This is a genomic window from Pedobacter psychrodurus (genome assembly GCF_004331735.1).
GTDB classification, from domain to species: domain Bacteria; phylum Bacteroidota; class Bacteroidia; order Sphingobacteriales; family Sphingobacteriaceae; genus Pedobacter; species Pedobacter psychrodurus.
Genome location: NZ_SJSO01000002.1, coordinates 346028 through 402682 on the forward strand (window position 1 = coordinate 346028; position 56655 = coordinate 402682).

62 protein-coding genes (2 of these 62 only partly in view) are annotated in these 56655 nt (G+C 36.7%); 29 read left to right on the forward strand and 33 right to left on the reverse strand.

Annotation, left to right across the window (positions count from 1 at the left end; translation table 11 throughout):
• On the reverse strand, positions 1 to 375 hold the beginning of the coding sequence (locus EZ456_RS03290) for a homogentisate 1,2-dioxygenase (RefSeq protein ID WP_131527265.1). The gene continues 792 nt to the left of window position 1, outside the view; 375 of the gene's 1167 nt are visible here — the first part of the coding sequence; it begins with the start codon at positions 373 to 375; its stop codon lies beyond the left edge, outside the window.
• A 279-nt stretch (positions 376 to 654) separates the two neighbouring features.
• Between EZ456_RS03290 and EZ456_RS03295 the strand changes: the two genes are divergently transcribed.
• From EZ456_RS03295 to EZ456_RS03315, 5 genes are all read left to right on the forward strand, one after another.
• A complete protein-coding gene (locus EZ456_RS03295) occupies positions 655 to 1110 on the forward strand; it encodes a hypothetical protein (RefSeq protein ID WP_131527267.1) in 456 nt (151 codons plus the stop codon).
• Between the two features lie 67 nt (positions 1111 to 1177).
• Positions 1178 to 2176, forward strand: a complete 999-nt coding sequence (locus EZ456_RS03300) for a fumarylacetoacetate hydrolase family protein (RefSeq protein ID WP_131527269.1) — start codon at positions 1178 to 1180, stop codon at positions 2174 to 2176.
• 159 nt (positions 2177 to 2335) lie between these two features.
• On the forward strand, positions 2336 to 2734 hold the full coding sequence (locus tag EZ456_RS03305; RefSeq protein WP_131527271.1) for a four helix bundle protein: 399 nt from the start codon (positions 2336 to 2338) through the stop codon (positions 2732 to 2734).
• Positions 2735 to 2889: 155 nt separating this feature from the next.
• Positions 2890 to 3777: a flavin reductase family protein gene (locus EZ456_RS03310; RefSeq protein ID WP_131527273.1), complete on the forward strand. Its 888-nt coding sequence runs from the start codon at positions 2890 to 2892 to the stop codon at positions 3775 to 3777.
• 25 nt (positions 3778 to 3802) lie between these two features.
• The gene (locus EZ456_RS03315) at positions 3803 to 4408 is read left to right on the forward strand and encodes a YdeI/OmpD-associated family protein (protein WP_131527275.1); all 606 of its coding nucleotides are present in this window, start codon (positions 3803 to 3805) and stop codon (positions 4406 to 4408) included.
• A 1-nt stretch (position 4409) separates the two neighbouring features.
• Here the strand turns inward: EZ456_RS03315 and EZ456_RS03320 are convergent, their stop codons facing one another.
• From EZ456_RS03320 to EZ456_RS03350, 7 genes are all read right to left on the reverse strand, one after another.
• Positions 4410 to 4955, reverse strand: a complete 546-nt coding sequence (locus tag EZ456_RS03320; protein WP_131527277.1) for a C40 family peptidase — start codon at positions 4953 to 4955, stop codon at positions 4410 to 4412.
• Between the two features lie 116 nt (positions 4956 to 5071).
• Positions 5072 to 5446, reverse strand: coding sequence for a DUF4870 domain-containing protein (locus EZ456_RS03325; RefSeq protein WP_131527278.1), 375 nt, complete (start codon positions 5444 to 5446; stop codon positions 5072 to 5074).
• Between the two features lie 51 nt (positions 5447 to 5497).
• A complete protein-coding gene (locus EZ456_RS03330; RefSeq protein WP_131527279.1) occupies positions 5498 to 6199 on the reverse strand; it encodes an SDR family NAD(P)-dependent oxidoreductase in 702 nt (233 codons plus the stop codon).
• 205 nt (positions 6200 to 6404) lie between these two features.
• The gene (locus EZ456_RS03335) at positions 6405 to 6656 is read right to left on the reverse strand and encodes a hypothetical protein (RefSeq protein ID WP_131527280.1); all 252 of its coding nucleotides are present in this window, start codon (positions 6654 to 6656) and stop codon (positions 6405 to 6407) included.
• Between the two features lie 31 nt (positions 6657 to 6687).
• Positions 6688 to 8469 carry an aromatic amino acid hydroxylase gene (locus tag EZ456_RS03340; RefSeq protein ID WP_131527281.1) on the reverse strand — a complete coding sequence of 594 codons (1782 nt, stop codon included), beginning with the start codon at positions 8467 to 8469 and terminating at the stop codon, positions 6688 to 6690.
• A gap of 1049 nt (positions 8470 to 9518) precedes the next feature.
• A complete protein-coding gene (locus EZ456_RS03345; RefSeq protein ID WP_131527282.1) occupies positions 9519 to 10031 on the reverse strand; it encodes a GtrA family protein in 513 nt (170 codons plus the stop codon).
• Positions 10032 to 10261: 230 nt separating this feature from the next.
• A complete protein-coding gene (locus EZ456_RS03350) occupies positions 10262 to 10951 on the reverse strand; it encodes a CAP domain-containing protein (RefSeq protein WP_131527284.1) in 690 nt (229 codons plus the stop codon).
• 139 nt (positions 10952 to 11090) lie between these two features.
• Between EZ456_RS03350 and EZ456_RS03355 the strand changes: the two genes are divergently transcribed.
• Entirely contained in the window at positions 11091 to 12296 is a 1206-nt protein-coding gene (locus tag EZ456_RS03355; protein ID WP_165501224.1) for an SH3 domain-containing C40 family peptidase, read from the forward strand.
• Positions 12297 to 12391: 95 nt separating this feature from the next.
• Here EZ456_RS03355 and EZ456_RS03360 read toward each other — a convergent pair whose 3' ends face one another.
• The 8 genes from EZ456_RS03360 to EZ456_RS03395 all read right to left on the reverse strand — a co-directional run bounded on the left by EZ456_RS03360 (position 12392) and on the right by EZ456_RS03395 (position 20032).
• Positions 12392 to 13156, reverse strand: a complete 765-nt coding sequence (locus EZ456_RS03360; protein WP_131527286.1) for an SDR family oxidoreductase — start codon at positions 13154 to 13156, stop codon at positions 12392 to 12394.
• 86 nt (positions 13157 to 13242) lie between these two features.
• Entirely contained in the window at positions 13243 to 13650 is a 408-nt protein-coding gene (locus tag EZ456_RS03365) for a helix-turn-helix domain-containing protein (protein ID WP_131527287.1), read from the reverse strand.
• Between the two features lie 121 nt (positions 13651 to 13771).
• Positions 13772 to 14617: a ThuA domain-containing protein gene (locus tag EZ456_RS03370; RefSeq protein WP_131527288.1), complete on the reverse strand. Its 846-nt coding sequence runs from the start codon at positions 14615 to 14617 to the stop codon at positions 13772 to 13774.
• 106 nt (positions 14618 to 14723) lie between these two features.
• Positions 14724 to 15407 carry a 2'-5' RNA ligase family protein gene (locus EZ456_RS03375; RefSeq protein WP_131527289.1) on the reverse strand — a complete coding sequence of 228 codons (684 nt, stop codon included), beginning with the start codon at positions 15405 to 15407 and terminating at the stop codon, positions 14724 to 14726.
• A complete protein-coding gene (locus EZ456_RS03380; protein ID WP_131527290.1) occupies positions 15404 to 16045 on the reverse strand; it encodes a hypothetical protein in 642 nt (213 codons plus the stop codon). The genes EZ456_RS03375 and EZ456_RS03380 overlap by 4 nt, the downstream gene beginning before the upstream one ends.
• Positions 16046 to 16172: 127 nt before the next feature.
• Entirely contained in the window at positions 16173 to 17816 is a 1644-nt protein-coding gene (locus tag EZ456_RS03385; RefSeq protein ID WP_131527291.1) for a glycine--tRNA ligase, read from the reverse strand.
• A gap of 594 nt (positions 17817 to 18410) precedes the next feature.
• Positions 18411 to 18614 carry a hypothetical protein gene (locus EZ456_RS03390; protein WP_131527292.1) on the reverse strand — a complete coding sequence of 68 codons (204 nt, stop codon included), beginning with the start codon at positions 18612 to 18614 and terminating at the stop codon, positions 18411 to 18413.
• The gene (locus EZ456_RS03395) at positions 18611 to 20032 is read right to left on the reverse strand and encodes a S8 family peptidase (RefSeq protein ID WP_131527293.1); all 1422 of its coding nucleotides are present in this window, start codon (positions 20030 to 20032) and stop codon (positions 18611 to 18613) included. The genes EZ456_RS03390 and EZ456_RS03395 overlap by 4 nt, the downstream gene beginning before the upstream one ends.
• A gap of 338 nt (positions 20033 to 20370) precedes the next feature.
• Between EZ456_RS03395 and EZ456_RS03400 the strand changes: the two genes are divergently transcribed.
• The 14 genes from EZ456_RS03400 (at position 20371) to EZ456_RS03470 (ending at position 33466) form a co-directional block, all read left to right on the forward strand.
• Entirely contained in the window at positions 20371 to 20916 is a 546-nt protein-coding gene (locus EZ456_RS03400) for a hypothetical protein (RefSeq protein WP_131527294.1), read from the forward strand.
• Between the two features lie 638 nt (positions 20917 to 21554).
• Positions 21555 to 22340 (forward strand): sensor histidine kinase, encoded by a 786-nt coding sequence (locus tag EZ456_RS03410; protein ID WP_131527296.1) that lies wholly within the window; start codon positions 21555 to 21557, stop codon positions 22338 to 22340.
• Positions 22337 to 22969, forward strand: coding sequence for a response regulator transcription factor (locus EZ456_RS03415; protein WP_131527297.1), 633 nt, complete (start codon positions 22337 to 22339; stop codon positions 22967 to 22969). The genes EZ456_RS03410 and EZ456_RS03415 overlap by 4 nt, the downstream gene beginning before the upstream one ends.
• 131 nt (positions 22970 to 23100) lie before the next feature.
• Positions 23101 to 24021, forward strand: a complete 921-nt coding sequence (locus EZ456_RS03420) for a glycerophosphodiester phosphodiesterase family protein (RefSeq protein ID WP_131527298.1) — start codon at positions 23101 to 23103, stop codon at positions 24019 to 24021.
• 86 nt (positions 24022 to 24107) lie between these two features.
• A complete protein-coding gene (locus tag EZ456_RS03425; protein ID WP_131527300.1) occupies positions 24108 to 24815 on the forward strand; it encodes an ATP-binding cassette domain-containing protein in 708 nt (235 codons plus the stop codon).
• Positions 24816 to 24818: 3 nt separating this feature from the next.
• Positions 24819 to 25361 (forward strand): hypothetical protein, encoded by a 543-nt coding sequence (locus tag EZ456_RS25240; RefSeq protein ID WP_131527302.1) that lies wholly within the window; start codon positions 24819 to 24821, stop codon positions 25359 to 25361.
• A gap of 240 nt (positions 25362 to 25601) precedes the next feature.
• Positions 25602 to 26132, forward strand: a complete 531-nt coding sequence (locus EZ456_RS03435) for a hypothetical protein (protein ID WP_131527304.1) — start codon at positions 25602 to 25604, stop codon at positions 26130 to 26132.
• A gap of 258 nt (positions 26133 to 26390) precedes the next feature.
• Positions 26391 to 27047: a porin family protein gene (locus tag EZ456_RS03440; RefSeq protein WP_165501227.1), complete on the forward strand. Its 657-nt coding sequence runs from the start codon at positions 26391 to 26393 to the stop codon at positions 27045 to 27047.
• Positions 27048 to 27622: 575 nt separating this feature from the next.
• Positions 27623 to 28348, forward strand: a complete 726-nt coding sequence (gene gldF / locus EZ456_RS03445) for a gliding motility-associated ABC transporter permease subunit GldF (protein ID WP_131527308.1) — start codon at positions 27623 to 27625, stop codon at positions 28346 to 28348.
• Positions 28348 to 30033, forward strand: coding sequence for a gliding motility-associated ABC transporter substrate-binding protein GldG (gldG, locus tag EZ456_RS03450; RefSeq protein ID WP_131527310.1), 1686 nt, complete (start codon positions 28348 to 28350; stop codon positions 30031 to 30033). Before gldF ends, gldG begins: the two co-directional genes overlap by 1 nt.
• Before the next feature lie 33 nt (positions 30034 to 30066).
• Positions 30067 to 31191: a DNA polymerase III subunit beta gene (gene dnaN, locus EZ456_RS03455; RefSeq protein WP_086545224.1), complete on the forward strand. Its 1125-nt coding sequence runs from the start codon at positions 30067 to 30069 to the stop codon at positions 31189 to 31191.
• 85 nt (positions 31192 to 31276) lie between these two features.
• Positions 31277 to 31954 carry a DUF4397 domain-containing protein gene (locus tag EZ456_RS03460; RefSeq protein ID WP_131527312.1) on the forward strand — a complete coding sequence of 226 codons (678 nt, stop codon included), beginning with the start codon at positions 31277 to 31279 and terminating at the stop codon, positions 31952 to 31954.
• Positions 31955 to 32013: 59 nt separating this feature from the next.
• On the forward strand, positions 32014 to 32715 hold the full coding sequence (locus tag EZ456_RS03465) for a DUF4397 domain-containing protein (protein ID WP_131527315.1): 702 nt from the start codon (positions 32014 to 32016) through the stop codon (positions 32713 to 32715).
• Between the two features lie 64 nt (positions 32716 to 32779).
• Entirely contained in the window at positions 32780 to 33466 is a 687-nt protein-coding gene (locus EZ456_RS03470) for a DedA family protein (protein ID WP_131527317.1), read from the forward strand.
• Here the strand turns inward: EZ456_RS03470 and EZ456_RS03475 are convergent, their stop codons facing one another.
• The 6 genes from EZ456_RS03475 to EZ456_RS03500 form a co-directional block, all read right to left on the reverse strand.
• Positions 33467 to 34423 carry a zinc dependent phospholipase C family protein gene (locus EZ456_RS03475; protein WP_131527319.1) on the reverse strand — a complete coding sequence of 319 codons (957 nt, stop codon included), beginning with the start codon at positions 34421 to 34423 and terminating at the stop codon, positions 33467 to 33469.
• Positions 34424 to 34476: 53 nt separating this feature from the next.
• Positions 34477 to 34902, reverse strand: a complete 426-nt coding sequence (locus tag EZ456_RS03480; RefSeq protein ID WP_131527321.1) for a VOC family protein — start codon at positions 34900 to 34902, stop codon at positions 34477 to 34479.
• Between the two features lie 116 nt (positions 34903 to 35018).
• Entirely contained in the window at positions 35019 to 35471 is a 453-nt protein-coding gene (locus EZ456_RS03485) for a DUF1569 domain-containing protein (RefSeq protein WP_131527323.1), read from the reverse strand.
• A gap of 40 nt (positions 35472 to 35511) precedes the next feature.
• Entirely contained in the window at positions 35512 to 36741 is a 1230-nt protein-coding gene (locus tag EZ456_RS03490) for a DUF3999 family protein (protein WP_165501228.1), read from the reverse strand.
• The gene (locus EZ456_RS03495; protein WP_131527327.1) at positions 36722 to 39100 is read right to left on the reverse strand and encodes a DUF2339 domain-containing protein; all 2379 of its coding nucleotides are present in this window, start codon (positions 39098 to 39100) and stop codon (positions 36722 to 36724) included. The genes EZ456_RS03490 and EZ456_RS03495 overlap by 20 nt, the downstream gene beginning before the upstream one ends.
• Positions 39101 to 39360: 260 nt before the next feature.
• A complete protein-coding gene (locus EZ456_RS03500; protein WP_131527329.1) occupies positions 39361 to 39720 on the reverse strand; it encodes an endonuclease domain-containing protein in 360 nt (119 codons plus the stop codon).
• 311 nt (positions 39721 to 40031) lie between these two features.
• Here EZ456_RS03500 and EZ456_RS03505 point away from each other — a divergent pair, with 311 nt between their 5' ends.
• Positions 40032 to 40475, forward strand: coding sequence for a DUF4395 domain-containing protein (locus tag EZ456_RS03505; RefSeq protein ID WP_131527331.1), 444 nt, complete (start codon positions 40032 to 40034; stop codon positions 40473 to 40475).
• 1 nt (position 40476) lies between these two features.
• Here the strand turns inward: EZ456_RS03505 and EZ456_RS03510 are convergent, their stop codons facing one another.
• The 3 genes from EZ456_RS03510 to EZ456_RS03520 form a co-directional block, all read right to left on the reverse strand.
• Positions 40477 to 41508 carry an Atu2307/SP_0267 family LLM class monooxygenase gene (locus EZ456_RS03510; protein WP_131527333.1) on the reverse strand — a complete coding sequence of 344 codons (1032 nt, stop codon included), beginning with the start codon at positions 41506 to 41508 and terminating at the stop codon, positions 40477 to 40479.
• Between the two features lie 426 nt (positions 41509 to 41934).
• Entirely contained in the window at positions 41935 to 43791 is a 1857-nt protein-coding gene (gene dnaK / locus EZ456_RS03515; protein WP_131527335.1) for a molecular chaperone DnaK, read from the reverse strand.
• A gap of 306 nt (positions 43792 to 44097) precedes the next feature.
• Positions 44098 to 45333 carry a glycosyltransferase gene (locus EZ456_RS03520; protein WP_131527337.1) on the reverse strand — a complete coding sequence of 412 codons (1236 nt, stop codon included), beginning with the start codon at positions 45331 to 45333 and terminating at the stop codon, positions 44098 to 44100.
• A 155-nt stretch (positions 45334 to 45488) separates the two neighbouring features.
• On the opposite strand from EZ456_RS03520, the gene miaE reads away from it, so the two are divergent.
• Positions 45489 to 46070 carry a tRNA-(ms[2]io[6]A)-hydroxylase gene (gene miaE / locus EZ456_RS03525; protein WP_131527339.1) on the forward strand — a complete coding sequence of 194 codons (582 nt, stop codon included), beginning with the start codon at positions 45489 to 45491 and terminating at the stop codon, positions 46068 to 46070.
• A 31-nt stretch (positions 46071 to 46101) separates the two neighbouring features.
• Here the strand turns inward: miaE and EZ456_RS03530 are convergent, their stop codons facing one another.
• From EZ456_RS03530 to EZ456_RS03550, 5 genes are read right to left on the reverse strand one after another with little or no spacing between them, the layout of a single operon-like run.
• The gene (locus tag EZ456_RS03530) at positions 46102 to 47187 is read right to left on the reverse strand and encodes a DUF3810 domain-containing protein (RefSeq protein WP_131527341.1); all 1086 of its coding nucleotides are present in this window, start codon (positions 47185 to 47187) and stop codon (positions 46102 to 46104) included.
• 5 nt (positions 47188 to 47192) lie between these two features.
• The gene (locus EZ456_RS03535; protein WP_131527343.1) at positions 47193 to 47567 is read right to left on the reverse strand and encodes a hypothetical protein; all 375 of its coding nucleotides are present in this window, start codon (positions 47565 to 47567) and stop codon (positions 47193 to 47195) included.
• A 2-nt stretch (positions 47568 to 47569) separates the two neighbouring features.
• On the reverse strand, positions 47570 to 47956 hold the full coding sequence (locus tag EZ456_RS03540) for a type II toxin-antitoxin system VapC family toxin (protein ID WP_131527345.1): 387 nt from the start codon (positions 47954 to 47956) through the stop codon (positions 47570 to 47572).
• The gene (locus EZ456_RS25245; RefSeq protein WP_205945014.1) at positions 47941 to 48192 is read right to left on the reverse strand and encodes a hypothetical protein; all 252 of its coding nucleotides are present in this window, start codon (positions 48190 to 48192) and stop codon (positions 47941 to 47943) included. The genes EZ456_RS03540 and EZ456_RS25245 overlap by 16 nt, the downstream gene beginning before the upstream one ends.
• 34 nt (positions 48193 to 48226) lie before the next feature.
• Positions 48227 to 49561: a dihydroorotase gene (locus EZ456_RS03550; protein ID WP_131527347.1), complete on the reverse strand. Its 1335-nt coding sequence runs from the start codon at positions 49559 to 49561 to the stop codon at positions 48227 to 48229.
• 286 nt (positions 49562 to 49847) lie between these two features.
• On the opposite strand from EZ456_RS03550, the gene EZ456_RS03555 reads away from it, so the two are divergent.
• The 3 genes from EZ456_RS03555 to EZ456_RS03570 all read left to right on the forward strand — a co-directional run bounded on the left by EZ456_RS03555 (position 49848) and on the right by EZ456_RS03570 (position 52413).
• The gene (locus EZ456_RS03555; protein WP_131527349.1) at positions 49848 to 51194 is read left to right on the forward strand and encodes a DEAD/DEAH box helicase; all 1347 of its coding nucleotides are present in this window, start codon (positions 49848 to 49850) and stop codon (positions 51192 to 51194) included.
• Positions 51195 to 51564: 370 nt separating this feature from the next.
• On the forward strand, positions 51565 to 51900 hold the full coding sequence (gldC, locus tag EZ456_RS03565; protein ID WP_029275370.1) for a gliding motility protein GldC: 336 nt from the start codon (positions 51565 to 51567) through the stop codon (positions 51898 to 51900).
• A 114-nt stretch (positions 51901 to 52014) separates the two neighbouring features.
• Positions 52015 to 52413: a hypothetical protein gene (locus EZ456_RS03570; protein ID WP_131527353.1), complete on the forward strand. Its 399-nt coding sequence runs from the start codon at positions 52015 to 52017 to the stop codon at positions 52411 to 52413.
• On the opposite strand, the gene EZ456_RS03575 is transcribed toward EZ456_RS03570, so the two are convergent.
• Genes EZ456_RS03575 through EZ456_RS03585 form a run of 3 tightly spaced genes read right to left on the reverse strand, consistent with a single transcriptional unit; the run spans position 52410 to position 53867 of the window.
• Positions 52410 to 52922: a lipocalin family protein gene (locus EZ456_RS03575; protein ID WP_131527355.1), complete on the reverse strand. Its 513-nt coding sequence runs from the start codon at positions 52920 to 52922 to the stop codon at positions 52410 to 52412. The two genes, EZ456_RS03570 and EZ456_RS03575, sit on opposite strands and share 4 nt — an antisense overlap.
• 55 nt (positions 52923 to 52977) lie before the next feature.
• Positions 52978 to 53367, reverse strand: coding sequence for a cupin domain-containing protein (locus EZ456_RS03580; RefSeq protein WP_131527357.1), 390 nt, complete (start codon positions 53365 to 53367; stop codon positions 52978 to 52980).
• A gap of 20 nt (positions 53368 to 53387) precedes the next feature.
• Entirely contained in the window at positions 53388 to 53867 is a 480-nt protein-coding gene (locus EZ456_RS03585; protein ID WP_131527359.1) for a methylated-DNA--[protein]-cysteine S-methyltransferase, read from the reverse strand.
• Between the two features lie 258 nt (positions 53868 to 54125).
• Between EZ456_RS03585 and EZ456_RS03590 the strand changes: the two genes are divergently transcribed.
• From EZ456_RS03590 to EZ456_RS03605, 4 genes are all read left to right on the forward strand, one after another.
• On the forward strand, positions 54126 to 54791 hold the full coding sequence (locus EZ456_RS03590; RefSeq protein ID WP_108200712.1) for a heme exporter protein CcmB: 666 nt from the start codon (positions 54126 to 54128) through the stop codon (positions 54789 to 54791).
• Positions 54792 to 54953: 162 nt separating this feature from the next.
• Positions 54954 to 55616, forward strand: a complete 663-nt coding sequence (gene ccsA / locus EZ456_RS03595) for a cytochrome c biogenesis protein CcsA (protein WP_131527361.1) — start codon at positions 54954 to 54956, stop codon at positions 55614 to 55616.
• Between the two features lies 1 nt (position 55617).
• Positions 55618 to 55836: a CcmD family protein gene (locus tag EZ456_RS03600; RefSeq protein ID WP_131527363.1), complete on the forward strand. Its 219-nt coding sequence runs from the start codon at positions 55618 to 55620 to the stop codon at positions 55834 to 55836.
• Positions 55837 to 56500: 664 nt separating this feature from the next.
• On the forward strand, positions 56501 to 56655 hold the 5' end (the start) of the coding sequence (locus EZ456_RS03605) for a Glu/Leu/Phe/Val family dehydrogenase (RefSeq protein WP_131527365.1). 1267 nt of this gene lie beyond the right edge of the window; only the first 155 of its 1422 coding nucleotides appear in the window; its start codon is at positions 56501 to 56503; the stop codon falls past the right edge of the window.

Below are 56655 nucleotides of genomic sequence, written 5' to 3' on the forward strand. Positions count from 1 at the left end.
GATCATTTCGTCGGCCTGGCTGTTTTTGTAGAAATAATCCGTCATCGATTTTCTTGGCGCTGCCAAAACGATGTGTAAATCGCTATTCACCAGAACTGCTTTTCTACTTTTTAGAAAATCGTCTTCGGGTTTAATATTGAAACCGATTAAACTGGTGTGTTTCAGGTGTTTTTCTCGGGCAATTTTTGGTTCAACACTATACGGTTCACCTAAATGTTTTACAATGGTAGGTGGATGACAATGATAAACCAATGAATATAAACTCGAAAAACCTTCGGTTGATACCAGCTCTTCGGCATAAAGATTTCCATCAGGTTTACGAAAAACCGTGTGACGTTTAGCTGGAATCTGCCCCAATTTATGATAAATAGGCATAATTAAATGGTGTTATGGTTAGAAAAGAAAAATCCTAATGAATTAACAATCAAAACGACAATGCGTTTCAATTAAAAAAGAAGAGTGAGTAAAATTACAGAGAATATTGAGCCATGATCAGCTTGGATAGCATCTTATAGCGACGGGCCGCAATAGCGTCGTTTACTAGATCAATATGTAATGCTTTTAAGATCATGGTTTTAATGGTGCCAAGGTAAGTATTTTATTTAAAAGTTGAAATTTTAATTACCTTTAATTACGTACTAAACGATCATACCAATGAAATTTATTTTTACATGCTTAATTTTTTTAGCCCTGAGCTATGCCACTTTTGCGCAACAAAAGGCCAAATATACCATTAGGGTTATAGACCTAAGTGGAAACGCAACAAGAGGTTCTTTTTATGCTGCAGCTGATGATGGTTTAACCATTATCAGAAACCGGAAGGATACCATAAAACTAAGTGCCGATAGTATCAGTGCATTATACATTCACCGAAAAGGGCTTGCCGCACCGCTAGCCATTGCCGGTGGTTTAACATTTTTTGTATTGGCCGCCAAAAGCGATAAATTGGTAGAATCGGTAGTGCTTATTGCTGCGGGCGTACCTGTTGGAGTATCAGGTGGGTTATTGATTGGTGGGTTACTCTCCAACAAAAAGAATTATAAAGCACTCCAGGCAAAAGATTTTCCTTTAATTAAATCAAATCTTCAGAAATATACCGTGTTAAAATAATAACGCTTAAGTTTTATTTTGAATGGCCTAATTTCTTAGCTTTACCGCGTATTTAACCAAATCATATATGAAACTAGTATCTTATAAAACCGAAGACAGAGAGCATCTTGGTATATTTATCAACGGACATATTTATAACTTAAATAGTTGCGACAAACTGCTTCCTGATAATATGAGTGCGTTTTTGCAAGGTGGCGAAGTATTAATGGAAAGAGCAAAAAGGATAGACGATCAAATAAAAGATGGTAGTTTAGTCGCTAAGGAAGAAATTTTTTACGAAATTTTAGCACCTGTTCCTCATCCAACCAGTTGTCGCGATGGATACGCTTTCAGACAGCATGTTGCTGCAGCGCGTAGAAACAGAAAGGTTGATATGATCCCTCAATTTGATGAGTACCCAATCTTTTATTTCACCAATCATAATGCTATTCAGGGTACTGGCGAAATTGAATGTATGCCAGATCATTTTGATAAACTGGATTTCGAATTGGAAATTGCCATTGTTATTGGTAAAAAAGGTAGAAATATTAAAGCTGCTGAGGCAGATGAATACATTGCTGGTTATATGGTGATGAACGATATGAGTGCCCGTACCTTGCAGATGGAAGAGATGTTGCTGAATTTAGGTCCGGCCAAAGGGAAAGATTTTTCTACCGTAATTGGTCCATGGTTGGTAACTCCTGATGAATTACTGCAGTATAAAGTTACGCCTAAAGAAGGACATGTTGGTAATGCTTACGATCTTAAAATGACCTGCAGGGTAAATGGGATCGAAGTTTCAAAAGGAAATGCTGCTGATATGGACTGGACTTTTGCCGAAATTATTGAACGTTGTGCTTATGGCGTAGATATCCTTCCAGGTGATGTAATTGGTTCAGGAACAGTTGGAACGGGTTGTTTCTTAGAGTTAAACGGTACCGGTTTGCTTAACGATCCAAATTATAAAGTACAGTGGTTACAGCCAGGCGATGTTGTAGAAATGGAAATAACAGGCCTTGGCGCTTTAACCAATACGATTACGAAAGCCAATACCGATTTTTCTATTTTGGGGTTGAAGAAACATTAAAATTCGAAGGTTGGAGTGCTCGGGTCGTTTGATCTAGAATGTTTTAAGGTTTGAAGTTGTAAGGTTGAAATGTTCTGGGCGTTTGATTCAAAACTGTGAAGTTGAAATGTGTAGGTTGTAAACCAATTATATTTTAATATTTTCACTTTACAATTGATAATGGCAAAAGTAGAAAAATTTGAGGATTTAGAAATTTGGCAACTAGCTAAACAAGTTGGTGTTGAAGCCTACCGGATCTCTGATTTAGAGCCAATGAAATCTGATTTTGGGTTGAAAGATCAATTTAGAAGAGCAGCAATGTCAATGTCTGATAATGTTGCTGAAGGATTTGAATATAACAACAATCCAGATTTCATTCGCTTTTTGGTTTATGCAAAAGGTTCGTCAGGAGAGTTTAGAAATAAAATCATAATATTAGAAGAAGCTAAAAAACTCTCTACAGTAGATTATAAACTTCTTTACCAGAAATGCATAGAATTTTCATCTAAAACAAAAAGATTTATCGATTACTTAAGGGATTTTGAAAAGAAAAAGAAGGCTTTGAAAAAGGGGGCATAATTTTTTCACTTTGCATCTAGAACTTTTTAACCTGGATAGATGGCTCTATTTTACGTCCAAAATTTTCCAATTTTTAAGTTTTATTCTAGACAGTTTTTTATATACACCTAAAACTTTCCAACATTTCAACTTTCCAACATTTAACCTATCAAACCTTGTTAACTTTAAACACCTCCGATTTAACACCCGTAGACCTGCAAAATTATTTGCAATATGCTATCGCTCCGCGACCGATCTGCTTTGCCTCAACTATTGATGCCGAAGGTAATATTAATTTAAGTCCCTTCAGTTTTTTTAATATGTTTAGTACCAACCCACCGATCTGTATTTTTTCGCCATCTAGGAGGGTACGCGACAATACGACCAAACATAGCCTGGAAAATGTACTTCAGGTTAAGGAATGCGTAATCAATATTGTAAACTATGATATGGTGCAGCAAATGAGTTTAGCGAGTACCGAATATGCAAAAGGAGTAAACGAATTCGAGAAAGCGGGATTTACCATGTTAAAATCTGATCTGGTTCGTCCACCAAGGGTTGCCGAAGCTCCTGTGCAGTTTGAATGTGTTGTAAATGAGGTAATTTCACTAGGCGATCATCATGGTGCGGGAAACCTGGTTTTGGCTGAAATAAAGGTTATACACATTAATGAAGCTATTTTAGACGAGAATGGTCGAATTGATCAGCAAAAAATCGACCTTGTAGCCCGTTTAGGAGGCGATTGGTATTGTAGGGTTACGAACCATAATTTGTTTAAAGTGGCAAAACCCTTAGCTAAATTGGGCATTGGTGTAGATCGCTTACCACATTCGGTCCGTTTTTCTAAAATATTGTCTGGAAATGACCTGGGAATGCTGGGAAACGTTGAACATTTACCGAGCGATGAAGAAATCGATCTTGTCAGTACCAATGCCGAAGTAAAAGAAGTGCTCGATGCTACGATAGGTGATACAACCAACCGCGAAAGGGAGCTGCACGAACTGGCAAAAAAGTTTCTTAGTTACGGAGAAGTGGAGCTTGCTTTAAAGGTAGTTTTGCTTTAAATTTATTCAGGTAATTCTTTTAGCTATGCATAATATTGCTCAGGTAGATCAGTACATCATTAATTCGGCAGAATTTGCGATCCCTATTTTAGATCATTTAAGAAATCTGGTACATAAGGCCGACGCACGGATTGAAGAAAAAATGAAATGGAGTATGCCTTTTTTTGATTTTAAAGGCACGGTTTGCCATATGGCATCCTTTAAACATCATTGTGCCTTTGGCTTTTGGAAAGGATCGTTAATGCAGGATGAGTATGGGATTTTTAAAGAACGTTCTGAAGCGATGGGTTTATTGGGTAAAATAACATGTTTGGAAGATTTACCTTCAGACGAAATTCTTATTGCATATATTCAACAGGCAATTCAATTAAACGAAAACAATGTAAAATTGCCGACAAAACCAAAGTCTACGGAGAAGAAAGAGCTGGTTATTCCAGAGTATTTAATGGAAGCCTTGCAGGAAGATCCTGAAGCATTAGCGGTTTTTCAAAATTTTAGTACATCCAATAAAAAAGATTATGTATTGTGGCTTGAAGAAGCTAAAACGGAAACTACCCGACAGAAAAGGCTGGTAAGCACATTAGTATGGCTTGCAGAAGGTAAAACAAGAATGTGGAAATATAAAAAGTAAGTTATATAATACTTACAATTTTCATGAAACGGGCCTTATAGTGACCATTAAAATCGGTGATGGTTACCCCATGTGCCTTACCCGAAGAAGCGTGGATAAATTTGATCCCATTTTCGTCAATCGAATAAATAATGCCAACGTGGCCTATTCTTCTTACTCTCGAATTGCTCCCAGTGAAAATAAGTACATCTCCAACCTTCGCGTTTTCTAAACTGGTTTCTTTGCCTGTGGCACTAAATTCTCGTGAAGAGCGTGGAACCTTAAAACCAAAATTACTGAATACATAACTCACAAAACCTGAACAATCGAAACCAACTTTAGGGTTACTTGTTGCATAACGATAAGGGATACCTAACATGCTTTTAGCAAAATCGATTAAACTTTCGGATTGCTTAGCTGAGGAATTGTTTGATAATTTATCTTCTTTAGGGAGGCTGGCAACGAGCTTTTTAACTAACTCTTGGTACTGAGCCGGGATGATGGTTTGAGCTTTTCCTGCCGTGGCAGACAAAATGAAAAACAGAATCGGGACTATTATTTTCTTCATATGTTAGAACCAAAGATATAAAAAATATCTAAAGTTGATTAAAATGTTGAAAATGAGTGCCAATAAAAAAGTCCAAACGATGTGCTTGGACTTCTGATTAAAATATTTGGTTTCGATTAAATACTTGGGAACATGGTTTGTGCCCTATCACCAATTAATGGAATAGGTTTTTTTTCTCCCTGGATTGCAGCAATTAATCCGATAATCCACAATACGAATAATCCAATTTGAACAATCCGGAGTATATAAACAGCATCTATAAAGCCTGTCGCAAAAATTAAAGGGATTAAAAATAAGCTTAAACCCCAACTCAAAACGGTTGATACCAGATGGAAGAGCAGCGTCTGTTTTAAATGATATCGGCTTAATTCGGTCTGGTTATCTTTATACATGGCGAAATAGGCAATTAACCATCCAATAAACCAAAAGTAGCTTACTATTGAGGCATTTTTTCCATTGTCGGCTGTTTTAAAAGGGGAGTTTGTTTCCATAGGTTTTTCAGTTTTTCGATTTATGACGTAAATTACTAAATAATATGGATATTATGGTGTGGTAACAGCAACGGGTAAAATCTTGCCATTAAAGAATTTATGTCCGGTTTTAGCAAAATCGGTAACATATTTCCCCATTTCGAAGGCCATAACCGGGCTTTGGTATCCCGGGAAAGCGGCTTCGAGCATTTCCGTTTGCGCTGAGCCCAATGCGAGGCAGTTGATCTTGATTCCTGTTTCAGCCAATTCAAATGCTAAACATTCAGTTAAAGTATGCAAAGCCGCTTTACTTGCCGAGTAAGCCGAAAGACCTGGGAATTTAATGCTCCCTTGAAAACCACCCATACTTCCAATGTTTACAATATGGCTTCCAGCTTGCATTAAGGGCAAAATATGCTGAATCATCCTGAAATGTGAAATCACATTGCTCTGTAACATTTCGCCCAGATCAATTGCTGTGGTTTCTAAAAAAGGTTTATTAATTAAAGCTCCTGCATTGTTAATTAGGATGTCAACAGATCCTAAGCGTTCTTTTAAAAATGGAAGGAGTACATTGTAATCATCATTTACAATATCAAATTCTACTGGTAAAAGTGTACAGTCGGGATTAATGCCTTTAGCAATTTCTAAGAGTTTACGTAATTTATCTGCCGACCGTGCAATGGCTACGATTTTGTTCTCTTTCTGTAAGCTAAATTCTAAAGCAGTTTCGAAACCGATTCCACTACTTGCACCTGTAATTATAATGTTCATTAAAAAAGTTAAAAATTGTTGTAAAGTTAAATTGTTCTGGGGCTATGATAATTCTTGGTTGATAGAAATTGAAGGTATTTGATGGATAAGTTCGTCATGCAGAATTTATTTCAGCATCTATTTTGCATTAAGACCCTGAAATAAATCCGATAGCTATCGGATCAGGGTGACGACCGACTTTTAACCCCTTCCTAATTGCAACCTATCAGTTAATCTCCCACTCATCTCTTAAATCACTTTGCCATTTAGACGGATCTTTAATGTCTTTAAACATTATGTTGCCTTCAGTATTATCAATTACCTTTTTTAATTTCTGGTATGATCCTTTTGGCTCTTCCACCATATTTGGCTGATGTTTTTTGATATCAACATCTTCTACAAAAGATAATGCCTTAAGCATCTTTTCCAGAAGCGCAGCATTTTGTTCGTTATCTACTTGTACTGTGATGGTTGTCATAACATAAAGTTAATGAAATTAAAGAGATAAATCAATCCTCTGTAATCAGCTGGCTTACGGGGTTTTTAATTACATGCAAACCATCGCTGATCAATTTGGTATGATCTATTTCTCTGCCAGCTTTGATTTCCAAATAGACCTGAATTTCCTTTTCCAACTGATGATAAATTTTTTTGTGGTAAATAATCTCCAGGATTTCCAATGCACAAAGCCAATCCTGCCTGTGATTTGATTTTAGCTGTGCGAAAATTTCGGCAAGCTTATCCAAACCTTCGCCACTTTCTCTAATTTCTCTAACCGCTTGGTATAAACTGTGCAGTTTTAAAGTCTTATCATCATAAATAATTTGATGCGTTTTCTCGTTACTAATTAACGTAATCTCTTCGTAAGCGTCTTTATCGGCAGCCCCATTAAAAACTGAAACAATCGTTTCACCTATAGCCATATCGTAAATGCCCCATTCGGGTTTAAACAGGATGTTTCCATTGTTTTCGGTAACCGTACAATCTTTAAAGGCAATTAAAAGAAGCTTATCGTTTTCTGTCGTAATGTCCTTAACTGCACCAGCTACTTTAATGCCGCTTTCAAATAGAAGTTCAGCTTTTCTGCCTGAAATTATCCCTAAAGTTTGTAAATCAGTGGCGTTGTAGTCTTCTAATGCTTTTACAGCATCTTTTAACCGGCCCACGGGAGATGAAAAACCATCAGCATGGTAATCTTTTCCATGGCCTGCCAATTGTTTTCCGTTAAATGCCAATGCCGAATGACCAGTTGTTTTAATAAAGGTAACCTCATCATTTGTACCAACACCAATATCGGTAAATACACCACTTACCTGTAAACCCGAGCTATAAACAGCTGTGGCCACATTTTTACAGGCAATTGCCTTCATAATGCTTTCTGTTCCACCTTTTCTAAAGGCCATAGTATTGGCAAAAGTTTCCAAAACATCAATCAGGTTTTGGAATGTTTCGGTTACAAAAAGCTGGGGTTGTGGTTTGGTAATATCGTAAGCGTAGTTAATCGTATCGATGTTGTACCAAAGTTTCTCCACATCATTTTGCATGCAGGTTGCACTTTCACCGATAGAAGAAAGCAAACCAGCACCATAAATTTTGGGGTTTTCTAAGGTGCCAATCAAACCATACTCAACCGTCCACCAGTGTAAGCGACCAAGTAAAGCCATTTCAGAAGGCTCACCCATATTTTCACTGATGTAGCGCAATTCCTTTTCTGCCTTTGCAATCTGAAACGCATCAGCATCTACGGCTTCTTTCAAAATCGATAGTTTCCGGATGGCTTCGTAAAGCTCAAAATCTTTTGCCGAAAACATGGCTTTTGCGCCAATCGAGCCAAAATAACTTAAATAATTATTGTAATCCGTATCTGCGATAATAGGAGCATGGCCAGCACTTTCGTGTATTATATCTGGTGCTGGTGTATATTCGATGTGGTTAATCTGGCGGATATCGGCAGCAATTACCAACACACGATAAGCCTGATACTCCATAAATGCAGCTGGTGGAATAAAGCCATCAACAGTAACAGCTCCCCAATCAATCTTGCCCAGGTTATCGTTCATTGTCTGCAGGTCGGGAATGTGTTCGATACTTAAACCAGCTCGCTGTAAGCCTTTTATATAAGGGTAATAAGCAACATTTTTAAGATAACTATAATTCTGGCGCATTACATAACGCCACACGGCCTGATCTATTGGTGTGTATTTTTCGTAATTCTGGTCAACAATAAATTGCTTTAAATGATTGGGCAATTTTGTTACCTGCGCATTATTAAAATCATTAAAATGGCTCATGGTTAATCTGAAAATAAGTTGGTCGGCAGCTAAGTTATGATGTTGTTTTTATCTTATCAAGAAAGCGGCTGCATAAATTAACAGGTTAAAGTAATAAAGGTTTTAGGCGGGTAAAATGATGGATTAATAATTAGGAAAGGTAAGTCAGCATTTCATCTGCGAGGTTCGATCGGGCTGTTCGCTATATCTTTTGCAGCCCTTCGACTCCGCTCAGGGTGACAGCAAAAGGATACCGCTTCCATCCCGTTTAAGAACACAGGCTTGTGCTGATGAACCTGGTTTTTTTAGGACGTTTGCTATAAGACGGTAATAGTAGCAATGCAGTAGCCATCTAAACCCGACTGAGCGGAAAGCCCGTAAACCGAGGAACGAGGTGCGGACTTATAGCGAAGGTGGGACTAAAGAAACCGAAGTGCTTGTGGAACTGCTTTCCAAAAAAAATAGATAAGGTTAACAGGGATTTATGACTTGGAAAAGGTAAGTCATCATTTCATCGGCGAGCTTCTGTCGTGCTGTTCGCTAAATCTTTTTGCCGCCCTTCGACTCCGCTCAGGATGACCGCAAAAAGGATACCGCTTCCATCCCGTTTAAGAACACAGGCTTGTGCTGATGAACCTGGTTTTTTTTAGGCAACTCGCTATAAAAACGAAAATAGAAGCAGGTTGCTTCCCAGCTAAACCTGACAAAGCGGAAAGCCGGTAAACCGAGGAACGAGGTGCGGACTTGGAGCGTGGGCAGGACTGAAGAAACCGAAGGGTTGTGGAACTGCTTTCCAAAAACTATCGAAATCATTAAGGTTTTGGATAGTTAAAAATTAACTCTAATTATTAGAAAAGGTGCTGTGGCATTTCATCGTCGAGGTTCTGTCGGGCTGTTTGCTAAATCTTTTTGCTACCCTTCGACTTCGCTCAGGATGACCGCAAAAAGGATAACATTTCCATCCCGTTTATATAGAAAAGCTTGTGCTGATGAGGCTTGGTTATGTATCATGTGCTACAATTATTACGTGTTAATCAGTGCCTCCGTGGTAAAACAATTGCTGAGGGGTATTAATGCTTCTTTCCAGCTTTTTTGTCCCCGATTTTTTTTACACTAAACGTAAAGTAGTGCTGGTACAGGTAACTGAAAAGTGCCATTAAAACCGAAACCAATATTCTCGAAAGCATTGCTAAAGTTGGATAATCTCTTAAAAGTTCCAATAAAAACTTCAATAAAACATAATTGGCCAGTATGTTAATGAATTGAAGGTTTAAAAACCGGAAAAGCTGAACCCTGCCTTTTAATTCGCTGTGCGTAAATATCACATACTTGTTGAGTAAAAAACTGGTTGGGATGGCAACGGCATAATCGACTAATAATGATGCGGTTTCTCTCTGGAGTACAATTACCCCAAAATCTACCTCTTCGGTTTTAAAAATGAAAAAGTAAGCAAAATAATAACTTAAGATTCCCAACAGCAAAGTACCGCCACCAGTGGCCAGATACCTGAAATTGTGTAAGGAAATAAATTTTTTAAAAGGAGGGTGAAAAAAATCTATTACGGCTAAAATTGTTTTGCGCATTACTTAAAACTGTTCGTTGTTGTTAGGCATACACCAAATTGCATAAGCGGTCGTCATCCTTATCCGATAGCTATCGGATTTATTTCAGGATTTTTCCTGCGATAAAGATGCTGAAACGAGTTCAGCAGGACGTGGTGGCCTTGAAATATGCATTTATCGTGCACCCGTTGTTATTGGGCGCAATTTACAATTAAATTTTTATTGCTACGGTAATATGATAATTTATGCATTTACTCATTATTGGTATAAAATGTAGTTTGTGCAACAAAATCAATTACGGCGCACCAGGTATAAGAAGGGTGGGGCTGTATGCTCACGCCAACTGTATTGAGTTTGTGTTTTTGATCGAGTAGATTAAAGCGGTGGCCGAGAGAAGGTACACCACAATCTAACAACAAGTGACAAACAATATCTAAACTGTTCGAGTAACCGAAATCGATATTTTCGCTCATGGCCTTATTGGGAAAGTATCTGGATAATCGTTTCGAAAATTTATCTCCGTTGCTGCTTTCATGCGTGTCGAGATTATTCCTGTTTAAATCCTGTGCATGGCTCCGACTTAACGAAGTTAATTTATCATCAGGATAAAACATCTGCAGGTTTTTTACGCCACGCAAATGTTTAAGTAAAGAAGTGTAGTAGGAATTGTTTCTGGTAATTCTTAATTCATTGTAATTTCTGTACTTCCGCACTTTAGCATTATAGTTATTGATGTAGTCTTCTAAAAACGTATAATAAAACTTTTCACCATCAATACGGATCAGGTTCATATACATCACAATGTTTTTTTCTTCGTTGCTTAAATAAGATGCATTTGCTGCGGTATTGGCTTTACGGAATTCGGCATCAGTCCATTTTTGGGCATTAATCTTACCTGCAAAAATAAAGAGGAAAAGGGTAGGTAGAAGTATTTTCAGCATAGGATGATTTTCATGGATAACGTCTTTTAATTTTTTTTATTTCTTGTCTGTTAAAAATAATATCGCGTAAGCAATTAGTTACAGCATTTACCTGATTTGGCACTATGAATATTCGTAATTTTATTTTCATAAAGCGATGATGAAAAGAATATTAATATTAGGCTGTTTATTAAATTTTGCCGCTTCCTTACAAGCGCAGGTTGATACAGCAGCATATAGAGCAGTTTCGAATCAGGTAAAGAAAGAATTTGCTCCAGATAAACGATCTATTTATTTTAATATTCAGTTTAAAGGAGATACTGTTATTGCAGAAAGTACATCTGCGCAAGTGCTCGAGGCACTAAATAATCAAACCAAAGATTTTAAGGGTTTCGTTAAAATAAATACGATCCTTCCGTCGAACAATTTAGCCGGGATGGAATACGGGTTAGCCAATCTTTCGGTCTGTAATAATAGAGCTGCCCCTCAAAATGCAGCAGAAATGATGACGCAGATGATTTTGGGTACTCCTGTGCAGGTATTAAAAAAGCAAGGTGGCTTTTATTTGGTTCGCACACCCGATGGTTACTTATCATGGACTGATGGTACAGCCGTAAGTGTAATGGAGAAGATCGCTTTTGAGGAATGGAAAAAATCAAAACGGATTATTTTTACTTCCGATTTTGGTCATGCCTTTAGTAAAGCAGATGTGAACTCCTCTCGTGTTTCTGATTTAGTGCATGGCAATATCTTAGTATTAACTGGAGAAGAAAAAGCTTATTATCAAGTTCTTTTTCCTGATAAACGGATAGGCTACATTAAAAAATCTGATGCCAGGTTATTTTCGACTTGGGTAAAAAGTCCTAATCCAAAGGCTGAAGCTATTTTGGCTACAGCGAAAACATTAATTGGTGTACCCTATCTTTGGGGTGGTACGTCTACCAAAGGTGTAGATTGTAGCGGTTTTACCAAAACAAGCTATTTTCTGAATGGGGTCATTATTCCGAGGGATGCCTCACAACAAGCTTTGGTTGGAGAAGATGTACCTGTTTTAGAAGGAGATTCGACTAGCCTTACTAAATGCCTTGAAAATTTAAAAGCTGGCGATTTACTGTTTTTCGCCGCAGCAAAACTGAGGGGTATTACAGGAGGGAGGATTACGCATACCGCTATTTATATGGGAGATGGCGAATTTATTCAATCGGCAGGAATGGTTAGAATTAATAGCTTAAAACCAGATGCACCTAACTTTGATGAGCGGGAAAGCAAAACCCTGGTGAGTGCCAAACGTTTTCTAAACCAGATTGGTAAGCCCGAAATTACAAGGGTGGATAAACATAACTGGTACGGAACCTCACCCTATTAACGGTTGGGTTTTAAGCAGTGCCTGTTCAATCCCTCTCCTGGAGGAGAGGGAAAGCTGAGACAGAAGTTATGGCTACAAACTTAAATAGGGTGAGGCTACAAAAACATGCCGCCCGATGCTTCTATGCGCTGCGCATTAATCCATCTGGCATCTTCAGTACATAAAAATGCAACTACGCCGCCAATATCATCAGGCAAACCTACACGGCCTAAGGCTGTATTCGAGGCGATCCCTGCATTTAATTGTTCGTTATCGCGCACTACACCACCTCCAAAATCAGTTTCAATAGCGCCAGGTGCAACAATGTTCGATCTGATTCCTCTTGCTCCTAATTCTTTTGCCTGATACCTTGTTAAGGTTTCCATTGCACCTTTCATGGAGGCATAAGCCGCATAACCGGGTAGTGCGAAACGGGCGAGGCCAGTAGAAATGTTGATAATTCCACTGCCATCATTTAGTAACGATAAAGCTTTCTGAGTTAAGAAAAATGCACCTTTAAACTGGATGTTTACCAAGGTATCGAATTGTTCTTCGGTAGTTTCGGCAAAAGATGCATGAATGCCGATTCCTGCATTATTCACTAAAAAATCGAATTTTTCGGCATTAAATACAGATTTCAGTACTGCTTTAACTTCTGTGAAAAAGGCATCAAAGGTTTTAGTATCTGCAACGTTTAATTGTAATGCAGCTGCCTTTACGCCTAGCTGTTTTATTTCGTTAACGGTATCTTCTGCTTCTTCTTTTTTAGATTGATAAGTAACAATTACACCAATTCCTTTTGCCGCAATTTTTAAAGCAGCATTTTTTCCTAATCCGCGGCTACCACCGGTTACCAGGGCAATTTTATTTTGTGTTTCCATTTTCTTTTAATTTGTTAAACAAAGTTAGGTGGGAACTTGCGGTAAAAATGGTGATAGCTTAAGTAATAATGGTGACTGTTTAAGTTTTATATGGTGACAATTTCCTTATTCTGGGAAATAGATTGAAAATAAGCCTCTCTATATTGTTTTGGTGTTTGGCCAGAGAAATGTTTAAAAAACTTGGTAAAGTTAGATGGATCATAAGTTAGTGTCCTTGCAATTTCGGCAATAGGCATACTTACATTTTGTAACATCGATTTCGAAATATCCATTAAACGTTCTTCAAAGAAATAACAAGGCGAGTGACCTGTAGCCGATTTAATGGTATTACTTAAGTGTGTGGGGTGAACGTGAATAAGCTCGGCAAAATCTCTTACTTCGAACATCTCTGTTACCCGGCCCGATACCACATCGTCTAAATGTTTATCCAGTTCCCTCAAAAAATCTGCGGCGATTTCGTGTTGACGGGCAAAAAACTTCTGGGGGATTTTCATATCAAAGCGATTGCGATTTAAACAAATATAATACTCAGATAAATGAATATGAAATCCTTGTTTATGGTAATGCCATTTGTGACCAAAGGATTACTTGTAGCGTAACAGCACCAATTGCGAATTATTTAGTTTTTTTACCAGTACCTAACCACAGTAAGCTATTGATAATCATTTTATTCTGTATTTCGTTACCAAAAGTGTAAGAGAGTCTTTTATTGGTTTTGTCGTACTTATGTTCGTAATCAATATCATTATGCCCCATGTTTACGTAAACCATTTTGAAGTTTTTATTGCTCCAAACTACTGGGTAGTATCCATTATGCCATATTTCGTGTGCTTTTGGTCCTGTGCCCAGTGGAAAACTCGAAGAGTCTATTGATAGTAAAATCCGGATGTCTGGATTTTTTCTGAAATCATTCTGCCATCTGTACCATTCGTTCGGCTGTGCTTTAAAGGTATTTGGCAGGTTTTTGGTTACCGGATGTTTTTTGTCTTCTACTTTAAGTATTGCCGATGTTGGTCGCCAGGTATTACTTCCATATTCGCCCGATCCTAAAAAGGTTTGGTGGTACCAGTTCCAGTTTTGATCGAAAGCCGATTTTGATAGCGCAAAAGCAGAAAAATGAAAACCCATCCATCCACCACCAGTTTCCATATGTTTTTCAAAAGCTTTGCGTTGTTCGGGTGCTTCCGGCCGGCTATCTAAAAACAAAACAACTTGGTATTTAGCTAGGAACTCAGTGTTTAAATTACTCCAGTCTGCTGTAGAATCGTAACTGAAGTGATATTTTTCAGCCACTTTTGGAAACCATTTGTTTGCTTCATGAACAAAACTGATATGCGCCTGGTCATTTTTGGCTGTGTAAAAAGCAATTACGTTAAATTTTGGTTTGCCCTGTGCTATAACAATTGAAATGCTGAAAAACACAGCTAAAATGGTGAGTATCGATTTTTTGGCTTTATACATTTGGTCAGATTATCCTACTAAATTAATAAAACGCTGTTTAAATGAATTTCGTTAAGAATGCATCAAGTCCAAAATGTGGTTTTACAAACAGTTCAATCGATTGATATTATGATTCCAATTTAAACACCTGTAGTTTTTTCACAAACCTTTCGCGCTGGTACCAATCGTTATAAACCAGTTCTACTTGTTTCACTTCGAAAGTGCCAAAATCAAAATCTCTGTACTTTTCTATAAGATTAAGCAATGTATCTTTATGTTTTAGCTCCGATCTGAAACGGATCACTGTAGCGTGGGCGGTTTGGATGGTATAACGTTTATCGATACTTTGCTGCAGATCTGAATTTTTAAAACCTGCCCGCAAATCATCTCTGATTTCATTTAAGGTATCCGTTAAAAAACCTTGAATTAAAATACAGGATGGCGATGCTGTAAGTCCTTTAAACTGAATTTTGAAACACTTATGCCTGGCTAAAACCTGTTGAATAAGCTGAATGTAATCCTCAACATGGATATCCTTTAAGTCGAAGCCCTCATAACAGGAAATGATAGACATTAGGGTAATGTGTATGTCAGCATTCTGATAATAATATTGATCAGGTTCAATCGCTTTTGCTTCAGCTAAAAACTGCTGAATTTTATCTTTTGTTGCAGCATCTGGTCTGATTACCAATGTGATTCCAAAACGCTGATCGGTATCTGAATCGATTAAATGATCTGTTTCATATCGGCCAGCTGATATTTTCGCAACAGCGTCGGTATACAGTTTATGGTAATGCTTGGCTAAATTCATTGATTGATTTTAATTGCTTTTTCAAATGCATCTTTTGCCTTTATGAAAACGACAGTAGATTTAATTTCAGGAAAAACTCTTAAGTATGATTCAGGACTTTCACAATGATAAACATTTACCGCATTTTTTTTTATGATTTCAAATCGGTAAGAAGATCCGTCAACAATCGAATACCTTCTTATTCGATCGGTAACGATAACCACAGTATCTTTTTTTACAAAGTTTTCTGATGGTATCTTGGGCTTAATTTCTTTTATATTAAGTGAGTCGTTATTAAGCGACCAGAAGCCAAGCCTACTTAGCTGCGCTATTAATTGCTCGGCTTTCTGTTTCTCGAATTTGGTAACCTCAATTTTTGCGATTCCTGACGGATTCCGTATAGAGCATTTAAGCAGAATTTTCTTCCAGGTCTTATTTTTTCGGGCTAAAATATCGAAACTAGCTGTATCACCAATCCGCCAACCTGTAGAAACACTGTATGAAAGTATAAAGTCATATTTGTTTTTCAGATTTTTATAAACTATAGATCCTTTCTTTAGGTGTTCTGTGTCAAAATCTATTGTTTTTGAAAATTGTGCATTTGTTTTTATGTGGCTAAATACAAGAAAAATTAGGATAATTTTGGCGATGTGTTTCATGTATCTTAGATGATTTAAATATACTTATTCCACATAAAAGTCCAATAAAAAAGTCGCAGGGGTAAAACCTACGACTGAATTATTTATCTTGTGAGATGCTGAATTAAATTCAGCATGACGATTCGTTTTATGCTAACAAAGTTTTCCAGCTTACTGCCGAACCAATAATATTTCCTAAATCGGCAATGGCTACACGTTCTTGCTCCATGCTATCGCGATGGCGGATGGTAACGGTGTTATCTTCTAAACTCTGGTGATCAACCGTGATACAGAAAGGTGTACCAACAGCATCCTGGCGGCGGTAACGTTTACCAATGGCATCTTTCTCTTCATAAATACAGTTGAAATCAAATTTCAAGGTATCCATAATTTCACGCGCTTTTTCAGGTAAACCATCTTTTTTGGTTAATGGGAAAATCGCTACTTTATAAGGAGCCAATGCAGGGTGTAAACGCAATAAAGTACGGCTATCCTGTTTATCATCGGTGCTTAAATCCTGCTCTTCAAATGCATTAATCATGGTTAACAAGAACATACGGTCTAAACCGATAGAGGTTTCGATTACATATGGAACGTAGTTACCATAAGGTTTACCTTCTTCGTTTAAATCGTTATCGAAATACTGCATTTTCTTGCCAGAATATTCCTGATGTTGTGTTAAATCGAAATCAGTACGGCTATGTATACCTTCAACCTCTTTAAATCCGAATGGGAATTCGAATTCAATATCAGTAGCCGCATTGGCATAGTGTGCTAATTTTACGTGGTCGTGGTAACGGTATTTTTCAGGAGGAGTTCCTAAAGCTTTATGCCACTTTAAACGTGCCTCTTTCCAATATTCGAACCATTTTTTGTCTTCACCCGGGCGAACAAAAAATTGCATTTCCATTTGCTCAAACTCACGCATACGCATAATGAACTGGCGGGCAATTACCTCATTTCTGAAAGCCTTGCCAATCTGCGCAATACCGAAAGGAATTTTCATCCTTCCCGATTTTTGAACATTTAAAAAGTTAACGAAAATACCCTGTGCTGTTTCCGGACGAAGATAAATTTCATCGCTACCTTCAGCCATTGCACCGAATTGGGTGCTAAACATGAGGTTAAACTGACGCACATCCGTCCAGTTAGAAGTTTTAGAAATCGGGCAAATTACTTTATAATCAACAATTAAATCTTTCAACTGTGTTAAGTTTTCCGATTTAAGTGCAAGGTTCATTTCTACCTCAAGCATTAAACCCTTTTTAACAAATCTCCAGCTTGCTTCCTCAACAAAAGGATATTTTACGTGATCTAAAATCGTGTCCTCATCTTTAAACGTTGGCACCCAGCTCGCCTGACCTTCATCGCTTAAACCCAATATTTCTTGTTGAAATTCTTCAAATTTCGCTTTATTTTCAGCGCTGAAATTGGCCAGTTCAGCATATAGCTCATCAATTTTATTCTCTAATAACTGATCAGCACGGTAACGTTTTTTAGAATCTTTGTTGTCGATCATTGGGTCGTTAAAACCATCAACGTGTCCGCTGGCTTTCCAAACCTTAGGATGCATAAAAATTGCAGAATCGATCCCTACAATGTTTTCATGCATTTGTACCATGGCTTTCCACCAGTAGGTTTTAATGTTGTTTTTTAATTCGGCACCCAATTGGCCGTAATCGTAAACGGCACTTAAGCCATCATATATTTCGCTGCTCTGGAATACAAAACCGTATTCTTTAGCGTGTGATATTACATTTTTAAATTGTTCGTCGTTATTCTTTTGAGCCATAATGCAGCAAAGATAATAAAAAGGCGGAGGGTTTAAAGGTATAAGGCTGAAGGTTTTTGATCAATGGCAAAGGAACTGCAGATTTTAGAATTTCTGCACTTAATTTAGGTGTGCTAAGGTGTCTTAGGTGGTAGAAAATGGACGAAAGGTACCTTGCCAGTCAGCCTATTTGCCTTTAAATCTGTTATATGGTTCAAATGATTTGAAAAGCAATTGCAGTGCTAATCGCTTTAGTCAGTCCCTGCTTTCCGCTTTACTTCGTTACACTCGTGTTCGCTGCAATCAGGTTTAGGTGGCTACTATAGTGCTTCTATTTTCGGTTCGATAGCAGATTGCAGAAAAAAGATTATCATAACGAACCATGGTAGCTAAACGGGATGGAAGCGGCATCCTTTTGCTGTCTCCCTGAGCGGAGTCGAAGAGGTAGCAAAAGATATAGCAAACAGCCCGACTGAACCCTCCCCATAAAGTGCTACAGCACCTTTACTAATCATTTGCTTTATCTAATCAGGCCTAACTCAGATATATAAAAATCGGTGCAACTAAATGTCACACCGATTTTAAAATTAAGAGAGTGATTAGGTTTTTGTTGGCTTAAATGCTGATATCCCTTTCCTCTTCAACACTTAATACGCCTTCAATTTTTTTGATATCTGCAATTTTATGATTGCCCGGAACAATTACAATTACACCAATTGAGTTTAATGCTTCAGCATCTTTAATGCCTATTTTGCCTAACTCGTTAACCACTTGGTTTATAGCTCCATCTTTTACAGATATTAACCATTTTGTTTTCATCTTATTATTTTTTCTATTGGGCCAATTGGATCGATAGGGAATTTTGGATTAACTAAAATTGGGAATTTATCAATCGGGAATCTATCAATAGGGTATTTAATAAATCTTGTTTTTGTGGGTGCTTGTACCAATCCTGCACCTACATCTCTACCAGGTAAAGATAACGCTTTTGCTGTTGAGGTTAGTTTTCTCCACAAATTAATCCCCCTCAAACCCGATGCTTGTGCCCATAGTGCGGCAATACCTGCAACATGAGGGGTAGCCATACTGGTTCCATTCCAACTAGCATACTTAGTAGGCAGTTTTGTAGAAGAGTAAACATTAACACCTGGAGCAGCAATATCTACAGCACCATAAGTTGGGTATAGGCCTCCGTTAGAAAAAGCCGCTACATTCATATTTACATCTACAGCACCTACAGCCATTATTGATGGACAATTTGCAGGATGCATTACCTGTCTTACAGTGCCTGGCCTTGCCGAATCGTTTCCTGCAGCAGCAATAATTAAAGTGCCTTGTGCTAAAGCCCGGGCAGCAGCGGTTTCGAAAACAGCAGAATAACCCGCTCCGGTTACAAAGCCCCTTAACGACATGCTTACCACATCGCAACGGTTGGCAATGGCCCAGTTAATGCCAGCAAGAATGCCTCCATCTCCACCAGATCCACCATTGCTTAAAACTTTTCCGATATAAATACTTGCAGCATAAGCAATCCCGTATCTTTCTGTTGCCGATGGCGAGCTAGAAGGACCACAGGCAGTACCAGTACAGTGCGTGCCGTGGCCATGTCCATCCTGTGTACTTTCTCCACTAATAAAACTTTGATGAACAACAGGGCGGCCAGCAAAATCTGGGTGATGGAAATCAAATCCTGTATCCAATATGGCAACTTTAATGCCGGCACCATTGTATGGGTTGTATCTTAAAAAGCTAGTTGGCACAACATTAGTTGCTTTTAATCCCCAGGTAGCGCCAACAGATTCTACTTCAGATTCTTGCTCTTCATAGTCGTAATCTTCTGTTTCGGTTCCAACTAATACATTGGTCATTTGGTTTACTGCATCTCTGTAACCCTCTACATAATTTTGGGTACTTTCATCGAGCATTCCAATAGCGTAAACTACTCTTTCTTTTTCTACAATCATATCATTTTCGCCAAAACTGCTGATTGAATTTTCAATTTTTGGTTTTTCGTTTACGATAGCGATACCTAGCTTGTCTAGTATGATACCATCAGTTTTAGCGAGATCTTTATCTGTGAAAAACTCGTTTTCAAATTCTAAAGAGCTTTTTAGGTTCAATCCACTAATAGAATTGATCTGGTTAATAGAATCGGAGGTGTTGGATCCTTCTGGTAGTAGTACTAGGTATCTTCCTGTGTACTCTACTTTTTCTTCTTTTTTCAAGGTTTTTGACATGGTTTTAAGGTTTTAGGTTTTGCCTACTCTATTCAGGATTTTCGGCTTGTTCCTTTGTGTTAAACAATACCCAAAATTGAAATAGTTACAGCGAAAAAATAGTAGGTAAACCACTAAAAATCAATGGTGAAAGCAACAAAATAAAAAGCAGTAAAAACAACAATAAAATATGGGGAAAACCCCATCTGTTATCTATAAAAGTTTTATCACATTTGGGAATAAAGGTTAACTTTAATTAAAACTTAAAAATTATGGAAATGCAACATCTACCTAGCTATGCTATCGTATTTTTATGTGGGGTACTGGCATATTATCTGTTACAAAAATTAATCGATCTTATGAAAAAAAATGAAAGGCGGGGGCATCCAAATACCATGGATCCGGCAATAATTCAAAAAATGGTAGATAATTACCGCAACAACCATTTAGCAGCAATCAATAAAGTATTGGGAGTAAACGATGCCCATTCTGTTTCTTTCGGTTTAAAAACCTTGAAAAAATTTATTGCAGATATCGAATTTTTTAGCAAAAAAGTAGACCCCCGTATTGCTGATGGGGCGCTGGGCATCCGTTTTTATTACGCTGCATATCCAAAAGAAAACGAATGGGACGGTTTTGAAGATGAAAAATCGATAGGGAAAAATTATGCTCAGAAACATACACTTGTTATGATCCCTACTTTAAAAAAGAAGAGCAGTGATGGAAGTTACCAGGATTATGACTTTAATCCTTTAGATCGTGCTACTTTTCCGCTAAAAGAAAGAGAAAAAGAACAACCAATCACTTTGATGGCCATGAGTTCGGATAGTAAATCACGGGAGGTAATGGCTCAAAACCATGGACAAACCATTCCACCAGCTGATTCAGCAATAGAAACTTATTAATATCGTAATGAAATGAGCGACTTCCAGAAATTTCTGAGCGACATTTTTCTCTGGATTGAAGGAGGAGCTGCATTGATTGCACTATGCTATTTTAAACGATTAAAGGGGCAGTATTGGAGGTGTTTTATCTATTATCTGATCATTATTTTTATCTGTGAAGTAATTGGGAAATGGGGAGGTGAATATGTTAGTTTTTCGAAAACAAAATATTATAATTATATCGTTATCCCTTTTCAATTTATCTTTTTTTATTGGCTTTATGCCGTGAAATCATTTAATGATAAAAGGCTATTTTGGATACTCTCTTTATTGTACGTAATCTCATTTATACTAAGTAGATTGTTCTTTAAGGAAAGTAAAATATATTTTTCCATTAACTATACTTTTGGATGTTTACTCTTAATGTTTTTGGTTATCAAAGAATATTATAACCAGGTAAACTCAATTAACATTCTTAACTTTCAAGAAAATAGGATGTTTTATATTAATTTGGGCGTAACCTTATTCTATATTGGTACATTACCTTTTCTTACCTTTTATTCATTATTGAGGGCTTATATCCAAATCTGGAATATTTATTTCGATTATTTTCTGGTTTCGGGTATAGTTATGTATGTATTATTCTCAATTTCATTTATATGGGGAAAACAGAACTCTTAATTACAATCATCCTTTTTAACCTGTTTTTTGTGCTCTTTGTAGTCGCCATTATGGTTTATATCAAAAAATACAAAGAGCGGAAAAGAGAATATCTGAATGAAATCAAAATCACCAATGAAATACACCAAAAGGAACTTTTAACTACCCAGTTAGAAATCCAACAGGCCACTATGCAGCAGATTGGCCGCGAATTACACGATAATATCGGGCAAAAATTAACATTGGTGAGCCTTTATACCCAGCAATTGGTACACGAAAATAAAGTGCCACAGGTTAGTAACCGAATAGAGCAGATTTATCAGATCATTAATTCATCGTTGCAAGATTTAAGAAGTTTATCGAAAAATTTAACTAACGATAATATAAGTGAAAATGAAATTGTAACTTTAATACAGGAAGAAGTGAACAACCTCAATGCTTTGAAAAAATGTAAGGTAACCTTTCAATACAATTTCGAAAGTATAGATCTGGAGTTTGTGAAAAAGAACGTATTATTAAGGATAACCCAAGAATTTCTTCAAAACAGCTTAAAACATGCGGATTGCAGCAATATTAAAATCCAATTAAATTCTTCTCCTGAAGTTTTTTTAGCGTTAAAAATACAGGATGATGGAGTAGGATTCGATTATGGTAAAATCACTTCTGACGGTATAGGATTAAAAAACATGAAAAAAAGAGCCGAAATTATCGGTGGACAATTTAATTTAGAAAGCAAACCCGATTTAGGCACTACACTTACTATTATTTTAAATGGCCCGGCATGAAAAAAACTATAGTTATTGTTGATGATCATATCCTGATTGCAAAAGCACTCCAGGGCATTATAGATAATTTTGCAGCCTTTGAGGTTATCTACGTCTGTGAAAACGGAAAAGAGTTAATTAAAAACTTCGAAAACAGTAATAAAATCCCCGATATTTTACTTTTAGACATTAGTATGCCCATTATGGATGGTTTTGAAACCGTAGCCTGGGTAACCGCGCATCATCCGGAGGTAAAAGTAATGGCTTTGAGCATGCAGGGTGAAGAAAAAAGCGTGATTAAAATGGTTAGCAATGGCGCTAAAGGCTACCTGCTAAAAAATGCACATCCAGTAGAGCTCGAAAATGCACTTACAAAATTGAATATCAACGGATTTTTTTATCCTGATTGGGCATCAAAAATTATTTTCTCCAGCCTGAATAAAACCAAAGATATGGAGATCAAAATTTCAGATCGGGAGAAAGAGTTCTTAAAATACACCGTTACCGAGCTTAATTATAAGGAAATAGCCGATAAAATGTTCTGTAGCCCAAGGACTGTAGAAAGCTATCGCGATCAGTTATGCGAAAAACTGGAACTTAAAACCCGGGTAGGATTGGCTGTTTTTGCCATCAAAAATGGTTTTGCATGAAGGTTAATTGTTTAAACTGTTGTTTATTTGAAATACACATCACAATTACCAATTTCAACAATTAAGTAGTGAACCATTTTAAGAATTCCATTTTACCTCCTCCATCTTCCATTTTTTCCTACTTTTGAAGCATGAAATTTCATCATTTGCTATTCTTGGTCATTGTTGCAGTTTTTACCTCATGTAAACCAGAAGAAAAAAAACATCAATATATTAAGTTTAATACACCAACGGAGTTATATCAATTCTTAAAGTGGTCGCCAGAAAACCGTTTTCCATTAATTAGTGCTCATCGTGGTGGCCCAATGCCTGGTTTTCCTGAAAACTGCATCGAAACATTCGAGAATGCCACAACGTATAATCCAGTAATTATCGAATTTGATATTGCTTATAGTAAAGATTCGGTAATGGTGATTATGCACGATGATAAGCTCGATCGCACTTCGACAGGAAAAGGGCCGATTGGCAATTATACTTACGAGGAGTTAAAAGCTTTTAATCTTAAAGATGATGAGGGCAAAGAAACAAAATTTAAAATCCCAACTTTAGATAGTGTATTAAGCTGGAGTAAAGGAAAGGTTTTATTAACGATCGATTTAAAAAAGGGCGTTTCTTATGCCAAGGTGATTGAAAAGGTAAGACAATATAAGGTAGAAAGTAATTCGATCATCATTACCTATACTGCAGATCAGGCTAAAGAGGTACATCAATTGGCACCCGAACTCATGATTTCAGCCTCCGTTCAAAAGAAAGCAGAATTGAAACGCTTAAATAGCTTGGGTATTCCCAATTCCCGCATTGTAGCTTTTGTTGGTGTTTCTGTTCCACAGAAAGAATTGTACCAATACCTGCACAACAAATGCATTACCACCATTTTAGGTACCATGGGAAATATCGACAAAAGTGCGATTGCCAGCCCTGTAAAAAATGTTTATTATCATTTGGTTAACAATGGTGCAGATATTTTGTCGGGAGATAATTTGCCACAGGCATCAGAAGAACTGGATAAGTTTAGGTACAATAAAAAAATAAGTTCAGCGCATATTAATTAACCACAGATGGAAAGGATGAACACAGATGGTTTAGCCAATTATGAAATCTGTGTTTATCTGTGCAAATCTGTGGTAAAAAACACAAAATGAGTATTTCAGTTAAAAATCTGTCTAAACACTACGATAAGCAAAAGGCGGTCGATTCAATTAGTTTTGAAGCCAAGCCAGGTCGTATTTTAGGTTTTCTTGGCCCTAATGGAGCTGGTAAATCTACCACCATGCGTATGCTTACCGGTTATTTAGAACCCACATCTGGTGAGGCTGAAATTTCTGGTAAAAGCATTCTTTCAGAAGCTATCGAAGCTAAAAAGCATATTGGCTATCTACCTGAAAATACCCCGCTTTATGCTGATATGTATGTAAAGGAATTTTTAAATTTTGTTGGCCAAACTTATAAGCTTCACAATTTGCCTGCGCGGATTGATGAAGTAATCAAAATGGTAGGTTTAACACCAGAACAGCATAAGAAAATCGGTATGTTATCTAAAGGGTACCGCCAAAGGGTAGGTCTGGCACAGGCGATAATCCATAATCCAGCGGTTTTAATTTTAGATGAACCCACTTCTGGTTTAGATCCAAACCAACTGGTTGAGATCAGGCAGCTAATTAAAACATTAGGAGCAGCTAAAACGGTTGTCATTTCTACACACATCATGCAAGAGGTGGAAGCCATTTGTGATGACATTATCATTATTAGCAAAGGTAAAATCGTAGCGAAAGATTCGCTCGAAGGCCTGAAAAAGATACATCAACAGCAATCATTAGAAGATATTTTTAGAAAACTTACTGCTTAATTCATGCTTCGTCCAAAAATCAAAAATGCACTAATAACTCTTCTGTTTTTAGCACCTGGTATATTGAAAGCCCAAAACTCCACCAGTATTGGTATTGGTGCAGAAATAGGTTTACCATCGGGAAACTTCGTTAATTTATCCGGAATAGGTTTGGGCGCATCAATAAAAGCTGATTTTCCGATAGCTTCAGATTTTGCCATATCCTTAAATGGAGGTTTTATGAATTTTTTTGGTAAACGCAACCAGTTTCTTAAAGTTCAGGATTTAACTTATATCCCCGCTAAAGCTGGCTTGAAATATCAGCTGGGAGAAAGCTTTTACGCAGAAGGGCAGCTAGGTGCGGCATTGCCATTAAATAATGGACAAAAAACTTTATTTGTTTGGTCGCCTGGCATTGGAAATCAGTTTAAACTATCTGGCCAAAATAAACTGGATTTAGGCATAAGATATGAAGCATGGACAGGCAAAAATGAGTTTTCCGATTTAAATAAAATAAACACCAAGGGTTTTGTTGGAATTAGATTTGCCTATATGTTTGGATTATAATTTAATAATTATGAAGGCTAATTATTATTTTTTATTCAATTAATTCATGATAAACATACAATGATTATGCTTTTTTAGCGTTATTACAACTTTTCGGAATAATTATATTATTTTGTATAATAATCAGTAAATCAGTTGTTTATGGCTTTATTTCTGTCTTTTTTATTTTATTTGTAACGTTTTTGGCATAATGCTTGTCTAAAATCGACAAATAATTAACGAACAATAAATAAAAATCACATGAAAAAAGTATTACTTTCTTTATTAATGGTTGCAGGCCTAGGCTTTGCAGCTTCAGCTCAAACAGAAGGAGCGGTTCAAAAACTAAGCATCGGTGCTGAGTTTGGTTTACCAACAGAAAAAAATTCTAATACCTTAATCGTAGGCGGTTCATTACAATACGAACATCCCGTAGCAAAAGATTTAAATTTAACTGGTTCTGCTGGTTATTTATCATTAATGGCTACAGGAGATGCAAAAGATTTTCTGAAGGCTCTTGGGCAAAAAACTAGTTATGGTGTTATTCCATTAAAAGCTGGTGCCAAATATTATTTTGGTGGCAACTTTTATGGTGCTGGTGAACTAGGCGCAGCAATTAGTACTGAAACAGGTGGCAGCACTTTATTTGCAATTGCTCCAACTTTAGGTGCATCGTTTTCTGTTGCTGATAAATCTAGTTTAGATTTCGGTTTACGTTACGAAAACTGGTCAGGAAATGGTGGTTCTACAGGCTTTATCGGCTTACGTGCTGCATTTGCATTCGGTTTGTAATAAAAAACATAATTCATTCAAAAGCCTCCAAGAAGTTGGGGGCTTTGTTGTTTATCAGCTATTTAAGGTGTGAGCCTTAGAAAATAAAATTTTAACTATTAAATTAGTTTGTCTATTACTGCACTGTTTTCGCTTGGTATGCGAAGGCACGGAAACTAAAAAATAATTTTCAAAAAAACTCTCAAAAAAATCAGATGAAACCATCATGATTTGCAAAATCATGATAGCTTCATCACCATTGAAAACATGAAAAATCAGATGAAAAAACTAGTATTATCTTTATTAACAGTTGCAGGTTTAGGCTTTGCAGCTTCAGCTCAATCAAACAAACCTGTAATTTTTGGCGTAAAAGCCGGGGTGGCCTTTCCAAACATGACCATCTCATCAGGAAGCACATCGGTAAGTTTTGATGCAAAAACATCTTATTATGTTGGCGGTACAGCCGAATTTGTACTGTCTGATGTAATTTCAATTCAACCTGGTTTAACTTTTATAAACAAAGGAACAAAACTGGCCAGCGGCGACATTGACTTTGAAGATAATGACATTACAACTACTGAAGAGGCAACATTAAATTTTAAATATCTGGAGTTGCCGGTAAACTTATTGGCGAATTTTAAAGTAGGAAGCTCTGGTAAAGTGTTTCTGGGTGCAGGGCCATATTTTGCTTATGCATTAAGTGCAAATGGTAAATACGGGTCGATAAAAGAAGATATTAAATTTGGCGAAGCAGAATCAGAATTTAAACGGACTGATTTTGGTTTAAACTTTTTAGCAGGTTACCAATTAAATAACGGCTTTAATATCCATGCTGGCTACGGATTGGGGTTAAGCAGCGTTGCAGATACTGATCTCTCAGACGAGATTACCTTTAAAAATAAAGTTTTCTCTGTGGGTGTAGGTTTTTCTTTCTAAACCGAATCGAGAAATTATGAAGAGGATTTAACATAAAGAAAATTCCTCCTCAAGTTCTGTCATGTTGTCCAAAGGACTCCTACGGAGAGCCTGTCGAAACACATAAAAGGTTATTCAACCAAGTCCTTCGACAGGCTATCATTGACGTTATTTTACAAATCATTATTAATCAGTATTTTAACTGCTTTTGCATTTCCATCCAGCTAGGCCATAGCACGGTATCCCCGTTCTACTTAAATCCGGCCTAACAAATTTTTCGGGCTGTACTGTTCTTGCCGTACAACTGGCTTCAAAAGAAAAATTTTCAGCCGGCATTTTTTGTTTCTTTTTGATGCCAAAAAGAAAGAGCCCTTCGGCGGCGGCGAGCCGAGACCGTGGTGTATGGAAAAAGAAATCAATTACACGTCACTCATATTGATTTTTATAAAATAAATTATCCCTCAGGATAACAATTCGAAATTTATAATAAGGCCTCTTTTTAAATTTAAATATCACTGATTTGATAATACATTCATTTAATCAATTCCTTTTAAATTTGCAGGAATAAATGGTTAACTTCGGCGTTTTAATAGCACATGTACGCAGTTTTTAAACGCGAGTTATTCAGTTTCTTAAGTTCGATGGTTGCTTATATTACCATTGGCATTTTTCTATTGGTTTCTGGCCTGTTACTTTGGTTTTTTCCTGATACCTCTATACTTGATTATGGTTATGCCGAACTTGATGGTTTTTTCAGTTTGGTTCCTTATCTTTTTATGTTTCTTATTCCAGCCATTACGATGCGCTCTTTTGCCGAAGAGCGGAGAGAGGGAACCTACGAGCTTTTAATTACCCGCCCCATTCAGATCTGGCAGATCATCGTAGCAAAGTATTTAGCGAGTTTGGTTTTGGTATTATTTGCCCTAATCCCAACGTTAATTTATTACTATAGCATTTCAAAGCTGGGCTTTCCTGAAGGGAATATCGATTCAGGATCGGTTACTGGCTCTTATATCGGTTTATTTTTATTAGGTGCTGCCTTTACCTCGATTGGTGTTTTCTCGTCTGCACTGACTAAAAATCAGGTGATTGCTTTTGTTATCAGCGCAGCTTTATGTGCATTCGCTTTTTTAGGTTTCGATTATAGCAGTCAGCTTGCTGCATTTCAAGGTATTGAGAATATCATGAGCAGTTTAGGGATTAATCAACATTATACTTCGATAAGCCGTGGTGTTTTAGATACCAGAGATCTCATTTACTTTGTCACTTTTTCAGTGCTGTTTTTGTTTGTCACTAAAATAATAATGGGAGGGAAACGATAATGAAGCTGAAAAATAAATGGGTAAATTCTATCATCGTTATTGCCGCATTAATTATTTTAAATTTTGTAGGTCAGCATGTTTTTTATCGTTTTGATTTTACTGCTGATAAACGCTTTACTTTAAGTGATAAAACGAAATCTTTATTGGAGCAAAATGAAAAACCGGTAATCATTACTGTGTTTTTAGCGGGAGAGTTACCACCTGCTTTTAAACGGCTGCAGGCTGCGGTCTCGGATATTTTATCTGATTATCAGGCTTATGCTAAAACCGAGGTCAAGGTGGTTTTTGTTGACCCTTTAGCAGGGCTTAATCAGGCCGATCAAGATACAGTGATCAATAATTTGTACGAAAGAGGAATAGAAGCGACCAATTTAAGTGTTAAAACTGAAAGTGGATTAACGCAGAAACTTGTATTTCCGATGGCCATGATGGAAAGTGAAGGAAAGGAATTTCCCATTAAACTCTTTCAAAATTTAGATACCCGCGGAAATTACGAAGACAATATAAACCGCTCTATTGAAAATCTGGAATATATTTTTACTTCTAGTTTAAAGAAAGTACTTTCGGGTGATAACCCTCGGATTGGCTTCTCAGAATCAAATGGCGAACTTTCCGATTTGCAACTGGCTGATGCTATTCACTCTCTATCTAGCAGTTATTTGGTTGGCCGTATTGATTTAAATAGTATTGATAAAGCAGGGCTTGATAAGTTGAAAATGTTGATTATCGCCAAGCCTAAGAAACCTTTTACAGAAACCGAGAAATACAAAATCAATTATTTTGTAATGAACGGTGGGAGGGTCCTTTGGAGTATTGATCAGGTAAATGCCGAATTGGATAGTTTGCGAGGAAAAAGTGGTCAAATGGCCGTTAACAGTAATTTAAACCTGGATGATATGCTCTTTATGTATGGAGCTAGGGTTAATTATGATATTATTGCCGATCCGGCAAACAGTGCCGAGATTCCGGTTTCTACAGGTGTTGTAGGCGGGCAAAACCAAATGCAATTGGTGCCTTGGATTTATTACCCGATTTTATTACCCGATACAGCTGAAAGTGTGGTGAAAAAGTTGGATGGTGTAAAATCTGAATTTCCAAGTACAGTAGATACTATTGGCGTTAAAGGCGTACAGAAATCGTATATTTTAGCTACATCTCCTTACAATAAAGTATATAATGTGCCGAAATTGTTTAGCTTGCAAATGGTAAGCGAACAATTAGATCCGCGGTCTTTCCAAAGTAAACCACAGCAGGTTGGTTTAATGTTAGAAGGTAATTTTCCATCGGTTTTTGCTGGGAGACCTTTACCGGCTACCATTACACAGCCTTATACCCTGGAAAGTACAAGCAAACCGGCTAAAATGATCGTGATAGGAGATGGCGATATTTTTAAAAACCAGGTATCGGAGCAAAATGGAACTCCCTTTCCCTTAGGTTTCGATCGTTATTCGCAGCGTACTTTTGGCAATAAGGCTTTATTGCTCAATATTGTTGATTATTTTACAGATAACGACAACTTAATTGCGCTACGAAATAAAGAAGTAAAAATTAGATTGTTGGATAAAGCCAAAATTAAGCTCGAAAAATCGAAATGGCAATTTATAAATGTGGTGGCACCCTTGCTATTGTTAATATTCTTTGCGATTTTTCAACATTATCACCGCAAATACAAGTACGCTAAATAATTTTTATATTTTTGAAGAAGACTAAATAATATCATGAGATTTATTGTATCCACATCAACTCTATTAAAACACTTACAAACCGTAAATGGTGCATCAAGCAGCAGTACGGTTTTGCCTATATTAGAAAATTTTCTTTTCGAAATTAAAGATGGAAACTTAACTATCTCTGCTACCGATCTGCAAACCAGCATGACAACTGCTTTAGCTGTAGAATCCAAGGAAGAAGGTAAAGTGGCTGTTCCATCTAAAATTTTATTAGATACGCTTAAAACATTGCCAGATCAACCCATCGCATTTAATATCGATGATAGTACTTTTGCGATCGAGATCAGTGCTGGAGATGGTAAATATAAATTGAGTGGTGAAAATGGGGATGATTTTCCAAAGATTCCCGTAGTAGAAAACGCTTCTTCTGTAAACTTACCTGCATCAGTTTTAACTGAAGCCATTACAAAGACTATTTTTGCAGTAAGTAATGATGAGTTGCGCCCAGCTATGACAGGTGTATTCTGTCAGTTATCTCCTCAGCACATTACCTTTGTAGCTACCGATGCACATAAATTGGTGAGGTATCGCCGTATGGATAGCAAAGCGGATAAAGCAACATCATTTATTCTTCCTAAAAAAGCGTTAACACTTTTAAAAGCTGCTTTACCTTCAACTGATATTAATGTATCAGTAGATTATAATGCAACAAGTGCTTTCTTTAAGTTTGAAAATATCAATTTAGTGTGTCGTTTAATAGACGAGCGCTATCCAGATTATGAGGCAGTAATTCCAACCAATAACCCTAATAAACTAATTATAGACAGAAGCTTGTTTTTAAACACACTTCGTAGGGTTGTAATTTTTGCGAATAAAACAACACACCAGGTAAGATTGAAAATTAGTGGAAGCGAATTAAATATCTCTTCAGAGGATTTGGATTTTGCTAACGAAGCACATGAGCGTTTAAGCTGCCAATATGATGGCGAAGACCTCGAAATAGGCTTTAACGCACGCTTTTTAATTGAAATGTTGAGTAATTTAAGTGGTGATGAAGTTACGCTAGAACTTTCAACACCAAATAGAGCTGGACTTTTAATTCCCCAGACCAATGATGAAAATGAAGATGTTTTAATGTTGGTGATGCCTGTTATGCTAAATAATAGTTATTAGAAAAAAACTAATTTATTAGTTTTAATAAGAAAATGGCTTGGTTTTTGACCGAGCCATTTTTGTTTTTAATAAACTAACACAAGCAATGAAAATCTATAACAATCTCTCTAAATCACTGATTTTGCTCACCGGCTTATATAGTATAGGCCTATCATCTTGTAAAAAGAATAATCCAGATGAAGTAGTTAAAGGCCAGGCCAAGGTAAAAATGGTCAATGCATCGCAGGCCAATGTGAATCAGGATGTTTATTTAGATAATGAGAAACTAACCACTGTAGCTTTAGCTTTTGGCGAAACCAGTGATTATGTAAAAATACCATCTGGTAATAGAAGCGTTTCGTATTCCGGAACAAATAATATAACTACTGATACCTCTTTAAACTTCACACCATCTATTACGTACACTACTTTTTTGGTTACCAATAAAAAGGGCGAGATGGAAATAGTGAGTTATGAAGATAACTTAAGTAATATTGAGACTGATAAAGCAAAAATAAAACTGATTAACCTGACACCTAGCTTTGCCACAGGCATAAACGTTATGGTGCAAGGGGGCACACAATTTGTTAACGGATTGGCTTTTAAGGAAGCGTCTGGCTATTTTACGGTAGATACGGGATTCAATTTAAGATATAATGTAGTGGGTTCTGGTAGTGTTAAAACCATCCAAAGTACAGCTTTAGAAGGGGGGAAGATATACACCATTTGGTTTAGTGGTATTACGGCTGCAACATTAGAAGCGCATATCATTACCGATAATTAATTTCAAAGTTTAATATGCTTTCTGCTATCTTTACGTTTTATTAGCATCAGCGATTAATTATGAAAAACAGCGTATTGTTTCCTAAAATATTTCTTCTTCTTACACTTGCCGTTTTAATCAGCTCTTGCATCAAAAACGATAATTTAATTGAAGGTGATGCTAAAGTGAGATTTTTTCAAGCCGCTTCAACTGATACAACCCAAACTTTCTATTTAAATGGGATACAAATAGGAACACCAGTTGCTCACGGTACCAATACAAGTTATGTGGTCGTTGCAGGCGATGCTGCTTACAATATAATTTCGCGTAATATAAATACTGGTGTTGATGTAGCTTCATTAGCAGATCAAACATTTAAAATTGGACAGAATTATTCGATTTTTTATTATAAAGAAAAAACTGGCGATCCGGCAAAATTGAAAGTTTATACTGATGATGTAAAACCAGATCTTGATTCAGCTAAGCTAACTTTTTTAAACCTTGGTTACACGCTAAGCTCAAGTGTTGTAATTACGGATAGCACTAATACAGCCAAACCTGTCGAATCTACAATTGCATATGGAGCTAGTAAAACTTTAAAGGTTAAGGTTAATAAAAACATGAAATTTGCGTTTAAATTAACAAACCCTACTGCGACAAACCCACCGCCTGTGGTACCACGCTTAGATTCGCTTAATATTAATAATGGTAGAGTTTATATCATATTACTCGATGGTGATAAAAAGGGAGAACTTAAAAATCGAATCATTTCTGCCAACTAATTTTATTGCAATATACTAGCATTTAATCCCTTTGATATTCATACTTTTGCCCAAAATTAGATAAATGGAATTACTACAGCAGCTCATAGATTTTATTCTTCATATAGATGTACATTTAGCTGAAATTGTTAACGAATACCGTACCTGGACTTACCTCATTTTATTCCTGATCATTTTTGCCGAAACTGGTTTTGTGGTTACACCTTTCCTTCCTGGCGACTCATTACTTTTTGCAATGGGGGCTTTAATTGCAGGTGAACACGAAACTGGTTTAAATATCTGGGTTATGCTCGTTATATTAATTGTAGCGGCAATTTTAGGAAATACAGTTAACTATAAACTCGGGAGTTTTTTAGGTGCAGGCGTATTTAAAGAAAAGAACAAAATTTTGAAGCTTAAATATTATCATCAATCTCACGAATTTTTCGAGAAACACGGTGGTAAGGCCATTATGCTAAGCAGATTTCTTCCAATTTTCAGAACCATTGCACCATTTGTAGCTGGAATAGCCAAAATGCCTTTCGGTCGTTTTACCTATTATAACGTTGTTGGTGGAGTAGCCTGGATATTTGCCTTATTGTTAGGTGGCTATCTATTAGGACAAATTCCGATAATTAAAAATAATTTCGAACTGGTTATTATTTTTATTGCTGTGGTAACTTTTGTTCCTGCCGTCTGGGCAGCCGTCAGAAGTCGTTTTCAGCCTAAAAAGATTGAGGCAATTATTGAAGGAGAGGATACAAAGGCGTAATTATAGTTCCCTGCCAATTAGGGAACCATTTTGATAATTCTTTTCTACCTTATTACTTTCTTTTTGCTCATCAGGTAATAACGCTGTTTTAACCAGGTTTTTAAGCACCGGCTGGCCTGCATCAACCCAGGCAGAATACCAGAATGAGCCCGTTTTCAATATGGCAGCACGCATTTGCTTTTCTACCATGTTATTCATTTTAATATGGTAGGCTTTTGAATAGGCCGTAGAGTATTGTTTAAGCACAGTATTATTCCTTTCAGAAAAGCTGTACTTTTTGTCGGAAGGAAATGATGCGCTCAGTTCAGCTTCGAAAGTTAATACGGTATCAACCAAACTGTGCGTGTGTTTGAGTATTTTCCAGATTTCTTGCAATGGGTTCTCAATATAATCCGCTTTGCCAACAACAAAATTATAATTGGTCGAAAATAATTCGGGTAAACGGCTTTCCCAAAAGGCATGTATACCTACCTGATTGGTGAGTTGGCCATTATGGTTGGCGGTAGTGTGTAATGGAACATGTGCATCGCCAATGTAATGACCTAAATCTGCAGAATATTTTAAAACCTTTACCGAATCACGCATTTTAAAGGCTTTAACTAAACCATAATAGCTACGCTGTATTTGCCAGGGAATAATACCATCAGTGTTCAGTTTTTTCAGGCCGTATTTAGCCAAGGCATCATCCCATTTTTTAGGAATACTATCAATACTTTTCTCGTAATTTTCCACATCGAGGTAATGCCTAGGCGCCTCTAGAGTATCGGCATACCTCCGTTTATCGGGATCAACGGCATGTTCGGTAATGTATTTGATATTCTTTTTATAGAAACCAATCATATCAGATGGCAAAGTGAAAACGGCAAGGTTGTTTATCCTTTGATGTGCAAAGAAACCCCAAGAGGTACAAAGAAATATAGGGATGATTAACGCGGTTAAAATCGTTAATCTTTTCATATAACCGAATATAGTAAATTTTCTTTATACCGCCAGGGGTTTATAGGATGTAATTAAGCGTCTTCGAGCTTTTTCTTGTCGATTTTTTTCATTTGCATAACCACATCCATTACTCTTTTTGCTTTTTCAGGCTCTGCCATAAGTTCACCAATGTTTGATGGAACAATTTGCCACGAAAGTCCGAATTTATCCTTTAACCATCCGCAAACGCTTTCTGTGCCACCATCATTTGTGAAAGTATCCCAATAATAGTCTATTTCGTCCTGACTATCGCAGTTTACCATAAGAGAAATAGCCTCATCGAACTTAAATTGCGGACCGCCATTAAGGCCCATAAATTTATTTCCATTTAGTTCGAAAGTAACTACCATGGGAGTAACCTGCGTAATTTTAGAATCTTTAAAAACTGTACAATAGTATTTTGCTGCTGCTTCAGCTTGTCCGTCAAACCAAAGGCATGTTACAAGTGGTTTTGCCATTTTATATGAGTTTTTTGTTACCACAAGTTAGGCAAGATTTTTATGCTGTGTAAGGTTTAAAAGTGACGATTTAAGGGGGTGATTTAGACAATAATTTGCAGTTTACATGCCTGATATTAAGCCCCGAATTGTGCTAAATGGTGATCCAAGTGTTTATAAAACATGTTGTTCCACTCTGTTTTTACTAATGGACCAAATGAATGCGATTTTTTGCCGTCGAAATGGGTTTCACCAAGCTGCTGAGTTTGAGTGATGTAATTAATTAAACGGATTTTTTCTTTTTCGAAATCTCTTTCACCTTTAATAATAAACTGTGGTGCCGTCTGATTATTTTTAGGGTAAGGTTTCTCGTTCACCACTTTGCTTTTGACTAATTTTTTCAGGATAAACTTCATTATTGGACCTGGCTTTGGATGGATGTCATCGTAAACCATTTCGTAAGTTACATTGCAATGTGCCAACATCTGAGCAACGTTCATTTTACCCCAAAGTTGAGTTGTAGTAGGGGTAAGCTTGTTAATTCTTTCAATAATTTCGCTAGTTACCGCGGGTTGGAAAATGTTCTTCATGGTTTGTTTATAACTTTTTTAGCTAATAATTTAAGTAATCTTAATTCCTCAACATTTTAAATGAAAACCAGCCCAGTAGTGCAATAATCACTGCCATTAATACCCAAAGCCATGCTTTGTTTTCAAATAATGGTTTTTCTGTTTTAATGGAGTAGGCAGGGTTTTGCTGTTCTGCTCCAATGTTAACGCTGGTTAAATTAGTTGGAATTTTACTTTCAAATTTTTCTATTTCATAAACCGGACCAGTAGCCTTTTCATTGCCATAATATAAAGCATATTCGTCTTTTTGATCATCAAACCGGGCTATAATTTCATAAATATTTCCTTTTAACTGTAAGCCGTTTAAACGTAATGGCTTATTATCATTGTTTTGAATAATAATTTTTAATCTGGAAGCAATGGTATTTACAAAATTGAATGTTGGTTCTTCCAAAGAACTTATTGTGCCTTCATAAAGATTTGCATAATTGTACTGTATGCCTTTATCGGTTTTAAAACTGTCTGTTGCATATTCAATTTTGATGGAACGGTAGAAATCGAAATCGCTTTGTGCATTCAACTTTAAATTGGACAGGGGAAAGGGATTAGCTAAGGTTACATCAATAATTGTTTCTTTTTTAGATACATCGTTTTTAAGGTTGAAAGATTGATACTTAACCTCCTGATAGGTTCCCTTTATGGTATCAGTTTTCGAAATTTTTGCTTCCAATAGTTCGGGCTGTACTGGGCTTTTTACTGCAATTCTAAAATATTGATATTTCGAATCTGTAAAATTCAATTTGGTAAACTGGTAATCCGTATCGTTATTCTTGATGGAAAGAATTCTGTAGTCAGTTAAGATCGAAAACCATTCTTTGTTGTCATTACTGCCTTCGAGGGCAACTTTCCAATCGAAGTTTTCTTGTTTAAAAGCCAGCTTAATCTGATTAATTAAGTTTATTCCTGGCGATTGAAAAGTATAATAATAACCATTTGTATTGGTGCTTTGGTTAATCGGTTTAAATGTAATATCATTTGTAGTTACCTTATCAGCACGCTGTTTTAATAAGTAAGGAACTTCTACGGTATCTTTTCCATTAATGCCAAAAATCCTTAAATCTTCGAAACCTGCATTTGCTTTTTTATATAAATCATCTGGCAGCGCCATTTTATGCCAAACCGTATTAATGCCGGTTATACTCCGCTTAAATTTGTAGGTATTGGTTTGTGCATTTGTGATGCTGGCACAAAATAGAAGTAGAGTAAATAGTTTAATTTTCAGCTTTAACATCATCTATAATTAAATGTTTGTATTTATTGTAAAGGAAAGAAATGATGAGCAATAACACCCCCAACGACACAAAAACTATGGTTTTGGAGATTGTGCTTAGAGAATAGATATCGTAAAAGAAAAGTTTGATCAATGTTATTCCAAATAAAACCATTGCCCCAATGCGCAAGTGTTTTTTGTTTTTGGCCAGGCCCATACTAATTAAGAATAATGAAAAGATACCCCAAAGAATACTCAAACCCAGTTTATAACTTCCTTCTGAGTGTGATAGTTCTAAAATATTGATCAATTCGCTGCTGATGATCCATAACAGGGAAAGATAAAGTAGGTAATCGAACATGATTTTCAAATCTTTTATCAATAACCCCGAACGTTGCAGCTGGTAGCATTGTACAACCATTAAAGCAAAAAAAGCGATTGCCACATACCTGATACCTATATTAAATGGGCCAATAATGAAATATTTACTTTCAGGAAGTAAATAGGTATCCCTAAGCTCGCTTAAGTTATAAAGTCCGAAAGTTAGAAACGTTACGATAACCAAGATGTTAACAATAAGGTTAGCGATAGCGAGTTCACTGTTTTTTAGCTTTTTAATGTTCAAATAGCTTAATGCTGAAGCAAAAAATAGGGTGTAGATATAAATCCATGTTGTTTTTAAAGTCTGGTAATTATAGTTGTATTCACTAATTGAATCGTAAAACCTTGTTTTTGGATTAGGGTTAATCTTGCTGAGCTCGAAAAGGTTGTTAAAGTATTTAGAAATCTCGATTCTAAAGGTAATGTAGATTACAAAAACCAAAATAGCAGGAATAGAGTAACTGAGTATCTGCCTCATCCAGATCCATGCTACTGGTTCTTCACTTTCTTTTTTGCTGATGCTAAACATCCAGAAAAAGCAGGCAATAAATATACATGCGGTTAAAAAGCCAACGTTAAGGATTGGTGTGATTACGGTTGCATTTCCGTTATAGATATCATAATAGGTTATCCAATCTTCGAGCAAGCTGAAAAAGGCCAGGAATAGTAATGGAAAGGATAGTTTTTCGTAAATAAATATCTTTTTCACCCGTGCTAAATAGAATAGTACAGCGGCTTCTACAACCCAGAAAATAGTTACCCAACCGCCATCTAACTGAACAGGAACAGCCATGGTAATAAAGGTAATCACCATTGCCAAGATGAGGTAAAAAAGGTTTTTATCTGCAAGATTTTTCTTGTAAATAATTAAGCTCACCACAAAATGGATTACGGCATTCGCCAACGTAAATAAGCCTAATAATTCAGTGCTGTTTTTATCATCGGATAATATTAGATAACCTATTCCGTAGTATACGAATGAATTTAAAAGTAAGATTACGACATCGCTGAAGCCAAAGATTTCTTTTTTACTTACTTTATAAGCCAGATTGGTGATGTAAAAAGTGAGGAAAAATATGGTGGAAAATAGTAGCGCAATACTAAAGTAATTGTTCGTGTTGCTTAAATCCAACCGCCAGGCGGAAAAGATAATCCATGTTAAGCCAAAAGATGCATAGAATAGAGGTTTCCAGTATTTTTTGAAACTGAGTATCAGGATCCCGATGTTGATAATGGCCATGTAGGTAAACAAAACGCCAACCTTGCCAGAACCATCGCTCAGTAAAAAAGGGACAGCATAAGCACCAACTAAGCCAATATGGGCAATAACCTGTTTGTTGTACTTAATGGCTGCAACAACGGTAAATGAGGTGAATACAACCATTAAAGCAAAGGCCAATGCCTGCGGAATCAAGGCGTAGAAATCGTAGGCAGCATATGTTATAAAATACATGATGGCAATCGCACCACTAAGCAAAACGGCAGAAAAATTTTCGTATTTAACTTTAAGCTTTATGGTAAAAGCCATTAAACCAGCTCCAATGGCATAACCCAATACGATCCTTGTAAGTGGGCTAACCATATCGTGATCAATGGCATATTTAGCACCAATGGCCACACCGATAATTAAAATCAGGATTCCAATCTTGCTGATTAAGTTTTCGCCGATAAATTTCTCGAAATCAGATTTAACCATGTTTTCACGCTTAAATCTGTCAGCAAAATTAGGCTGTGCTGGGTTTGCAGGAGATGGAATAGGTGCAGGGATAGGTTGAGGTGGGCCAGCTTGTTGTGCAACAATACCTGGTGGTGTATTTCTTGGTGGAGGTGCAATTGTTGGTTCAGGATTTATTGTTGCGGAAATAGGTGCTGAGCCTGGCGATTGCAGCGCCATAACCTCATTTCTTAAAGCTTGAATTTCGGCTTCAAAGCCTTGTTGCCTGAGCAAAAGGTTCTCTAGCTTAATTAATAGCAGGTTTAATTTTTCGGAATTATCCATTCTATATCTGGTAGTGCGTAATTTTACTTTACTAAATATAAGAATGTATTTCTATTGGGTACGGAAAATTTTGCGAATGAGTTGAGGTAACGCTCTTATCATCCTTTTCCCTCCTAAATATGAGGGAACAGGATGTGCTGAGGCAAGGTTAGCTTATGGTATTAAGGTTTATAGTTTGAACCTGTTGCTTTATTTAAATTTTCACCAAATGAATTAGCTCCCCTCCTTATTTTCAAGGAGGGGTTGGGGGTGGTTATTAGTCATTTGTTTTTAAAATGATTTTTGATGGCTTCACAAACCAGTTCTTCAGATTCGAAAACTTCAATATTATCAAATCTGACTACTTTAATTCCCTTGCTGTTTAAAAAATCAGTTCGTTCTTTGTCGTATATTTCTGCTGAATAATCATCATGACTATTGCCATCAACTTCAATAGCCAATTTTTCTGATGGGCAGTAAAAATCCAAAATATAATTTCCAACACTGTGTTGGCGTCTGAATTTTTTGCCATTAAGTCTTGAATTTTGCAGATACATCCACATGGTAGCCTCAGCAGGGGTGAGATTGTTTCTCAGCTCCTTTCTTTTATCTTTTAGATATTTAAGATTATGGATTGCCATGATTCAATATAACTATTTTTAAATTAATTTTTGCTCCGTTTACCACCCCTTGTCCCTCCTAAAATAGGAGGGGAGTAGGAACTGTTGAGGCAAGATCAATTCCCATTATTGAGATTTGTAGTTTGAACTCTTTGGTTATACTTTATTATAAGAATGTGCTGATTAGTTGTTGGTATAAACCTTTTGCTGTATATAATTTTACAAGGTGAATCAGCTCCCCTCCTTATTTTCAAGGAGGGGTTGGGGGTGGTTTTTTGTTGGATTGTATACACATTAAATTAATTCGTTAAATTTACATCAAAATTGTCCATATGGAATTATCTTGCCCAATATCAGCAGAACGAGTAAATGAGAATGTAGTTAGGATTATTGCCTTTATGGTTGCTGTGATCGCAATTGCTTGTATTCTGTTTTCAAATTATTGGGCAATTGTTTTCCTGATATTTGATTTCGCGTCAAGGGCATTTACGTCAGGTAAATTTAGTTTGTTGAAATTTATCGCTGTTAAAATAGCTGATGCATTTTCGCTTTCGCCGAAAATGAAAGATCTTGCTCCAAAAAAGTTCGCGGCAACCTTAGGCTTTGGATTTTGCCTCTTGATTACCGCGGTATATTTATTTGATTATTATAATGTAGCGCTAATTTTTACCTCCATCATGATCGTTTTCGCTTTGTTAGAAAGTTTATTTGCCATTTGTATAGGTTGTTATATCTATTCTTTTTTACAGATTTTTAGAAAAAAGAACGAGGCTTAATTTATTTCTTTAAAGCCTCGCGCACTTTTGGTGCAATTTTGCTTCCGAATAACTCTATTGATTTCATCAAAGCTATGTGAGAAGGCCCACCAACGTCCATATGGGCTGAGAAACGGGTTAAACCAAAGGTTTCTTCTATAGCCAAAATTTTCTCTACTGATTCGTTTACATCGCCAATAATCAAAGCACCGCTACTGTTTCTGCCAGCGTCGAACTGATTGCGTTGATAAGGTGCCCAACCGCGTGATTTACCGATTCTGTTCATCTGAGCAGAATAAAGTGGATAGTAGTAATCTGCAATTTCACTGCTTTTTTCGCCAAACAAAGTGTGCATATGTACGCCTACTTCAAATTTATTCATATCGTGCCCATAAGCTTCATAAACTTTTTTATAATAATCGAAAAGGGGTTTAAACTGTATCGGCTGACCACCGATGATAGCAAACATTACAGGTAAGCCTAATCTACCAGCACGTTCCACTGATTCTGGCGTTCCACCAACGGCTACCCATATTTTTAGCTTGTCATTTACGGCTCTGGGTAAAACTTCTTGATTGTTCAGCTCTGGTCTGAATTTACCTTTCCAGCTGATTTTAGGCGCTGCGTTTATTTTAAGGAGCAGCTCTAATTTTTCTTCGTAAAGTTGATCGTAATCCTGAAGGTCGTATCCAAATAGTGGGAATGATTCAATAAAACTTCCACGACCAGCCATTAATTCGGCCCTGCCATTCGAAATTAAATCTATTGTGGCAAAATTTTGATACAATTTAACCGGATCGGAAGAACTTAAAACCGAAACGGCACTGCTTAATTTAATGTTTTTGGTTACGGTGGCTGCAGCAGCTAATATGATTTCGGGGCTGGATACGGCATAATCAGGGCGATGGTGTTCGCCAATGCCATAGAAGTCTAAACCAACTTCGTCCATTAGTTTTATTTCTGCTATAATTTCTTGAAGTCTTTGTTGGGCGGGTTGAATTTCTCCTTTTGCATTAATCTGCAAATCGCCAAACATACCGATACCTAATTCCATAATGTTAAATAATTTCAACAAAGTTAATGGATACTGGGCTAGCCATTTTTGATGTATGTTAAGAAAATATTAAACATTTAGTTTATGCACCCTGCAACCTGAGTTTTTTATACTGACCTAAGTTAGCTAAACCCGATTTAAGCGAACACGAAGTGCAACGAAGTAAAGCGTTAAGCGGGGCTATCGGAACCGAAGAGCTTTGTCTTTGCTTTCCAAATAAAAAGTTCGGAATGAAGATCTTAAGCTGATTTGAACTATATAAGGAATATAAGATCATATTAGCTCAATTGGTTATACCTGGAAAAGATTCTGAAACAAGTTCAGAATGACGTATCTATAGAAACATGTCCGGCATGACGATCTCTGGCCCAAAACTAACTACTGGTAACTGTAGCAGTAAGCTGGCAATTGAAAACTGCCAACTGGTTACTCTATCTTCTTGCCTTTCATCGCTGTAGAAATTGCAGCATCCATTACACGTTCGGCAAATGGACGGGTAAATTCATTCAGCTCGTCTGCTTTTTTCAAAATCGTATCCTTTTCTTGAGTAGCTAAAGCCGTTCTAAGAGCTTCAATGTATGCTTTAGTATCTGAAATTTCTACTTCGCTTAAATGCTCAGCATGTTTTTCGATAAAACGCTCGGCGGTATAAAGCAGTTGCTCGCCTTCACTTCTTGCTTCGATAAGCATACGTTGTTCTACATCACTTTTAGCGTGTTCTATACTATCAAGGAGCATTTTCTCTACGGTATCGTCACTTAAACCATAACTTGGCGTAATTTCGATCTCTTGTTTTACACCCGAACGTAACTCTATCGCCTGAACGGTTAAAATTCCATCGGCATTCAGTAAAAAATTGATGTCTACTTTAGGCAAACCAGCAGGCATTGCAGGGATTCCCTTTAAGTCGAACTCAGCCAATTTTCTATTTTCTTTAACTAAATCGCGCTCACCCTGATAAACAGAAATTTTCATATTTACCTGTCCATCTATTGAAGTAGTGTACTGGCGACCAGCTTTTGTAGGTACTTTACTGTTACGGGTAATAATTACATCCATTAAACCGCCCATGGTTTCGATGCCCAAAGAAAGTGGCGTTACATCTAACAACAAGATATCAGAACGGTTTCCGGCCAAAACATCAGCCTGAATTGCTGCACCAAGTGCTACTACTTCATCAGGATTGATATTGTCCTGAGGTTTTTTACCAAAGAAATTTTCTACTGCCTGTTTTACATAAGGCGTACGGGTAGAACCGCCTACTAAAATAACTTCATCAATATCGCTGGCTGATAAATCTGCATCTTTTAATGCATTTTTACAAGCAGTAATGGTTTCTTCAACTTTTGCTGAAATTAACTGCTCAAAAGTTTGTTTATCCAATGTACACCAAATTTCGCCAACCTGTTCGTTATATAGATTTTGGGTAGATAGTGCTTTTTTAGCAGCCTCAGCTTGTAGGCGTAGGGTTTGCATCAAAATATTGTCTTGGGCAACTACGGCTACATCGAGATTATTTTTTTCCAACCAATAGTTTAAAATGGCGCGGTCAAAATCATCACCACCTAAATAAGTATTGCCATTTGTGGCCAAAACTTCAAAAATTCCGTTCTGGATCTGTAGAATGGAAACATCAAATGTGCCTCCACCTAAATCGTAAACAGCAATGGTTTTCTGTTGCGATGGATCTAAACCAATTCCGTAAGCCAAACTTGCTGCGGTAGGTTCGTTTACAATGCGCATTACATCCAAACCTGCCAGTTTTCCGGCATCCCTTGTAGCCTGACGCTGGCTATCGTTAAAATATGCCGGAACAGTAATTACAGCCCTGTTAACAGGTGTTTTTAAAGCATGTTCTGCTCTTGCTTTAAGCTCTTTCAAAATTTCTCCTGATAATTCGATCGGTGTATAGAAACGATCGCCGGCATGTATTTTTACCAAAGCATCGCTATCGTCGTCTATAATTTTGTAAGAGAAAATAGCTGCATGTTCCGCTACATCTTTGTAAGAGCGACCAAGTAATCTTTTTACTGAAAAAATGGTATTTGAAGGATCTGTGGTTAAAAATTCTTTCGCCTCGTTACCTACAATGGCTTCGTTCTGATTGTTAAAATATACCACAGATGGTACCAATATCCCTTTACCTGCATCGTTAATTACCTGAGGATTCTTATCTGGATTGATAAACGCCACCAAACTATTGGTTGTACCTAAATCTATTCCAACAATAATTTCTTCTTTCTGAAACGAACCTGTAGCAAGGTTAATTGATATTTTTGCCATGGCTGCAAATTTACAATAATGTTGTAAGGTTTTAGGATGGAAATGTTTTAATGTTGTAAAGATTAAAGTTCATTTTCTCATTCTTTATTGTTTTGAATTATAATTAGGAAATGAAGGGTTCTGTAATTCTTCGGTTGCAGCAGCCCTGCTGTCGCTCCTGCCGATTGAAGGATCGGCATCCGTACCATCAGGTTTATTGAACAAAGGCTGGTGTATTAAGTGTATTGATCTTTGAAAGAAAAACTTGTTTTGATATACAGGCTTTTAAACTCTATATCTTCGAACCTCCGACTTTTGGACTTCAGACTATTTCCTATTCTTCTCCTCGATCCACAAACTCATATATTTTGTACTTTGTACGGTGTGGTGATTTAAAATCTGTCCGAAAAAATTATTTTGTCTGTGTGCAATTAAATTTGAGGCCAATCTTTCAACTTCTTTAATGAATGGATCGGCAAAATATTTGGCTGAATATCTCTGGTTAATGATTTCGACACCATGCTGTTGTGCAATTTGCCAGGCGCTTTTATCTTGATAAAGTTTTACAGCTTCTTCGATAAAAAGCTCGAGATCATCTTGGATGCTGCCGTTCCAATCTAATTTGTCTTTCATGGCTTCCGCACCAATGGAGGTGGTAACCGATGGGGTACCCACCTGCATGGCATCGATAAATTTACCTTTTACACCTGCGCCAAATTGAATAGGGGCGAGCAATATTCTATGTTTTGAAATGGTCTCTTTCGCATCTTGGGCCCTTCCTTTAATCAGGAATTTTTCAGTTTTGTTATCCAACTGCAAAACTTTTTGAGATGCATAAGAACCATATATATTCAAATGCGCATTTGGAAGTATTTTACGGAGTGAAGGCCAGACTTCCGTTTTTAAAACCTGTACGGTATTCCAGTTGGGTTCGTGAAGGAAGTTGCCAATGAAAACAAAATCTGCTCGATCATCAAATGGAATCCAGTTTTCGATAGTCTGCTGATCGATTTCGTCTTCAAGAAAGGGCAAATAATAAATGAGTGAAGGATCAATTTTAAACTTTGTTTTCAAAATACCAATCTCTACTTCCGAAATCATTAAGGATAAATCGCAGCGTAAAATCGAAGCAATTTCTCTTTTAGCGGTATCTGAGAATAAATCTAAGGCTTGTTTTTTCTTGTCACTTTGTTGACGGGCGCTTCTTAGGCAATGCAAATCTTCAGTATCTAAAATTCTAAGGGCATCGGGGCATTCCTGCTGAACCCGCCAACCATATTGTTCTTCTACCATAAAACGGTCGAACAATACCATTTCTGGGGCTAATTCTTTTAGAAATACGTTAAAACTCTCGTCATTCAGCTTGATTTGTTGCTCTACAACACCATTCCTGTTAAAATCATAACTGAAATCACTTTTCGACGCAGCAGACGCAAACGTGATTTGATAACCTTTAGAAAGAAATAAATCAACCAATTGGATCATCCTTGTGCCTGCTGCCGATGAAGTGGGTTCGGGCCAGACAAATCCAATAATTAATAATTTCTTAGCGCTTGTATTCATTTACCTGCAAAATAAGTTCTTTTTTTTTGGCTCTCGCAGATAAATGTGATTTTCGCGGAGTGAAATGTAAAATCTGCACAATCTTTTAAATCTGCGGGAGATATTAAACGTATGTTAAATATTCCTAATTTTGCAGCTCAATTACAAAGCATCAGATGTTAGGATTAAAATTATTAACAGACCCACGTTGGGCAAATATTGCAGAATCTAATTTAGAGGAAATTTTATCTGATCATGCCTGGTGCGAACAAAAAGCGGCAACCAATGCCATTACGTTGATTACCCAAAATTCTGAATATCAGGATCTGGTAGATGAACTCACGGCTATTGCAATTGAAGAAATGCAGCATTTTCAGATGGTAATTGAAATTATTAAAAAACGGGGATACACCTTAAGCCGGGAGCGTAAGGACGATTATGTGGGCCGTTTGGTAAAGTTTAGCAAAAAAGACGGAAGCCGGAATATGGCTTTTATCGATAGGCTTTTGTTTGCGGCAATGATTGAAGCCAGAAGTTGTGAGCGTTTCAGGGTACTTTCGTTAAATATAAAAGATCAGGAACTGGCCAAGTTTTATCATGAGCTAATGGTTTCTGAAGCTGGGCATTACACCACATTTTTAAATTTTGCACGTAAATACAGCACCGATGTAGATGTGGATAAACGCTGGAAAGAATGGTTAGATTTTGAAGGAGAATTGATTCAGAGTTTCGGAAACAGAGAAGCTATTCACGGATAAGATGTAACAGGGATGATGGAAGTTCTACTGTTTATCTTCTGACTTCGGTCTTTCTGACCTCCGACTTATGTATATTCCATAACCAAATCACGATATCCTGGTAGCTATCGATTCCTTTTTTCTGGTTGTTCAATTTTAAGAAACTATCGAAAGCGGCATCCATATAACCGAACATATCGCCATTGTATTTTCGCCAAAATTCCTTTTCGGTTTTAAAATCGGCTAAAACCTGTGGTGAGAGTTTCAAATAAAGTAATTTATAATCATCAGGAGATTTCATTCTGATCTCAAACAAAATATACCGCAGCATTTCATAATTGGCAGAATATTGGTAGTTCACATCAGGACTGTTGCTTGCCGTGAGATAACCCAAAAGATTAGCCTCATCTTCGTAAGCAATACCGAGTTGGTGTCCGATTTCGTGGCAACTCACATAAGGTTTTACGAAGTCGGGCAAATTCATATTCATATTGGCTTCACCAGAAAGCGGGGCGTAATAGCCTTCAATCCCAATTTTACTGATCATCCAGGAATTTAAAACCGATTTTAAACAAGGGTTTTGATAGCTAAATAATTGATTTTTTTGTGCCATCAACGCATAAGCTTCTGCCGATTTTGATTCCAGTTCATTGATCGTGTAAACTGGGATTTTGCTTTGTTTCAGTTTTAGATCATTGGTTTTTTGAACGAAATAGTCGCCAAGAAGAACCAATTCTTTAACGTTATATTTTTCATTACCTATACCCAACTCTTTGCTAACACTAGGTCGACTGTAATTTAAGCCCCATACCATTTTGAATATGATATAGAGAATCAAGAAGAAGTTGAAGACTTGTAAGGGAACAAGAATCCTGTCGGTCCTTTTTAGCGATTTTCGTTGTTTATAAAACCTCACGATTTTGTAAAGTACAAAACCAATCAATAAAGCATAAATGATATCGCCGATGGCAAAAGGGAAGATGGATGATATAAATCTTAATGTTGAAGAAATATAAAGGTAAAAGCCTATGGAATAATATTTTTGGACCAGACCAGGGTAAAAATCAAAGAGGTAAATGAGTATAGCAATTACTAGAACCGCAATAAATTTTGAATAGATAGATTTACTTTTTTGCATCTATATTATAAGCTAAGAACAATAATCATCATAATAATCACCAATATGAATATTGGCCTTAGCCATTTTTGTTGGTCTGCTTTTCTAAGGTATCCATCTTTCCTTAATTCCCATGAAACTAGAACTTCTATAAAAGTACTTGGCTCAAAGATAAAGTCCAAAAAGGAATAAGATTCTTTCTCTTTTTTTAGATCTTCTAATCTAACCTTTTGTTTTGATAGGTGTTTGGCCTGTTTAATCTGTGATTCATTAACTTTTCTTAAGGTTAACTCTAGTTGGGCCTGTTCTATAGCGGATTCATTCCATTCATCAGGAGCGCCTACAATTAGTAGAAGTTCTATTGTTGTTCTTTCTTCGATTTGGGGATTGAAAATTGTCATCTTTAAAGTAATTTCAAACCTTCAATTTTTTCAAAATGTTTTTGATTAAGTGTATCGAATGATAAGTTGTGTGCAATTGCTGTTGCTGCAATGAATAAATCTGCCTTATCGATGCTTTTGCGAAGTTTTTTAAGATTATTTTGAATGCTTACGGCTGCCAAAGCTGCATCACTATCAAATGGGAAAATAATGAAATTGGTTAACATTGTTTCCCAGAAACCAATTTGTTCTCCTCTTGCCCCAGTAAAAATCTCAAATTCAGTTATGCTAGAAATGCATAAGTTTTCAGATTTTTTAGATAAAGCGAGCAGTCTTGTTTTTGATTTGTCTTTTTTACGGAAATAATCAATCAAAATAGATGTATCAACCATTATTATTTGATCCGCCATTCATTTATTGATTTTCTTGTTTCTTCGATCTTTAGTATTTGCTCTTCAGAAAAGACAGGTCCATTCAGTAAAATATCTGACAATTTAGTGCCATATTTTACTGTAGGCTCCTCAACTTTAGCGATAGGGTTTACATGTTTTGCTTTTTCTTTTAGATACATAACAAAATCCGAAACCTCCTTCTTCATGTTTGAAGGGAGGGAAGAAATTTCCGAAAATAACTGTAAATCTGTCATTGCTAATTCATTAAGCTAAACAAATATAACAAATCTATCGTGCAAAAGTTAGGCGTTTACCAATCTGATCGGTCGTAAATTTGCCATTTTGATAAGCCAAATTGCCTGAAACAAAGGTATGTGTGATGCTGGCTTGGAAATTATCTCCATCAAAGGGGCTCCAGCCGCATTTGTAGAAATTATTAAGTTTGGTTACTTTCCATGAATCTTTCAGGTCTACCAGCACTAAATCTGCCCAGTAACCTTCACGGATGAAACCACGTTTTTCGATGTCAAAACAGATAGCCAGATTATGCGCTGTTTTCTCAGCAATTTTCTCTAAAGAGATTTTACCCTGTAAATGCATTTCCAGCAATGCTGGTAAAGCATGCTGTACCAACGGGCCACCAGATGGAGCTTGCGAATAAGGCTGCTGTTTTTCTTCCAATGTATGTGGCGCATGATCTGTAGCAATTACATCAATGTAATCTTCAAGAAGGCCTTTAAGCACCCCTTTTTGATCATCTTCGGTTTTTACTGCTGGGTTCCATTTGATGAAATTTCCTTTTGAAGCATAATCTTTATCATTAAACCAAAGGTGGTGTATGCAAGCTTCGGCAGTTATTTTTTTATCCTTTAAAGGTGTAATATGATCAAAAAGCGCGATTTCTTTTGCCGTAGAAATATGTAGAATATGCAAACGGGTTTGATAAGTTTTTGCCAGTTCGACCGCTAGTGATGAAGATTTATAACAAGCCTCAGCACTGCGAATCAAAGGGTGCATCTCTATTGTTAAATCTTCACCATATTTGGCTTTAAATTCGGCAAGATTATGGCGGATGGTTGCTTCATCCTCGCAATGTGTAGCTACCAAGATTGGTGCTTTACTAAAGATGTTTTCTAAAGTTTTTTCGTTATCAACCAACATATTTCCTGTTGATGAACCCATAAAAACCTTAATTCCGCAAACGTTTTTAGGATCGGTTTTTAAAACCTCTTCAATATTGTCGTTACTGGCACCCATATAAAATGAATAATTGGCCAGTGAGGTTTGCGCTGCAATTTCATATTTATCGGCCAACAAAGCTTGTGTTAAAGTATTGGGTACAGTATTGGGCATTTCCATAAAAGAAGTAATCCCTCCAGCTACAGCGGCCATACTTTCGGTAAAAATATCGGCTTTATGGGTTAAACCTGGCTCGCGGAAATGGACTTGGTCATCAATCATCCCTGGTAAAAGGTATTGGCCTTCTGCATTAATTTCTTGCGCATCAGGTGCAAATAGATTTTGACCGATTTTGGCTATCAATCCATCTTTTATCAATACATCGGCAACAATTTTTTGTCCCTCGTTTACAATTGTGGCGGCTTTTATCAGGTAAGTATTCATGGTTTCAAAGGTAAAAATAGATTTGAGAATTTTGACATGCTAATTTGGCGGATGAAAGGTAAGGAGCTGAGTTTAACGTTACTGTTTTAGGTTAAATAAACCTGAAAGTAGTGGGCATCCCGATTTTCATCGGGATAAAACGGATAGCAGGACTACCAGAACCGAAAAATTACTGAAATTGCTTTATTCCTAATTCTGATAAAAAGAAGCTTAGATTTTGCATTGGATTGAAACCTTCTGCCTTACACCTTCTAACCCTCAACCTTAATCACTATCTTTGTGCGCTATGGCAAAATCGTTCGAAGAATTTAAGTTAAACAGGCAAATTTTAAATGCAGTTGCCGATGCAGGTTACACCGTTGCCACGCCGATACAGGAAAAAGCAATTGCGCCAGTGTTATCTGGACAGGATATTTTTGGCATCGCCGAAACTGGTACAGGAAAAACCGCTGCTTTTGTTTTGCCAATTTTAATGCAATTAAAATATGCTCAGGGTGATAATCCGAGGGCGCTGATTTTATCTCCAACACGCGAATTAGCAATGCAGATTGCAGAGCAGGTAAAGTTATTTTCTACTTATACGGATTTACGTTCATTAGTGATTTTTGGTGGAATCGGTCCGAAAACGCAGAAAGAACAGATTGCAAAAGGAGTTGATATTTTGATTGCTACACCTGGAAGATTTTTGGATTTATATTTGGCGGGTGATATTAATACCCAGAGTTTAAAGTTTTTGGTACTGGATGAAGCCGATAAAATGATGGATATGGGCTTTATTGGCTCTATTCACCGGATTCTGGAAATTGTTCCACGTAAACGTCAGAATTTGTTGTTCTCAGCAACCATGAGCGACTTAGTACAGAAAATTGCCGGCGATTTCTTGAATAATCCGCTTGTGATTGAGGCATCTGCGCAAGCAACTCCTGCTGCAAACGTAACACAGGCTTTATATTACGTTCCGAATTTCAAAACAAAAATTAATTTGCTGCAGCATTTGTTGAAGAATGATGAGGCTTTTAACCGTTTGATCATTTTCTGTAAAACAAAAACCGTTGCCGATAACATTTACAGTTTTATTGAGCGTAGGTATGGCGCCGAAAATGTTCGTGTAATCCATGCCAACAAAGGACAGAATACAAGGATTAACTCTATAAATAGCTTTAAAGAGGGAAATATCAGGGTTTTAGTGGCTACAGATGTTGCGAGTAGGGGCATTGATGTAAGTGATGTTAGCCATGTAATTAATTTCGATGTGCCCATCATTATCGAAGATTATGTGCACCGTATTGGCCGTACCGGTAGGGCTTTTGCCAAAGGTGATGCGATTACCTTTGCTACTGATGCCGAAAAATATTATATCCGCAAGATCGAAAAATTAATCCGCCAATATATTCCTGTAGCCGAAATTCCGGAAGGTGTTTTCATTGATGAAACTCCTTACGAGGAGCGTCAACATATTGCGAAAGAAATTGATATGCAGAAACGCAAGGATGATCCTGATTTTAAAGGCGCTTTCCACGAGAAAAAACATGCTGCGGCGATAGAGAAAAAGGTGAGAGAAAAAGCCAAAGCAAAGGCTGGCAAGCAGGTAAAGAGTTTTAAAAAAGGTAAAAAATTCGATAAGAAAAAGTAATGAAGCTTAGGATTACCCCTTTAAATATTATTACCGCACTAACTTTCGCATTTTTGGTAGCTAGTATTTTTCAAAGCAAGCCAGCTGGTCAACATTTTGATCTGAGCGCTTTTTACAAATTCATTTTAGGGTGCTTAATTCTTGTTACTTTTATTACTGATTTGATTTTCCGATTCACTTTAAAAGATATTAAACGTATTTGGGTAATAGAGTTGATTTTCATCTTCATTGCTGCAATCTTGATGTTAATATTACAAAAAGTAGTGTAAGGCTACGATGAAGTAAAACTAATATTAAGCATCTTTGCATCCGGAAAAATTAGTCGATCTAAATCGGAGTAATCTGTTAAATCGATGAAATCAATATTAATATGAAAAAAGCAGAAATAAAAATAACTGTTGAGTTAGATGAAGGCAATAACCCAGATAACATACTTTGGGAGAGTACAGATTCTGGAAACGCTGATAAAGTGCCTGCAAAGGCGATGTTTTTATCGGTTTGGGACCATAATTATAAAAATACATTAAAGATAGATCTTTGGACAAAAGATATGCCTGTTGATGAGATGAAACGTTTTTTCTACGAAACTTTGCAAACCATGGGCGATAGCTTTTTAAAAGCCACAAACGAAACTTTGATTGTTGAAGATTTACGCGATTACTGTGCCCACTTTGCAGATAAGATGGGGATTATTGAAGGGCAGTAATCAGTTTGGAGTTTGGAGTTTGGAGTTTGGAGTTTGGAGTTTGGAGTTTTTGAAAAAATGCAGAGCAAGTTAGCTATTAATCAATCAGTGAAATCAATGTAATCATCTTTAACTATGTTAATACTAAATAAATTCAGAGCTTGGTTAGGCATTTTGTTATGCGTTATTGCAGGTTTCTGCCCAATATTAAAAGTGCCGATTAAGGGCAACTGGAACTTGTATCAATCTGATGCGCGTTTGTTTATGATCACTTATGCCATTATCGCCATTTCGGTATTGGTTCTCTTCATCAGAAAAGTAGGTGCCTTTAGGTTTATGAGTTTTGTAATGGCTATCTGGTATGTTTTAGCGGTAGTTGCTGTTTATTTTACTGCAAATAATTATACCAAATATGGCTTCGCCAATAAGCTTATCGGTAAAGTTGTTCATTTCCAATGGGGATGGATTGTCCTTTTAGTAGGCGTTGTATTTATGCTTTTTAGCGTTAAACGCGGCGAAAAAATTAAAGCTTAAGCCTTTTCGTGCAACTGGGAGGTTAATTTAGTCACATCATATCCTTTTGCCTTACATCTTGTTACAATTTCATCGTGGGTTTTCTTCGGCATAGTCTGATTACGGCTCATGATGAACAAAAATTTATGATCGGGGTGTCCCACCACCACATATGAATAATCATCTGCCAGTTCGATGATCCAGTAATCAACCTTTATCGGCCAGATAAACTGTGCCTGTAACTCTCCATTATCTGCATCATCTGATGGAAACATTTTCGAACTTCTGGAATAAACCCTGTTATCTCCTTGCTTTTTATAAGTGGTAGTAACATTGTAATAGCCCTCCTTATTCAAGGAATAGCTGGTTGTTGTTTCGCGGCTCCCTTTATCAAAAATGGTTGGGATAGAATATAATGAGTACCAAGTTCCAGCGTATTTTTTTAAATCTAATTTGGCCACGGGAACATTTTTTTCTATGGGCAGGTGGGTTAAAAAAATAAATAGGAGTGAGCAGATCGTTTTGGTCATATCAAAGGGTTTTGATATGATTTACGGATTTGCCCTGATCTTGGTTTTGAGGATCTTAATCTACTGTAAAATAATCGTTGGTATCATCTTCCAGGGGAATATAAATTCTTTCCCATTCATTGCCTTCTATAACTTCCCAGGTGTGCCCTTCTCCGGCTGTATCATTGGCAATGAGGATAATCCCCGGCTCAATGATAAAAGTCTCGCCATTGCTTACTGTAAACCGGAGTTTGCCCTTAAGTGTAATTACATATTGACGTCTTGGTGCTGGATGTGGGATTTTCTCTAAAGTGGATACATCGGTTTGGGCGAAAAAATAATTCGCATTAATATGCTGGCGGATTGGGATTCTACCCACTTCAAAAGTGCATTTGTCATCCTCAATATTAATTAAACGGATAGCTTTTATATAATTTTTAGCTGTTTCGGCTTGATCTGTATTCATCTGCAAAGAAAAATATGGTTTTAAAATTTTAATTCTGTTTGTCCTTTTTGTGCAACTTCACGTTCGTGTTGCAGCAGCCATTGCTTACGCCATAAACCACCTGCATAACCAACCAATTTACCATTACTGCCAATTACCCTGTGGCAGGGAACTACAATGGCAATATTGTTTTTTCCGTTTGCAGCAGCAATAGCCCTGATCGCTAACGGATGATGTGAAGAAAATTTGGCATAGGAAGTAGTTTCACCAAAAGGTATGTTCAATAAATTCTGCCAAACCTCCTGCTGAAATTCAGTTCCTTTTTGTTTCATTGGGAAGTCGAAATTCTTTAAATTACCCTTAAAATAATCATTTAACTGATTGACTACCTTTACCGTAAGCTCGTTTTTCAACAATCCCGTAATATCCTTTTCTGCAAAAGTAACTACTTGCACAAATTCTTCATCAGCTAAGATGGTTATTTTGCCAACTGGCGATTCTATAACTGACGCGTAGTTCATATCATAATTACTTTAACTACAGATTCTCACAGATGAACACAGATTGTTGTGCACATTTTTTTGTTTTTTTGTCTTCCGCACCTAATTTAGACTTTTAGAATCTGTAATCTCATTTGTGTTGCTACGAAAAAATGCCATCTTGTTTATCCTCTTCATCTGTGGTTCAAACTTTTTTCTGCCGTCTAAACTTCAAACAAAATTACAACAATACAACAATTTAAGCGTGCAATATTTATCAATAAAAGTATCTTTGCGGTTATGCAATTGGCCAAAGAGGTTAAATATTTAATTCACAAGGAAGTATTGTTAGAGTGGCGCTCCAAATATACCATTAACGGTGTATTGCTCTACGTGGTTTCTACCATTTTTACTTGTTACCTCTCTTTTGTTAGCCTGGGCGATAAATTAACATGGAATGCCTTATTTTGGATTATCATGCTTTTTGCCTCAATCAATGGCGTATCAAAAAGTTTTTTGCAAGAAACCAAAGGCCAGCAGTTGTACAGTTACATTTTGGCAAGTCCAGCTGCAGTTTTAATCTCTAAAACAGTTTACAATACACTCCTAATGTTGGTGCTAACCACAATTGCTTTAGGTTTTTATACACTAGTTTTCGATTCTTTTACCCCACCCGATTTAGTGATGTATTACGTTGCCGTGGTATTGGGCAGTATCAGTTTTTCTACAGTATTTACAATGGTTTCGGCTATTGCAAGTAAAGCTGGAAACGGTGGAATGTTGATGGCTATTTTAAGCTTTCCTATCATTATTCCGGTGCTGATCTTGTTGATTAAACTGGCTAAAAATGCGGTTGATGGCCTGCCTTGGGAGAATAGTTACGATGAAATAGCGATGTTGCTTGTGGTGAATGTGCTCATGGTGGCAACGTCTTTATTGTTATTTCCTTACCTTTGGAGGGATTAATTGAAGGATTGAATTATAGAATGAGAGAAGGATTGAATGGAGAGTACACTTACTAAACCAATCGTTGAAAACTCGATAATTAAAAGGATAGAATGAGGATTGATTAAATGGAAAGTACATTCACTATTTCAATCATTCAAAACTCAATAATTAAATATATGTATGAATAAAACTTGGTGGAAAATTTTAGGTTCAGTTTTGGTAATTTATACTGCAATAGCAGGTTTATTACTTGGTGTTCCACATTTACCAATATTAAATGAAACAATCAGGAATCTCTATTTCCACGTCCCGATGTGGTTTGCCATGATTGTACTCTTTTCGATCTCTGTTTTTTACAGCATAAAATCATTGAGCACCAAAAGTGAAATCGATGATATTAAAGCGGTAGAGAGTGTAAATGCTGGGATTGTTTTTGGTATTTTAGGTTTGGTTACTGGTGCCATCTGGGCGAAATACACCTGGGGGCAGTTCTGGAGCTTCGATCCTAAACAGAATTTTGCGGCCATTTCGATCTTATTATATTTTGCTTACTTAATTCTTCGCAATGCCATTGATGAAGAACAAAAAAGAGCCAAGATTTCGGCCATTTACAATATTTTCGCCTTCCCGATGATGGTGGTATTACTTTTTGTTTTACCCCGGTTAAAAGATTCATTGCACCCGGGTAATGGTGGTAATCCTGGTTTTAACAGTTACGATTTGGATAGTCGCATGCGTATGGTATTTTATCCTGCATGTTTAGGTTGGATATTAATTGGCTACTGGGTTTATACTATCCGTTTTAGATTACGTTCATTAGAAAACAAACAACAACATAATTAAGATGAAAAAAATATTTTTCTCCCTAATATTAATGATGACAGTCCAGCAGTTATTTGCGCAGGATAATGGCGTAGAAATGGCCGATAGCCTTCGTAGCAATGGCAAGATTTACGTTGTGGTAATCTGTATTGTAATCATTCTTCTGGGCTTGCTTGCCTATCTATTCTCCATAGATAAAAGATTGAAGAAAATCGAAAAAGAAAGCCAAACTGATAAATAATAGCGTAAATGGGATTATCGCTAAAATCACACTTGATTTTAATAATCTGTAAAAGAACTATTTAAATAGGTTTAAAGGCACTTTGTTTTTGGCTTATCTTTTTTATCTCGTTGTAAACGAGGTTTTTGTGGATTCAATAACACCTAATTAAAAATACAATCCAGTAAAAAACCAAAATACCTACATAACAGTATTGTTTTATGATAATTTATTGATCAAGTTTGGTTAGTTATAAATTAAATCAACGGGACGATTTAGATTAACTTTAAGAAGGTGATCAACACAATTGGTCACTTTTTTTTATGTCCTATTTTTTATAGGTATTTGCGATATTCGTAATATTAGCCTGTTTTTAGGTCTGTGTTTGTTGGTTGTTACAATGAAAGGCCGTTTTAAATATTTTTTTTATAATTTTTTTAGATCAAAATAAGCCATAATAAAACCTATAAAAATAGTCGTTTTTGTGAGATATGCTGAGTAGGATATCTATGTTTAAATGTATTTAGGTGTGGTTTTTGAACAGTTTTCTCTTATCGGTATAAAAGCTAATGTTAGGCTAAAATAGAATGGTGTTTGCTTTACACTAAGTCTTTTTCCATTTGGATATGTGCGGTTTTTTTAGGCAATTTTGCATCGAAAACTTATTCAATATAAAAAATAAATAATGGCTAATCTAGCAGACGAGAACAAGTTCTTTGCAGATGTTTGTAAGAACTTTGACAGTGCGGCTCAATTCACCAATCATCCAGAAGGTTTATTGAACCAGATTAAAACATGTAATAGCGTGTATCGTTTCCAGTTCCCAATCCGCCGCGGAAA

What these genes read in the sequence shown, in the direction of transcription:
- EZ456_RS03600 (WP_131527363.1), top strand. Translation starts at nt 55,618, where the DNA reads ATGAAAAAAATATTTTTCTCCCTAATATTAATGATGACAGTCCAGCAG.
- EZ456_RS03550 (WP_131527347.1), bottom strand. Translation starts at nt 49,561, where the DNA reads ATGAATACTTACCTGATAAAAGCCGCCACAATTGTAAACGAGGGACAA.
- EZ456_RS03530 (WP_131527341.1), bottom strand. Translation starts at nt 47,187, where the DNA reads ATGCAAAAAAGTAAATCTATCTATTCAAAATTTATTGCGGTTCTAGTA.
- EZ456_RS03410 (WP_131527296.1), top strand. Translation starts at nt 21,555, where the DNA reads ATGGGGAAAACAGAACTCTTAATTACAATCATCCTTTTTAACCTGTTT.
- EZ456_RS03315 (WP_131527275.1), top strand. Translation starts at nt 3,803, where the DNA reads ATGCATAATATTGCTCAGGTAGATCAGTACATCATTAATTCGGCAGAA.
- EZ456_RS03380 (WP_131527290.1), bottom strand. Translation starts at nt 16,045, where the DNA reads ATGAAACACATCGCCAAAATTATCCTAATTTTTCTTGTATTTAGCCAC.
- EZ456_RS03575 (WP_131527355.1), bottom strand. Translation starts at nt 52,922, where the DNA reads ATGACCAAAACGATCTGCTCACTCCTATTTATTTTTTTAACCCACCTG.
- EZ456_RS03490 (WP_165501228.1), bottom strand. Translation starts at nt 36,741, where the DNA reads ATGTTAAAGCTGAAAATTAAACTATTTACTCTACTTCTATTTTGTGCC.
- EZ456_RS03570 (WP_131527353.1), top strand. Translation starts at nt 52,015, where the DNA reads ATGTTAATACTAAATAAATTCAGAGCTTGGTTAGGCATTTTGTTATGC.
- miaE (WP_131527339.1), top strand. Translation starts at nt 45,489, where the DNA reads ATGTTAGGATTAAAATTATTAACAGACCCACGTTGGGCAAATATTGCA.
- EZ456_RS03495 (WP_131527327.1), bottom strand. Translation starts at nt 39,100, where the DNA reads ATGGATAATTCCGAAAAATTAAACCTGCTATTAATTAAGCTAGAGAAC.
- EZ456_RS03355 (WP_165501224.1), top strand. Translation starts at nt 11,091, where the DNA reads ATGAAAAGAATATTAATATTAGGCTGTTTATTAAATTTTGCCGCTTCC.
- EZ456_RS03360 (WP_131527286.1), bottom strand. Translation starts at nt 13,156, where the DNA reads ATGGAAACACAAAATAAAATTGCCCTGGTAACCGGTGGTAGCCGCGGA.
- EZ456_RS03555 (WP_131527349.1), top strand. Translation starts at nt 49,848, where the DNA reads ATGGCAAAATCGTTCGAAGAATTTAAGTTAAACAGGCAAATTTTAAAT.
- EZ456_RS03300 (WP_131527269.1), top strand. Translation starts at nt 1,178, where the DNA reads ATGAAACTAGTATCTTATAAAACCGAAGACAGAGAGCATCTTGGTATA.
- EZ456_RS03370 (WP_131527288.1), bottom strand. Translation starts at nt 14,617, where the DNA reads ATGTATAAAGCCAAAAAATCGATACTCACCATTTTAGCTGTGTTTTTC.
- EZ456_RS03295 (WP_131527267.1), top strand. Translation starts at nt 655, where the DNA reads ATGAAATTTATTTTTACATGCTTAATTTTTTTAGCCCTGAGCTATGCC.
- EZ456_RS03420 (WP_131527298.1), top strand. Translation starts at nt 23,101, where the DNA reads ATGAAATTTCATCATTTGCTATTCTTGGTCATTGTTGCAGTTTTTACC.
- EZ456_RS03520 (WP_131527337.1), bottom strand. Translation starts at nt 45,333, where the DNA reads ATGAATACAAGCGCTAAGAAATTATTAATTATTGGATTTGTCTGGCCC.
- EZ456_RS03460 (WP_131527312.1), top strand. Translation starts at nt 31,277, where the DNA reads ATGAAAATCTATAACAATCTCTCTAAATCACTGATTTTGCTCACCGGC.
- EZ456_RS03485 (WP_131527323.1), bottom strand. Translation starts at nt 35,471, where the DNA reads ATGAAGAACATTTTCCAACCCGCGGTAACTAGCGAAATTATTGAAAGA.
- EZ456_RS03535 (WP_131527343.1), bottom strand. Translation starts at nt 47,567, where the DNA reads ATGACAATTTTCAATCCCCAAATCGAAGAAAGAACAACAATAGAACTT.
- EZ456_RS03320 (WP_131527277.1), bottom strand. Translation starts at nt 4,955, where the DNA reads ATGAAGAAAATAATAGTCCCGATTCTGTTTTTCATTTTGTCTGCCACG.
- EZ456_RS03505 (WP_131527331.1), top strand. Translation starts at nt 40,032, where the DNA reads ATGGAATTATCTTGCCCAATATCAGCAGAACGAGTAAATGAGAATGTA.
- EZ456_RS03590 (WP_108200712.1), top strand. Translation starts at nt 54,126, where the DNA reads ATGCAATTGGCCAAAGAGGTTAAATATTTAATTCACAAGGAAGTATTG.
- gldC (WP_029275370.1), top strand. Translation starts at nt 51,565, where the DNA reads ATGAAAAAAGCAGAAATAAAAATAACTGTTGAGTTAGATGAAGGCAAT.
- EZ456_RS03365 (WP_131527287.1), bottom strand. Translation starts at nt 13,650, where the DNA reads ATGAAAATCCCCCAGAAGTTTTTTGCCCGTCAACACGAAATCGCCGCA.
- EZ456_RS03395 (WP_131527293.1), bottom strand. Translation starts at nt 20,032, where the DNA reads ATGTCAAAAACCTTGAAAAAAGAAGAAAAAGTAGAGTACACAGGAAGA.
- EZ456_RS03500 (WP_131527329.1), bottom strand. Translation starts at nt 39,720, where the DNA reads ATGGCAATCCATAATCTTAAATATCTAAAAGATAAAAGAAAGGAGCTG.
- EZ456_RS25245 (WP_205945014.1), bottom strand. Translation starts at nt 48,192, where the DNA reads ATGACAGATTTACAGTTATTTTCGGAAATTTCTTCCCTCCCTTCAAAC.
- EZ456_RS03400 (WP_131527294.1), top strand. Translation starts at nt 20,371, where the DNA reads ATGAAAAAAAATGAAAGGCGGGGGCATCCAAATACCATGGATCCGGCA.
- EZ456_RS03350 (WP_131527284.1), bottom strand. Translation starts at nt 10,951, where the DNA reads ATGCTGAAAATACTTCTACCTACCCTTTTCCTCTTTATTTTTGCAGGT.
- EZ456_RS03345 (WP_131527282.1), bottom strand. Translation starts at nt 10,031, where the DNA reads ATGCGCAAAACAATTTTAGCCGTAATAGATTTTTTTCACCCTCCTTTT.
- EZ456_RS03475 (WP_131527319.1), bottom strand. Translation starts at nt 34,423, where the DNA reads ATGAAAAGATTAACGATTTTAACCGCGTTAATCATCCCTATATTTCTT.
- EZ456_RS03415 (WP_131527297.1), top strand. Translation starts at nt 22,337, where the DNA reads ATGAAAAAAACTATAGTTATTGTTGATGATCATATCCTGATTGCAAAA.
- EZ456_RS03440 (WP_165501227.1), top strand. Translation starts at nt 26,391, where the DNA reads ATGAAAAAACTAGTATTATCTTTATTAACAGTTGCAGGTTTAGGCTTT.
- EZ456_RS03335 (WP_131527280.1), bottom strand. Translation starts at nt 6,656, where the DNA reads ATGACAACCATCACAGTACAAGTAGATAACGAACAAAATGCTGCGCTT.
- EZ456_RS03385 (WP_131527291.1), bottom strand. Translation starts at nt 17,816, where the DNA reads ATGGCTCAAAAGAATAACGACGAACAATTTAAAAATGTAATATCACAC.
- EZ456_RS03580 (WP_131527357.1), bottom strand. Translation starts at nt 53,367, where the DNA reads ATGAATACAGATCAAGCCGAAACAGCTAAAAATTATATAAAAGCTATC.
- EZ456_RS03340 (WP_131527281.1), bottom strand. Translation starts at nt 8,469, where the DNA reads ATGAGCCATTTTAATGATTTTAATAATGCGCAGGTAACAAAATTGCCC.
- gldG (WP_131527310.1), top strand. Translation starts at nt 28,348, where the DNA reads ATGAAGCTGAAAAATAAATGGGTAAATTCTATCATCGTTATTGCCGCA.
- EZ456_RS03585 (WP_131527359.1), bottom strand. Translation starts at nt 53,867, where the DNA reads ATGAACTACGCGTCAGTTATAGAATCGCCAGTTGGCAAAATAACCATC.
- ccsA (WP_131527361.1), top strand. Translation starts at nt 54,954, where the DNA reads ATGAATAAAACTTGGTGGAAAATTTTAGGTTCAGTTTTGGTAATTTAT.
- EZ456_RS03330 (WP_131527279.1), bottom strand. Translation starts at nt 6,199, where the DNA reads ATGAACATTATAATTACAGGTGCAAGTAGTGGAATCGGTTTCGAAACT.
- EZ456_RS03480 (WP_131527321.1), bottom strand. Translation starts at nt 34,902, where the DNA reads ATGGCAAAACCACTTGTAACATGCCTTTGGTTTGACGGACAAGCTGAA.
- dnaN (WP_086545224.1), top strand. Translation starts at nt 30,067, where the DNA reads ATGAGATTTATTGTATCCACATCAACTCTATTAAAACACTTACAAACC.
- EZ456_RS03435 (WP_131527304.1), top strand. Translation starts at nt 25,602, where the DNA reads ATGAAAAAAGTATTACTTTCTTTATTAATGGTTGCAGGCCTAGGCTTT.
- EZ456_RS03540 (WP_131527345.1), bottom strand. Translation starts at nt 47,956, where the DNA reads ATGGCGGATCAAATAATAATGGTTGATACATCTATTTTGATTGATTAT.
- EZ456_RS03390 (WP_131527292.1), bottom strand. Translation starts at nt 18,614, where the DNA reads ATGAAAACAAAATGGTTAATATCTGTAAAAGATGGAGCTATAAACCAA.
- dnaK (WP_131527335.1), bottom strand. Translation starts at nt 43,791, where the DNA reads ATGGCAAAAATATCAATTAACCTTGCTACAGGTTCGTTTCAGAAAGAA.
- EZ456_RS03375 (WP_131527289.1), bottom strand. Translation starts at nt 15,407, where the DNA reads ATGAATTTAGCCAAGCATTACCATAAACTGTATACCGACGCTGTTGCG.
- EZ456_RS03465 (WP_131527315.1), top strand. Translation starts at nt 32,014, where the DNA reads ATGAAAAACAGCGTATTGTTTCCTAAAATATTTCTTCTTCTTACACTT.
- EZ456_RS03470 (WP_131527317.1), top strand. Translation starts at nt 32,780, where the DNA reads ATGGAATTACTACAGCAGCTCATAGATTTTATTCTTCATATAGATGTA.
- EZ456_RS03305 (WP_131527271.1), top strand. Translation starts at nt 2,336, where the DNA reads ATGGCAAAAGTAGAAAAATTTGAGGATTTAGAAATTTGGCAACTAGCT.
- EZ456_RS03425 (WP_131527300.1), top strand. Translation starts at nt 24,108, where the DNA reads ATGAGTATTTCAGTTAAAAATCTGTCTAAACACTACGATAAGCAAAAG.
- gldF (WP_131527308.1), top strand. Translation starts at nt 27,623, where the DNA reads ATGTACGCAGTTTTTAAACGCGAGTTATTCAGTTTCTTAAGTTCGATG.
- EZ456_RS03510 (WP_131527333.1), bottom strand. Translation starts at nt 41,508, where the DNA reads ATGGAATTAGGTATCGGTATGTTTGGCGATTTGCAGATTAATGCAAAA.
- EZ456_RS25240 (WP_131527302.1), top strand. Translation starts at nt 24,819, where the DNA reads ATGCTTCGTCCAAAAATCAAAAATGCACTAATAACTCTTCTGTTTTTA.
- EZ456_RS03325 (WP_131527278.1), bottom strand. Translation starts at nt 5,446, where the DNA reads ATGGAAACAAACTCCCCTTTTAAAACAGCCGACAATGGAAAAAATGCC.